This window comes from Paenibacillus radicis (ex Xue et al. 2023) (genome assembly GCF_024722015.1).
Lineage (GTDB): Bacteria > Bacillota > Bacilli > Paenibacillales > NBRC-103111 > Paenibacillus_S.
On the sequence record NZ_JANQBD010000016.1, the window covers coordinates 1 to 57,671 of the forward strand.

General features: G+C 44.3%; 52 protein-coding genes and 1 pseudogene. 40 read left to right on the plus strand and 13 right to left on the minus strand.

Annotation, left to right across the window (positions count from 1 at the left end; genetic code table 11):
- Positions 1-117: 117 nt before the first annotated feature.
- From NV381_RS21025 to NV381_RS21035, 3 genes and pseudogenes are all read left to right on the plus strand, one after another.
- A pseudogene (locus NV381_RS21025) lies at positions 118-672 on the plus strand (TFIIB-type zinc ribbon-containing protein); the annotation flags it as partial.
- Positions 669-1,454 (plus strand): TPM domain-containing protein, encoded by a 786-nt coding sequence (locus NV381_RS21030; protein ID WP_258215249.1) that lies wholly within the window; start codon positions 669-671, stop codon positions 1,452-1,454. The pseudogene NV381_RS21025 and the gene NV381_RS21030, both read left to right, overlap by 4 nt.
- 38 nt (positions 1,455-1,492) lie before the next feature.
- Positions 1,493-2,455: an SPFH domain-containing protein gene (locus tag NV381_RS21035; protein WP_258215250.1), complete on the plus strand. Its 963-nt coding sequence runs from the start codon at positions 1,493-1,495 to the stop codon at positions 2,453-2,455.
- A 39-nt stretch (positions 2,456-2,494) separates the two neighbouring features.
- Here NV381_RS21035 and NV381_RS21040 read toward each other — a convergent pair whose 3' ends face one another.
- Positions 2,495-3,133: an SGNH/GDSL hydrolase family protein gene (locus tag NV381_RS21040; RefSeq protein ID WP_258215251.1), complete on the minus strand. Its 639-nt coding sequence runs from the start codon at positions 3,131-3,133 to the stop codon at positions 2,495-2,497.
- A 311-nt stretch (positions 3,134-3,444) separates the two neighbouring features.
- Here NV381_RS21040 and NV381_RS21045 point away from each other — a divergent pair, with 311 nt between their 5' ends.
- From NV381_RS21045 to NV381_RS21065, 5 genes are all read left to right on the plus strand, one after another.
- Entirely contained in the window at positions 3,445-5,034 is a 1,590-nt protein-coding gene (locus NV381_RS21045) for an SWIM zinc finger family protein (protein ID WP_258215252.1), read from the plus strand.
- 447 nt (positions 5,035-5,481) lie between these two features.
- Complete coding sequence (locus NV381_RS21050; RefSeq protein WP_258215253.1) at positions 5,482-5,898, plus strand: hypothetical protein; 417 nt, start codon at positions 5,482-5,484, stop codon at positions 5,896-5,898.
- Positions 5,891-6,112, plus strand: a complete 222-nt coding sequence (locus NV381_RS21055; RefSeq protein ID WP_258215254.1) for a type II toxin-antitoxin system HicA family toxin — start codon at positions 5,891-5,893, stop codon at positions 6,110-6,112. The genes NV381_RS21050 and NV381_RS21055 overlap by 8 nt, the downstream gene beginning before the upstream one ends.
- Before the next feature lie 323 nt (positions 6,113-6,435).
- The gene (locus tag NV381_RS21060) at positions 6,436-6,606 is read left to right on the plus strand and encodes a hypothetical protein (protein ID WP_258215255.1); all 171 of its coding nucleotides are present in this window, start codon (positions 6,436-6,438) and stop codon (positions 6,604-6,606) included.
- A 741-nt stretch (positions 6,607-7,347) separates the two neighbouring features.
- Complete coding sequence (locus NV381_RS21065; protein WP_258215256.1) at positions 7,348-7,827, plus strand: DinB family protein; 480 nt, start codon at positions 7,348-7,350, stop codon at positions 7,825-7,827.
- Positions 7,828-8,040: 213 nt separating this feature from the next.
- Here the strand turns inward: NV381_RS21065 and NV381_RS21070 are convergent, their stop codons facing one another.
- The 3 genes from NV381_RS21070 to NV381_RS38250 form a co-directional block, all read right to left on the minus strand.
- On the minus strand, positions 8,041-9,681 hold the full coding sequence (locus tag NV381_RS21070; RefSeq protein WP_258215257.1) for an S-layer homology domain-containing protein: 1,641 nt from the start codon (positions 9,679-9,681) through the stop codon (positions 8,041-8,043).
- A gap of 183 nt (positions 9,682-9,864) precedes the next feature.
- Positions 9,865-12,078: an amidase family protein gene (locus tag NV381_RS21075; protein WP_258215258.1), complete on the minus strand. Its 2,214-nt coding sequence runs from the start codon at positions 12,076-12,078 to the stop codon at positions 9,865-9,867.
- 884 nt (positions 12,079-12,962) lie between these two features.
- Positions 12,963-13,889, minus strand: a complete 927-nt coding sequence (locus NV381_RS38250; protein ID WP_308862101.1) for a methyl-accepting chemotaxis protein — start codon at positions 13,887-13,889, stop codon at positions 12,963-12,965.
- Between the two features lie 129 nt (positions 13,890-14,018).
- Between NV381_RS38250 and NV381_RS21090 the strand changes: the two genes are divergently transcribed.
- Positions 14,019-14,933: a MerR family transcriptional regulator gene (locus tag NV381_RS21090; RefSeq protein ID WP_258215259.1), complete on the plus strand. Its 915-nt coding sequence runs from the start codon at positions 14,019-14,021 to the stop codon at positions 14,931-14,933.
- Between the two features lie 144 nt (positions 14,934-15,077).
- Here NV381_RS21090 and NV381_RS21095 read toward each other — a convergent pair whose 3' ends face one another.
- The gene (locus NV381_RS21095) at positions 15,078-16,079 is read right to left on the minus strand and encodes an ABC transporter substrate-binding protein (protein ID WP_258215260.1); all 1,002 of its coding nucleotides are present in this window, start codon (positions 16,077-16,079) and stop codon (positions 15,078-15,080) included.
- 579 nt (positions 16,080-16,658) lie between these two features.
- Here NV381_RS21095 and NV381_RS21100 point away from each other — a divergent pair.
- The 20 genes from NV381_RS21100 to NV381_RS21195 all read left to right on the plus strand — a co-directional run bounded on the left by NV381_RS21100 (position 16,659) and on the right by NV381_RS21195 (position 38,579).
- Entirely contained in the window at positions 16,659-17,753 is a 1,095-nt protein-coding gene (locus NV381_RS21100) for a hypothetical protein (RefSeq protein ID WP_328517115.1), read from the plus strand.
- A 572-nt stretch (positions 17,754-18,325) separates the two neighbouring features.
- Positions 18,326-19,327: an ABC transporter substrate-binding protein gene (locus NV381_RS21105; protein WP_258215262.1), complete on the plus strand. Its 1,002-nt coding sequence runs from the start codon at positions 18,326-18,328 to the stop codon at positions 19,325-19,327.
- Positions 19,328-19,914: 587 nt separating this feature from the next.
- Positions 19,915-21,618, plus strand: a complete 1,704-nt coding sequence (locus NV381_RS21110) for a sigma-54 interaction domain-containing protein (protein WP_258215263.1) — start codon at positions 19,915-19,917, stop codon at positions 21,616-21,618.
- A 295-nt stretch (positions 21,619-21,913) separates the two neighbouring features.
- On the plus strand, positions 21,914-23,347 hold the full coding sequence (locus NV381_RS21115) for an aldehyde dehydrogenase family protein (RefSeq protein WP_258215264.1): 1,434 nt from the start codon (positions 21,914-21,916) through the stop codon (positions 23,345-23,347).
- Positions 23,348-23,359: 12 nt separating this feature from the next.
- Positions 23,360-24,208, plus strand: coding sequence for an AhlS family quorum-quenching N-acyl homoserine lactonase (ahlS, locus tag NV381_RS21120; protein WP_258215265.1), 849 nt, complete (start codon positions 23,360-23,362; stop codon positions 24,206-24,208).
- A gap of 13 nt (positions 24,209-24,221) precedes the next feature.
- Entirely contained in the window at positions 24,222-25,412 is a 1,191-nt protein-coding gene (locus NV381_RS21125; RefSeq protein ID WP_258215266.1) for an iron-containing alcohol dehydrogenase, read from the plus strand.
- Between the two features lie 254 nt (positions 25,413-25,666).
- Positions 25,667-26,395, plus strand: coding sequence for a GntR family transcriptional regulator (locus tag NV381_RS21130; protein ID WP_258215267.1), 729 nt, complete (start codon positions 25,667-25,669; stop codon positions 26,393-26,395).
- Between the two features lie 128 nt (positions 26,396-26,523).
- The gene (locus NV381_RS21135) at positions 26,524-27,729 is read left to right on the plus strand and encodes an extracellular solute-binding protein (RefSeq protein ID WP_258215268.1); all 1,206 of its coding nucleotides are present in this window, start codon (positions 26,524-26,526) and stop codon (positions 27,727-27,729) included.
- On the plus strand, positions 27,716-28,558 hold the full coding sequence (locus NV381_RS21140) for an ABC transporter permease (protein WP_258215269.1): 843 nt from the start codon (positions 27,716-27,718) through the stop codon (positions 28,556-28,558). Before NV381_RS21135 ends, NV381_RS21140 begins: the two co-directional genes overlap by 14 nt.
- The gene (locus NV381_RS21145) at positions 28,555-29,415 is read left to right on the plus strand and encodes an ABC transporter permease (protein WP_258215270.1); all 861 of its coding nucleotides are present in this window, start codon (positions 28,555-28,557) and stop codon (positions 29,413-29,415) included. The genes NV381_RS21140 and NV381_RS21145 overlap by 4 nt, the downstream gene beginning before the upstream one ends.
- A 1-nt stretch (position 29,416) precedes the next feature.
- On the plus strand, positions 29,417-30,463 hold the full coding sequence (locus NV381_RS21150) for an ABC transporter ATP-binding protein (protein WP_258215271.1): 1,047 nt from the start codon (positions 29,417-29,419) through the stop codon (positions 30,461-30,463).
- Positions 30,464-30,956: 493 nt separating this feature from the next.
- Positions 30,957-31,547 carry a CD3073 family putative ECF transporter S component gene (locus NV381_RS21155; protein WP_258215272.1) on the plus strand — a complete coding sequence of 197 codons (591 nt, stop codon included), beginning with the start codon at positions 30,957-30,959 and terminating at the stop codon, positions 31,545-31,547.
- A complete protein-coding gene (locus NV381_RS21160; protein ID WP_258215273.1) occupies positions 31,534-32,064 on the plus strand; it encodes a CD3072 family TudS-related putative desulfidase in 531 nt (176 codons plus the stop codon). Before NV381_RS21155 ends, NV381_RS21160 begins: the two co-directional genes overlap by 14 nt.
- A gap of 19 nt (positions 32,065-32,083) precedes the next feature.
- Entirely contained in the window at positions 32,084-32,896 is an 813-nt protein-coding gene (locus NV381_RS21165) for an ATP-binding cassette domain-containing protein (RefSeq protein WP_258215274.1), read from the plus strand.
- Positions 32,893-33,792, plus strand: a complete 900-nt coding sequence (locus NV381_RS21170; protein ID WP_258215275.1) for an energy-coupling factor ABC transporter ATP-binding protein — start codon at positions 32,893-32,895, stop codon at positions 33,790-33,792. Before NV381_RS21165 ends, NV381_RS21170 begins: the two co-directional genes overlap by 4 nt.
- Positions 33,780-34,574 carry an energy-coupling factor transporter transmembrane component T family protein gene (locus tag NV381_RS21175; protein WP_258215276.1) on the plus strand — a complete coding sequence of 265 codons (795 nt, stop codon included), beginning with the start codon at positions 33,780-33,782 and terminating at the stop codon, positions 34,572-34,574. Before NV381_RS21170 ends, NV381_RS21175 begins: the two co-directional genes overlap by 13 nt.
- Before the next feature lie 201 nt (positions 34,575-34,775).
- On the plus strand, positions 34,776-35,519 hold the full coding sequence (locus NV381_RS21180) for an SDR family NAD(P)-dependent oxidoreductase (protein WP_258215277.1): 744 nt from the start codon (positions 34,776-34,778) through the stop codon (positions 35,517-35,519).
- A 232-nt stretch (positions 35,520-35,751) separates the two neighbouring features.
- Positions 35,752-36,327: a TetR/AcrR family transcriptional regulator gene (locus tag NV381_RS21185; protein ID WP_258215278.1), complete on the plus strand. Its 576-nt coding sequence runs from the start codon at positions 35,752-35,754 to the stop codon at positions 36,325-36,327.
- A 96-nt stretch (positions 36,328-36,423) separates the two neighbouring features.
- On the plus strand, positions 36,424-37,866 hold the full coding sequence (locus tag NV381_RS21190) for a DHA2 family efflux MFS transporter permease subunit (RefSeq protein ID WP_258215279.1): 1,443 nt from the start codon (positions 36,424-36,426) through the stop codon (positions 37,864-37,866).
- Positions 37,867-38,159: 293 nt separating this feature from the next.
- The gene (locus NV381_RS21195; RefSeq protein WP_258215280.1) at positions 38,160-38,579 is read left to right on the plus strand and encodes a hypothetical protein; all 420 of its coding nucleotides are present in this window, start codon (positions 38,160-38,162) and stop codon (positions 38,577-38,579) included.
- Positions 38,580-38,819: 240 nt separating this feature from the next.
- Here the strand turns inward: NV381_RS21195 and NV381_RS21200 are convergent, their stop codons facing one another.
- Both NV381_RS21200 and NV381_RS21205 read right to left on the minus strand, forming a co-directional pair.
- Positions 38,820-39,803: an Ldh family oxidoreductase gene (locus tag NV381_RS21200; RefSeq protein WP_258215428.1), complete on the minus strand. Its 984-nt coding sequence runs from the start codon at positions 39,801-39,803 to the stop codon at positions 38,820-38,822.
- 205 nt (positions 39,804-40,008) lie between these two features.
- Entirely contained in the window at positions 40,009-41,217 is a 1,209-nt protein-coding gene (locus NV381_RS21205) for an MFS transporter (RefSeq protein ID WP_258215429.1), read from the minus strand.
- Between the two features lie 115 nt (positions 41,218-41,332).
- Between NV381_RS21205 and NV381_RS21210 the strand changes: the two genes are divergently transcribed.
- On the plus strand, positions 41,333-42,139 hold the full coding sequence (locus NV381_RS21210; RefSeq protein ID WP_258215281.1) for a helix-turn-helix domain-containing protein: 807 nt from the start codon (positions 41,333-41,335) through the stop codon (positions 42,137-42,139).
- A 96-nt stretch (positions 42,140-42,235) separates the two neighbouring features.
- On the opposite strand, the gene NV381_RS21215 is transcribed toward NV381_RS21210, so the two are convergent.
- Positions 42,236-43,180, minus strand: coding sequence for a helix-turn-helix transcriptional regulator (locus tag NV381_RS21215; RefSeq protein ID WP_258215282.1), 945 nt, complete (start codon positions 43,178-43,180; stop codon positions 42,236-42,238).
- Positions 43,181-43,348: 168 nt separating this feature from the next.
- Between NV381_RS21215 and modA the strand changes: the two genes are divergently transcribed.
- Positions 43,349-44,200, plus strand: coding sequence for a molybdate ABC transporter substrate-binding protein (gene modA, locus NV381_RS21220; protein WP_258215283.1), 852 nt, complete (start codon positions 43,349-43,351; stop codon positions 44,198-44,200).
- A gap of 2 nt (positions 44,201-44,202) precedes the next feature.
- The gene (modB, locus tag NV381_RS21225) at positions 44,203-44,874 is read left to right on the plus strand and encodes a molybdate ABC transporter permease subunit (protein WP_258215284.1); all 672 of its coding nucleotides are present in this window, start codon (positions 44,203-44,205) and stop codon (positions 44,872-44,874) included.
- A gap of 80 nt (positions 44,875-44,954) precedes the next feature.
- Here the strand turns inward: modB and NV381_RS21230 are convergent, their stop codons facing one another.
- Genes NV381_RS21230 through NV381_RS21235 form a run of 3 tightly spaced genes read right to left on the minus strand, consistent with a single transcriptional unit; the run spans position 44,955 to position 46,331 of the window.
- On the minus strand, positions 44,955-45,089 hold the full coding sequence (locus NV381_RS21230) for a hypothetical protein (protein ID WP_258215285.1): 135 nt from the start codon (positions 45,087-45,089) through the stop codon (positions 44,955-44,957).
- On the minus strand, positions 45,086-45,646 hold the full coding sequence (locus NV381_RS38510) for an accessory gene regulator B family protein (protein ID WP_379365900.1): 561 nt from the start codon (positions 45,644-45,646) through the stop codon (positions 45,086-45,088). The genes NV381_RS21230 and NV381_RS38510 overlap by 4 nt, the downstream gene beginning before the upstream one ends.
- The gene (locus NV381_RS21235) at positions 45,633-46,331 is read right to left on the minus strand and encodes a hypothetical protein (RefSeq protein WP_258215286.1); all 699 of its coding nucleotides are present in this window, start codon (positions 46,329-46,331) and stop codon (positions 45,633-45,635) included. The genes NV381_RS38510 and NV381_RS21235 overlap by 14 nt, the downstream gene beginning before the upstream one ends.
- 215 nt (positions 46,332-46,546) lie before the next feature.
- Between NV381_RS21235 and NV381_RS21240 the strand changes: the two genes are divergently transcribed.
- From NV381_RS21240 to NV381_RS21255, 4 genes are all read left to right on the plus strand, one after another.
- Positions 46,547-46,798, plus strand: a complete 252-nt coding sequence (locus tag NV381_RS21240) for a PspC domain-containing protein (RefSeq protein ID WP_258215287.1) — start codon at positions 46,547-46,549, stop codon at positions 46,796-46,798.
- 447 nt (positions 46,799-47,245) lie between these two features.
- Complete coding sequence (locus tag NV381_RS21245) at positions 47,246-48,010, plus strand: GTP pyrophosphokinase (RefSeq protein ID WP_258215430.1); 765 nt, start codon at positions 47,246-47,248, stop codon at positions 48,008-48,010.
- A 352-nt stretch (positions 48,011-48,362) separates the two neighbouring features.
- Positions 48,363-49,346 (plus strand): aromatic ring-hydroxylating oxygenase subunit alpha, encoded by a 984-nt coding sequence (locus tag NV381_RS21250; protein ID WP_258215288.1) that lies wholly within the window; start codon positions 48,363-48,365, stop codon positions 49,344-49,346.
- 305 nt (positions 49,347-49,651) lie between these two features.
- Entirely contained in the window at positions 49,652-52,144 is a 2,493-nt protein-coding gene (locus NV381_RS21255) for an S-layer homology domain-containing protein (RefSeq protein ID WP_258215289.1), read from the plus strand.
- Positions 52,145-52,227: 83 nt separating this feature from the next.
- Here NV381_RS21255 and NV381_RS21260 read toward each other — a convergent pair whose 3' ends face one another.
- Complete coding sequence (locus NV381_RS21260; protein WP_258215290.1) at positions 52,228-52,620, minus strand: carboxymuconolactone decarboxylase family protein; 393 nt, start codon at positions 52,618-52,620, stop codon at positions 52,228-52,230.
- Positions 52,621-52,686: 66 nt separating this feature from the next.
- Positions 52,687-53,373, minus strand: coding sequence for a Crp/Fnr family transcriptional regulator (locus NV381_RS21265; RefSeq protein ID WP_258215291.1), 687 nt, complete (start codon positions 53,371-53,373; stop codon positions 52,687-52,689).
- A 240-nt stretch (positions 53,374-53,613) separates the two neighbouring features.
- Here NV381_RS21265 and NV381_RS21270 point away from each other — a divergent pair, with 240 nt between their 5' ends.
- The 4 genes from NV381_RS21270 to NV381_RS21285 all read left to right on the plus strand — a co-directional run bounded on the left by NV381_RS21270 (position 53,614) and on the right by NV381_RS21285 (position 57,515).
- Entirely contained in the window at positions 53,614-54,477 is an 864-nt protein-coding gene (locus tag NV381_RS21270; protein WP_258215292.1) for an ABC transporter ATP-binding protein, read from the plus strand.
- Between the two features lie 97 nt (positions 54,478-54,574).
- Positions 54,575-55,510, plus strand: coding sequence for a FecCD family ABC transporter permease (locus NV381_RS21275; protein ID WP_258215293.1), 936 nt, complete (start codon positions 54,575-54,577; stop codon positions 55,508-55,510).
- On the plus strand, positions 55,511-56,527 hold the full coding sequence (locus NV381_RS21280) for a FecCD family ABC transporter permease (RefSeq protein ID WP_258215294.1): 1,017 nt from the start codon (positions 55,511-55,513) through the stop codon (positions 56,525-56,527).
- Positions 56,528-56,549: 22 nt separating this feature from the next.
- Entirely contained in the window at positions 56,550-57,515 is a 966-nt protein-coding gene (locus NV381_RS21285) for an ABC transporter substrate-binding protein (protein ID WP_258215295.1), read from the plus strand.
- Positions 57,516-57,671 lie beyond the last annotated feature (156 nt).

Genomic DNA, 57,671 nt, shown 5'->3' on the forward strand with positions numbered 1-57,671 from the left:
CCATCTGCTTCTTAAACTCGGCTGTAAATGTACGTCTTGGTTTTGGCATAGTAGATTCGCTCCTCTATCTGTTCCCTTCATTCTACTAGCCCTTATTTTTTCTGTCTAACTTAGTGTAGACGATCCACAGAAGGGGATTACCGATATACGGAAACGCAGCATTTTGACATCTACCGTAAGCTTCAGTTGAATTATTTGAGGGTGCCTATTGATTCATCGGAGAAGATGAATGATATGCTGATGGATAAGCTGGAGCCTTTTCCCTATGATCAACTGAGGAGTTTTAAAACCCCTTATCTGGCAGGTTACGTTGCGGAGAAATATAGTTATACAAATACGGAGATGTTACCGCGGGCGAAAAATAAAATCAGAGAGTATATTGAATCTTCCATTTCATCAGCGGTGTCGGAATATTCTAGTGTTAATTTTACCAATAAGGAAATTGATACAAGAGTAAAGAATGTAGACTATTGTTTGCTTCCGGTATGGGTGGTTCACTATGATTATAATAGACTGGAGTATACATTTGCCATGAACGGTCAGACGGGCAAGGTAGTCGGCAAGCCTCCGATAAGCAAGGTGAAGGTGGCAGCATGGTTTGCTGGTATCTCTAGCGTCTCCTTCTTATCATTAAAATTAATCTCATGGATGATGGGGGGAGGGTTTCTGTGAGAAGGCAAAGGGCTTTTCTGGCAGTACTTTTCTTCCTCGTCGTGTACCTGGCTGTTCCTGCCCAAATCATGGCAGCGGCAATGGAAGAGAAAATAATGATCTATGATGATGCGAAGCTGCTTACTCCTGAAGAATATCAGGAACTAAATAAGATGGCTAATCAATATGGTGCCAAAAGAGAAACCGATATTATCATCATTACTTCTAATAACGCCAAAAATGTAGATGTCAAAAAGATGACGGAGAATTTTTATGATGAGCATGGACCTGGATACGACAAGCCTCATGGTAACACAGTCATTTTGACACTGGATATGAGAAACCGTGATGTATATTTGGCTGGATTTTATAAGGCTGAGCAGTATCTGGGCGATGGCAGGCTCGATAAAATAAGGGGCAAGATTACATCTGAGCTATCAAGCGGCGATTATAAGCAGGCATTCGAAAAATATATCAAAACTTCCTATACATATATGGGCTTCAAGCCTGGAGTGAATCCAGATAACATTTTGTTCAATCTCTGGTTTCAATTGGGAGGAGCTTTGGCTATTGGAGGTATTGCAGTTGGAATGATGGCTTACCGCTCCGGCGGACGTATCACCGTAAATCGGCAAACCTATGAGGATGCAAGCAATTCTGGAATTCTAGATCGGCAGGATCAGTACATTCGAACAACAGTAACGAGGCAAAAAATTGAAAAAAGCTCTGGCAGTAAATCTGGAGGCGGCGGGGGTATCACCGGAGGTGGCCATTCGCATAGCGGCAGTAGAGGCAAGTTTTAATCAAGTGTTGAGTTTAAACAAACGGGAGGGGTATTCATATGGGATTTTTCAAAAACCAATTTTCGAACGTTGTAGAATGGGAAGAGTTTAGAGATGATATGATCTTCTGGAAGTGGAGCAATCGGGAGATTAAGAAGGGCAGTAAACTGATTATCCGCCCGGGTCAAGATGCCATTTTCGTGAATAGCGGTAAGATTGAGGGGATATTTCAGGATGACGGGGAATATCAGATCGATTCGGATATCATACCGTTCTTATCCACTTTAAAAGGATTTAAATTCGGCTTCAACAGCGGCATGAGAGTAGAAATTTTATTTGTGAACACGAAGGAGTTTACTGTCAAATGGGGAACGCAGAATCCTGTTCTAATCCCGACTCCGCAGCTTCCAGGCGGCATGCCGATACGCGCGAACGGAACGTTTAATTTTAAAGTGAATGATTATGTTAGGCTGATCGATAAAATTGCCGGGATGAAAGACAGCTATCTGGTTGAGGATATTAAAATTCGTATCACTTCTGTGTTAGATCAGTTGTTAATGAAATGGATCAGCAGAGAAGGGAAGGACATGTTCAATCTCCAAGCGAATGCATCCGAAATTGCCAGAGGTATTCGTGAGGCTCTGGATATGGAAGTATTGGATAATGGAATGACAATTACGGGATTTCAAGTGATGAGCTTTAATTATCCTCAAGAAATCCAGGATATGATTACGAAGACGGCTTCTCATGAAATGATCGGCAACTTGCAAAAATATCAACAGGTAAGCATGACCGATGCGATGGCTTCAGGTAAATTACATGGCGGTGGAACTGCTTCGGATATGGCAGGCATGATGATGGGAATGAACATGGCGAATGAAATGATGAAAAATATGAATCAGAATCAGACTCATGCGCCTTCTTCTTCTCAAGGGGGTAGCAAGCCCAACTTCTGTCCTAACTGTGGTACGAAAAACGAAGGAGCAAACTTCTGTCCAAATTGTGGTCAAAAGCTGGGCTAATTATGCAGAGCAGCATTCCCCCTGTGTGGGTGACTATTTCTAGGGGAGTAGATATGGGGCTAATTTCGTTGCAATAACTCGATGCCCTCGATCATTCGGATGGATAGGTAAAGATCCGCTTAACGCGTCTTCTATCTTTCCTTTTCGATATCCATACAAAAGGTCTGCCTGGTTTCCTTCAAACCACATATGAACGGGAGCTACAGTTACATCGTAACTATGGGCGAGATCATTGGTCGTACGATTTAATCCGTCCACCCACTCAACCGCAAGAGAGCTGTTAGGAAATGGATTATATTGCGTGCAGCAAATGATCCGGGCACGGCTTCCTTTTTTTATTCGGGTAAAAATAGCACTTAAATTACGTCTATAGCTGGCTACAATGTGTTTTGCATCTAGTGGTCGCTTGGTTTTAAATGAAAATAGTGCCGCGTTAGCTAAATCCACTCCTCCGATCCATACTGAAACAGCAGTAGAACGACTGATTGTGGAGGATCCCTGCCATATGACTGCATCCAATAGATCATAGCTGCTCCAACCGGGCCGGGCCAAAACCAATCCACGAGCCTTACATGAGCTTGAATTTAATGTAGACACAGTTAAATGAGGATAAGCTTTCGCCAAAGAGGATGCATTTTCTCCAAATGTAATGGAGTCTCCAAGAGCTGTATAGATCATAAGAATATCACCAACTCCAACTTTTAATCATACCTGCAACGCAATATCCTATTGGACAATAGGGGGAGATCAACTTATTGCTTGCTTGTGTATTTTTCAAATATATTTTATAGATATGGTATGTAAACATTCGCAAGTTGTGTGGACGTTAAGAATTTTAGGTGCGGATAATAAGGTGGAGAAAGATACTTGGGTGACATTGAAACTGTGACTACATCTGTAGAATTTTGTGTGGCATTATCTGCGGGCAGAGTAACACGATTTTCTTTGCCTTATATACCTTGGAGAAATAAAGAAAGCAGGGTACCTTAATGAAACTAGAACAAATTGAGAATACCATTGATCCCATCATTCTTGAGCGAGGAGAGGCCTACCGAGATAACGGTTCTATCTTATCCATTGAAGAAGTGGGACCACTTCTTTATCGGGCTAAAGTTGAAGGGAGCGAGCTATACGGTGTAGAGGTTCGGATGGACTCCCGTGGAGAAGTCATTTATACAGAATGCAACTGCCCATATGACATGGGGCCCGTATGCAAGCATGTAGCGGCTGTACTGTTGGAGATTAGAGAAGAGCTGTCGTTAGCACGGGTTATCTTTAAATCCAAGACTGCCCCACAAGAAAACTTACCAGCTCAACTGTCTAAGCTTAGTAAGGAGGAACTGATCGAACTACTTGTACATTTTTCAAAGGAAATTAAGGAAGTAGAACTAAAGCTTACTCTAAAATTTTCTGAGTCTGACAGGAAAGTCGATTTAACTCAATATAAAAAAATGATTCGGTCTTTTATTAAGAAAAACTCTGACCGCTACGGATTCGTGCCATATCGCAATGTTCCGGATGCTGTTTCTGGTGCTGAAATGGTGATGGAGAAGGCTTGCGAAATACTGGAAAAGGGGCACTGTCTCCGTTCAATTGAAGTGAGCCTTTGCGTATTGCGTGAGATGGGAGACTTGCTTCAGGCGTGCGATGATTCTGGTGGTTTTGTTGGCGGTATAATTCAGGAGTGCTTAAACTTAGTACAAACTGCAGTTAATCAACGCGAAAACATTCCCGAAAAGGATAGAGTGCGAATGTTTCAGCTGATTTTAAAAGAGGCCGTACATCCTAGTCTAGAGGGGTGGAATGACAACCAGTTATCTCTCTTGGAAAGTGCTGCAGACTTGATTAGTAGTCCTGGGGAAAGGGGAGAATGGGAACGGCAATTAGAATATTTAGAAAATAAAGAGAAGAGCCAATCGCACGTAGGTTCATACTTTTTTGAAATCGCAGCCCAACTTCGGTATCAGGTCATACAACGTAATGATGGTGCTGAGCAAGCAAGAAAGTTCCTGGAAGATCATCTTGACCTTACGCCTTTTCGCAAAATGGCAATTGAAGATGCAATGACGCATCACCAATTTGAAAAAGCATTGCAATTAGCCGAGCAAGGGGAACATAAAGACGCATTAAAGGGCTATCCGGGTCTTGTTAATCAGTGGAAAAAGTTTCGCTACGAAATTTATCGGCTTACTCAGCAAGTAGAGCAACAAGTTAAGCTTGCAGAGGAATTCGTAGTTTCTGGTGAATATACGTATTACTCGGGTTTAAAAGAATTACTTAGCAAGGAAGAATGGCCTGCTGCGTATGAGAGGATTTTAAATAAACTGGACCAGAATCGGAGTCGAAATTGGAATACAGAATCCTTATACACCCGTGTACTTATAGAAGAAAAAGAGACGCGGAGACTGCTGGATTATGTTCGTAATTATAAAAGGTCTATAGTGGACTACTATCCGCATTTGATGGATGAGTATGCTGAAGACGTTTTTGAGTTATTCAGACTATTCATTGTAGAGGAAGCAAAGGATTCTACGAATCGAAAACATATCAGCGGGTATGCCAAATTATTACGCATCTAATCAAGGCTGGCGGTGGAACTCATGCGGTAGAAGTAATAAACCATCTTCGCCTTATTTACCCCAATAGGAGCGCGTTTATGGATGAGCTGCAAAGGATTAAGCCATTCATTGCCAAATAACCTAAGAGGCAGCTAATTGTGGGTTGATACACATAAACGCAGGTGATTAGCTTCTATTCACCATCAAAATGAATCGGAGCATTGTGGTTTTACAGAGCCATAGTCCGTCTCCATAAGTATCATGCGAAAAGGCACTTGAAAAGGTGTCTTTTTCTTTTATTTTCTATTTCTGCCTGATTAAAGGGAGAAACACATGATATGCTCTTTTGATTTTGTGGATGAATAAGTATCGAACCATTTGGAGATGAATAATATAATAACAGTACTCTATGTACATTGTGTACATGATGTAGCAATATCTGTATAATGGAGGTGAGGAGGGGTGTTTATGCAAACAATACTCAATGCTACAGATGTTCGGGCGAATTTTGGTGGGTTCATCGATACAATCGTACGTGAGAAGCCCCAGGCAATTAAACGTAATAGAGATATCATCATGGCGTTTTCTAAGCAGCAGATGAAAGAATTGCTCTCTGTATATGAACTGACGTTTGAATATGAGCAAGACGAAGATGGCGTGTATGCAGGATCTATTGAGCAGATAGATGATATTGTTGCCGATGCAGAGACGCTTGAAGAGCTTAAATATGAGCTTGCGAGACAACTGATCGAATACGCGATTGATTACGAAAACAATTATGCTCGCTATTACAATACCCCTAATAGGCATAAACATGCTCCCTATGTATTACGTGTTCTATTAGAAGACGACCTTGATTCTGTAGCACTTATGCTTCATGCCTAGTTGGGGCGACTTGGAGAGTTTCTTAAGGCGAGACGGATGGGTACTGATAAGGCAAAATGGCAGGGATAAGATTTTTGAAAAGACTCTGCCTAATGGGGACGTGTTACGGACTGCAGTTTCGAAAGGAACTGGCGAAATCAGCAAGGGATTATTTAACAGGATTCTGAAGCATCAGCTTCGCGTAGATAAAGAGTACTTTAATTCGAAAAAGTAACTTACTAAGTGAGTTTTGCAGGGCCTCTAAGATGATATCAAACTGTAACTACACCCGTAGAAGCCTATGTGGAGTTATATTTGAACGGGGGCTCGATGAAGGTGATTTTTGAGTTTGTCTACTAAACGTCGGTACAGTCAGTTGCCTTCAATAGATGCTTCCTGGACCCCGGCACCAAGCGAGCATTTTGGTGACACCATCCATCTAAATTTAGAACTTTAACCAGCACAAAGGTTAAGGTTCTTTTGTTTCTCTAGCAAGCATACAAATCTATCATAGAGAGAAATCTTGTAGAGTTAAATTGATATAATAGGAGATGAATTATGGTAATTGCTTCAGTTGAGAAAGATTTAACCTTTGATTATTATGAATTTGTTAAAGAAACTATCGAAGGTGGTAGATTCCTAACTCTATTTCAGTTTCAAATGCATTACATTCGTCTAAAATCAGATTGCAAAGATGGAACAGTAAATACAGAGCTATCGAACAATTGATCTCTGTAATTGAAAAAGCTTGTCAGGAGATTAGGAGCTGCTCAAAGACTTACAAGTTTAGACATTGCAAAAATCCTGTTACAAATGCTGATGTTAAAGAATATCATGCTATCGAGTTAAGTTGTAGTGATTGTGGGGATCACTACACAATAGCTGAAGGTAGAGAAGAAATCACTTATTTTAATTGGAACGTTTTATAGAAAGTAGATGAGCTTAGACGAAGATGTCGAGGTTTTACAATACAATTTACATTAACCAGCCTAACCAATCCAGCTCTGGTACATGTACCATATGACGGAGGGAAACCTGTTATTTTGATCGATGGTAATCAGGTCACAAGAGTGGAAGATGTTCAGAAGTATTGGGATCAAGCAAAAACATTTATAAAAAGAATGAACGAATTTGTTGTTGTAGAACTTGAATTTTATGAAACGGAAGAATCAAGAGTGTACGTGTTAAAGGATTCAGATTTTGTGATCTAAGACTACTACGCCACCTTCCGAAACATCATCGACATCACGCGGGAGCGAATTGTGGATTTAACAAGCCGCGGCTCGTCTCCATAAACAAAAAGCATCGACCTTTGAAGTGGGTGCTTTTTGCTTATGGAGGGTTCTAGAGAGAACTCTTTGTTAGGGGGTTTAGTCTGAACTATTTTGCATCACCAGAAGGAATCCTGTTAAAATCAGCGAAGTAAATAAATGGATGAATTATCCATATTTACTTGTGGAGGGGTTTTATATGCGAGAAAACAAGCTGTTCGTGCAATTCCGTGAACTGCGTTCACAAACCATTTCATTTGCAGAATCAGTTCACCCCGACATCGTTGATATTGTTCCAGAAGGGTTCAAAAACAGCATTCGGTGGAATCTTGGTCATATTCTTGTTGCATGGGATCATGGAATTTTTCCTAAGATCAATGAGAGCAGAAGAATTCCAATGCAGTACCACAGGATGTTTCCAAAGGGCAGCAGACCCGACGATTGGGAGGAGAAGCCGCCATCTTTTCAGGAGATCATGGACAGGATGAGGTTGCAAGTTGATGAGATTATTAAGGCTTCTGAGGGGAAAATGGATGATTTGATTTCTAAGCCATTTTTACGAGTGAAGTACCTTAGAGGTATGTTTAAATTTCACATTACTGAAGAGCAACATCATCTGGACTGCATGGTACGAATTAAAGAGGCCATTGGTGTCGTTGGTGTTCCTGCACAAAATTAATTTGGGTTATGCAGCCTGCCACAAATGCTCGCTAATAAGGGGAGGGTGACAATACTGAACATCCATACACAAAGACGCTTCCATCCCCACTTGCATAGTGGTTTTGGAGGCGTCTTTGTACATGGTTTAGGCCTGGCTCACTCGCTGATTCCCTTTGAAACAGCGCCCCGTATAGTTAATTCGCTGAAACGCTCAAATGGGATTCAATGCTGACTATTTCGATAGTAAACGGTACAGTACTTGTGCGGCTTCCGCTCGTGTAGTTAATCCTTGAGGTGCAAAGCTGTCCTTCGAACGGCCTTGAATCAATCCGAGAGCTGCCGCTTTCTTGACATCCCCCGCAGCCCAATCTGCTATTGAGGCTTCATCGGCAAAGGTTGGTGCTTCTGTTGATGCAGGTTTTCCTGCATGTAGAGCATAAGCACGCATAACGATTGAAGTCATCTCTTCACGAGTTACAGGAGCAGTCGGATCGAAGTGTCCTTCGTCTCTGCCGTTTACTAGACCGGCTTTAACTGCTTTGGACACCTCTGAAGCGAACCAATCCGATGATTGAACGTCTTCGAATGTACTGGAGGTTGCAGCTTTCAGATTCAGTGCTCTCGCGATGAGTGCTGTAAATTCGGCACGGCTTACATTTCGTTCAGGGGCAAACACATTTTCGCCCGTACCGCTAATGATTTGCTTCGATGCCAACTCGCGAATTACCTCGGCTGCCCAGTGAGTTGCTGGGACATCGTTGAATGTCTTGGATACTTCCAATACAACATATTTGCTGAAATGCTCGATGTCGGCCACAATTTCTCCATCACGGTACTCTCCGCCGACTCTTTCTAATTGCCCGTTATCGGAAATATAATAAATGCTGCTTAATTTTGCGTTAATAGATGGGTCGACTTTCATGTGCAGTGAAACGGATTTATCGAACTGACTTAGAGCGAATGTACGGCCATCATTGGTTGTAATGGAAAGCTTAATATCGTAAATGGCTCCGCCAAGCTTTACATCAGCACCCAACTGCTGCTTGCCCTGATTAAGTATATTAGCTTCGCTTCCGGTATCACTGGGCTCAACATTTAACACGATTGTGCTGGTGCTTCTGCCTTGCTCATCGACCATACGGGTCAGTTGTTGGAATATCTCTGCAGGTATTTGCAGTTTTATTTTGTCTGATTGAACTTCAAGCTTATTGCCAGCCAGTAAATCAGCCGTATTAAATGGGAGACTTAGCTGCTTGGCAGCAGAAGGGATAGAAAGAACGACGGGACCGCTTCCGTTGCTGACCAGTTGTTCTGGTTTAATGGTAACGACGTTGTTGCTGTCCGTGTTTCCTTGGGCTGCATCTCCGCCAGTACCCCCACCACTACTCCCACCTGTGCTCGTACTCGGTTTGCCTCCGCTGTTATTGTGTTTGGCAACAGTTACGTTTAGCTTAGTATTGGGCTTGAGGAGTGTCTCTTCCTTTAACGAGCTTGTGCTTGTTTTGACTTCTTTGAGCGCAAGCTCTGCTATACCGGCTCTCTTGGCTTTGAAGGTTAAGTTCCCGAGCGTAGCGGAGCCGTTGAGTCCGGTTAATGATCCGGTTTTTGTATAGACCAACTGAACGTGGCTGCCGCCGTCTTCTACGATTTTAATAGGTAACGTATATCCAGTGAGATCAGTAAATTTTTTTGTCGTATCCAGCTCTAGTAGGGAGGTATCGTAATATACGTTAAGCTCATATGCGAATACATCGTTCAATTGATCCGCATTAATTTGGATTTGGAAGGAATCTTGTTCTAGCACTGTGCCTGAAGAGGCAGATGAAAGTGAAAATGTAGGTTCTTCGGCCGCCAATGTGGTCTGAGGAAGCAAGAGTACCATCCCGAGGCACGCGGACATTGTATATCGGAGCCATTTATGTGTCATTTATAGGTTTCGTCCCTTCCCTTAAAGTTGCTTTCCGATGTGATTGCTGATTGTCTTCTCAACCAGAATCCCCAGGGGTATCCTACCCCTAGGATTCCAGGCTGCGCGTTTTACGAATCGAAGATCAGCTTATGGGGTGACGACTGGCTTAAGTGCTTGTTCTTGCTCGGCTGTCAATGCAGGAACCGAAGCGGGTAGTTTACGATAATGTGTGGCCTGCTCGAAGGCATAAGCCAGCTTGATTAAAGTCCCTTCATCAAAGGGTCTACCCAATAACTCCAAGCCGAATGGAACGTTTCCTGTATAACCTGCAGGGAAGCTCAGTGCCGGGAAGCCGGAATATGGACTAAGGCGATTTGCACTTCCAGATGTTGTTGCGTACAGCAAGGCATCAAGCTTATTCTCACCCATTACCTTAAGAAGCGATTGCTGTGTCAGACGGGTACGCTCTAATAAATCTTTATAATAGGTGAGAGTTTCTAACGTTGCGACGTTATCGCGTTGAATCATGGAGCTTTTTTGGTTTTGTAAAATATCATTGGAAGCAATTATTTCAGTTAATGTTTTGTAAGGTGCATTTGGACCAAGTGTTTTTAAATAATCATTCAGGTTGAATTTAAATTCAGTACCGCTTAAGCTGGCGTACCTTAAAATATCCGCTTGATTCGGCACAACTACATCAATTACCGTCGCGCCTTGAGCCTTCATCTTTTCAATGGATGCAGCCAAGGCAGCATCGTTGCCTGTCGACAAGGTGCGAACGACACCGATTCTTGCGCCTTTCAATCCGTCCTTATCTAAATAATCGGTATAGCTCTTTGGTGTTCTTCCTGAAGACAGAGCCGTGGTTAAGTCATTGGAGTCGTAACCGATCAGAGCATCCAGAGCAATGGCTGCATCCGCAACTGTACGAGCCATCGGTCCGCCCACGTCCTGAGACAGAGATAGAGGAATAATTCCTTCGCGACTTGTTAAACCAATTGATGGACGAATACCGACAAGAGAGTTGCGTGATGATGGAATTCGAATTGAACCACCTGTGTCTGTGCCTAGACCGATAACTCCGAAGTTAGCTGCCAGCGCAGCTCCCGTACCACCACTTGAACCACCAGGGTTAGTTGTGAGCTCGTAAGGGTTTTTCGTTTGTCCTCCGAGAGAGCTCTCTGTCGTTGTGCCAAAAGCAAATTCATGTAAATTCGCTTTTGCCAAAATGATAGCACCAGCTTCCTTAAGCTTCTTGACCATGAATGCATCTGTAGATGTATTGTTGTTCTTTAAGCAAATACATCCTGCTGTTGTCGGCATGCCAATGGTATTATAGTTATCTTTGACGATAACTGGAATTCCGTGCAGCGGGCCTCTGGGTCCCTTTGTCTTACGCTCTTCGTCCAGGGTAGCCGCCTCAGCAAGTGCGTTTGGATTAATTGTAAGGATAGATTTGATAGCTGGACCTTGCTGATCGTAGCTTTTGATCCGTGCCAAATATTTAGTCACGAGCTCAACTGTCGTAAGTTTGCCCGCATTCATGGCATTTTGAATATCCATAACTGTAGCATCCATAAATTGAAAAGCTGTATCCGAATAGAGAACCTTCTTGCCAAGTGTACCTAGATCCGTTAGATCTATGATGCCATTCTGATTAAAATCGGCATTGGCTACAAGTGCCCAGCCTTCTTGCTTGGATGTGATTCCATAATAAGGGGAGAGAATTGCCAGATCACCGATGTCCAGAGTCCCATTACCGTTCAAATCTCCACTGACCAGATTCGTCTTCAGGCTGAGCAGACCTTGGTTTGATGCTTGAATGGCACCGGTGTCTGCCAGTCCCAACTCCGCGCTTATCTTAATATCCTGAACGCTTCCGTTTGCTTTTGTATGGAACGTTAATCTGATTAACGTTTGCTTGTTAATAATTTTTCCGCTGAGGTTTGTTGTCACAATGGTTGCTTTCCCCAGCTCAGAATATTGCCCGACTATGCTGGTAGAAGTATCTACGGCTTGGGCATCAACAAAATCAAGACGTGTGGTATTGTACTCTACAATGAACTTTTCAGCGGTGACTTTATCCGTGATGCCGCTTAACGCGACGTCAACCTGGAATGAAGCGCCGTCTATCGTCGTGGAGGGCCCAGTGACGACCACAGAAGCTGAACCTGCTTCCAGTACAACGATGTTTGGAGTGGAGTGGTAGACGCTGTCTGTTACAGATAACGCCTTAACTGGCGCTGCCTCACTGACGTTGGCATTACTAGCGGCACTAGCCGAGCTTACGGGTAAAATCCCTGCAATAAGTGCTCCGGAAATAAAAAGGGAAAATAAAGGTCTGGATAGTAAGTTTTTCATGGTTTCGCCCCCATTGTGTTTTTTAACATTGGTCAATACTTCGAACGGTTTAAACTTTTGAAGCAAGAAACAAATCAATGTTACTTACTTGTTATGTATCATCACTCCTAGCTTGTTTTTTGCCAAAAAACCAATAATATCTCTGGTTGTATAATATTTGATGTTATGTTATTTATCAAATCATGTTTGTTTCGATAAAACGCTATCATCGCTTCATATTTAATCGTAGCTTACTATATATCGCTTAAACGACGAGATATAAAATAAACTTAAAATGGTAATTTTAATAATATATGGGTTAAAAAAACGGTGTTTTTATCCAGTTTGTATGTTTTTAGACTATTTAATGATATGTTTCCTTACATTTATGTGGCGCTATGATAGCGGAAAAAACGACGGAATGGTGCAAGGTGAGGGCGAAAAGTGTGAGAAATTACCCATATAATGGGTTTTATTGTAATTGGGGAAGTGATATTTCTTAATTTGAAGGGGGGCAGGCGTATAAGTTGTTAGCAGATGGACGTTGAATTGAGGCAGTTGCTTATAAGGAGGATGTACTGAGGTGATAGCCTATGCAATTGCTAAAAGACGAATGGAGAACAGGTCTCTAGAAAGAGGAAGGAGTGAACGAATATGAGGAGCTGGAGCGAATACGCGTACGCAAACCCCTGTCCCTTGTAAGAGGCTGAAATTGTTTGCCAAGTGCGAGAGAGCTTCCGCTTTCTCAGTTTCTACGACTTCAAACATGAGTAGAGAGTAGAGAGGGGTTCATATCTAATTGATTAATTGAACAGTAGATTTCAAGCAGAACTCTGGACAGTAGCAGGACGCTGGAATAAAGTTAATGAATATTTTCTTTATCCTGTTCATTCGATGTGTATTCTTTATAGTAAATCCCCTAGTACCTTGGCTTGGTTATCCAGTTGGCGTGCAGCTTGGCCAATGCCGGTAAATTCATCAACAGCATGTTGTGTTCGCAGCTGGCTATCTAATATGACCGTTTGTGCGCGTTTTATGCCTTTAGAGATATCTGCTACCTGAGCGGCGATATCCTGTAAAGTAGAGTTTACTTCTTTAGTTGCTTCCTCTGTTTGGGCAGCTAACTTGCGAACCTCGACAGCCACCACGTTAAAGCCCCGACCGTACTCTCCAGCGTGTGCAGCCTCAATTGCCGCATTTAGAGCGAGTAAATTGGTTTGAGAAGCAATTTCTCGGATCGCTTTCGTTGTTTTTTGAACAGCGTCAGCTTTAAGCTCCAACAATTGGAGAGCGTTCATATTGTTATCCGATTCATTTACAACCTTTTCGATCGCCGTTGCAATCTGATGGCTGCTTAAGACCCCTGCTTCTGCACGTTCCATGAGATTCTCCGCCATTTGTTGCAATTCGTTTGTGACTGTAACGGTATCATGTTCTCGCTTCGTAATGTCTGTTGCTATTTTAAGAACAGCTACAACTTCACCTTCCGTGTTCACAATAGGTGTATATGTTGCCTCAAACCATCGCAGATGCTGATTTTTAGTTACACGTAATATTTTTTCCTGGAAAGGACGCCCGCTCTTTAAATCATTCCAAAGCTTCACATATTCAGAACTATTCACATACTCCGAAGTGCAAAACTGCTGGTGTGACAGCCCTGACATTTCTGCAGAGTCATATTCCATAACCTTTGCAAAATTGTCATTAGCCCATAACACCTTCCCGTGAGCATCGAACTCAATCATAGCCAATGACTGCTCTATTGCTGCAAGTACAGCATTCTCATCCAACACTTGAGTACTGACATTCCTGCTCTTCTTTGCATCGTTCATTAAGCTACCGCCTTGTTATTGTGATATAATTTTTGTATAAATTTATAACAAAACTATACATGAGTTATACAAATTAAACAACAAATAATTAATATGGTTTGTGTATAATAAAACAGAGGTGTACAAGTTATGTATAGTATTAAGAAGGTTTCTGAAATACTTGGCATTCCCACAGTAACTATACGGGCTTGGGAGAACAGATATCAGATCATCACCCCTGTTCGAAGTAAGGGGGGGCATCGCTTATATAGCGAATCCGATATTGACACCCTTACATGGTTAAAAAGTCAATTAACTGATCACAACATGAAGATTGGCGAAGCAGTCTACTTGCTGAAACAAAAAGAGCTTGAAACCCCATCAATGGAATCTCAAGCATCTCATATAAGCAAAACCTGTCGCGATCTCATCGAAAATCTATACAAGGATTTGATAGATTTTAATACCACAAGCTCTCACCAAACGATTGATCTGGCTTTTTCGATCTATCACTATGAAGACGTATTTCATAATATATTTACTCCTGTCTTAGTCCAATTAGGTATGAATTGGGAGAATAGGGAAATTTCTACTGCCCAGGAGCATTTCTCAACTCAGTTGATTATGCAGCGTATCCTACAGTTTTTCAGAATTCTTCCCATTCATCCGCAGCTTCCTAAAGCGATAGCTCTATGTCCAGAGGGGGAACACCATCACATTGGGCTCATGTTATTCAGCTTATTTCTGCGGACAAAAGGGCTGGAGGTCATTTACTTAGGGCCGAATACACCTTTGGGCGAGTTGGCTTCTTTAATCGAGGAGAAGAACATTTCAGTCATTGCTGTTTCAATAAGTGACCCTAAGTATGTCGAAATGATGGAAAGCTGGGTCGAAGCAACTTTACGCAAGTTCCCTGACTTAATTTTCGCGCTTGGCGGAACGGGCTTTAACCAATACACTGCGCAATTATCACGGTATGTTCAGTCCACCAATCAAGCAGACTGGGAGGCGTGGTATCAAGCGGCAATCGTAAAACCTAACCATGCCTTCTTTGCTCGACGCTGATGCTTCTGGTATCTAAGCAAAGAGTAACCGATGGACAAATGAACGGCTCCTCTTTGCAAATGAAACCTGTCACCTTACAAAAAAAAGAAGCTGTCTACGGAACAGAATGTTTCTGCTTCCGAGACAGCCTCTTTCGAAATTAATTTACGGAGTTACACCGTAGATTTTGTACATGTCATCAAGCATCAGGTTGGCTGACTTTACACCGCCGCCTGTGTTCCAAGTGGCATCGCTAACCTGGAAGGTTTTATTGTTCTTGACTACTTTCAAGTTCTTCCAAAGCGGATCGTTCAGCCATTCTTGCTCCTGCTTCGTTGCTTTGCCGTCTCCGTTTTCATAGGTGAAATAGAACACCCGATCCGCTGCTTCAAGCTCTGGAAGACGCTCCTTCGTAATATCCTCGAATGCTTTCTCATCACTCTTCGGATCTGAACGTGGCATACCGATCTGCTTGAATATAGCTCCGGTAAACATGTCTCCATAATAAAATCTCGTTTTGCCGCCCATAAACCGTACGACCGCTACTTTATCTTTCAGCTGATCTCCGGCTTTCTTCTTAAAGTCTTCAATTCGTTTGTCGTAAGCGGCAACGACTTTGTCTCCTTCTGCCTTCTTGTTCAATGCATCGGCAAACAGGGCAAAATTCGATTTCCATTCACCACGCAACGTTTCTGCGAATACAGTCGGCGCGATGGCGGATAACTGAGCGTAAACCTTCTCCTGGCGCATCTTGTTTCCTAGAATAAGGTCGGGCTTCAAAGCCGCAATTACTTCCAGGTTCGGCTGCGACTCTCCGCCAAGCGGCTTAACACCATCCAATTCCTTTTTAATATGATCAAACCACGGACTGCCGTAAGGCGAATCAACAGCACCTACAGGCTTCACGCCGAGAGCAAGCACCGTTTCCGTACCTTCATTTGTCAAAATGATGACACGCTGCGGATTAGCGGGCACTTCTGTTTCACCCATTGCATGTTTGATTTTGCGCGGGCCTTCTGCCTTAGCGACTTCTCCACCCTTGGCGGGAGCTGCACCCTGTGGTTCTGCCTGTTTTGCGCCACAAGCGACTAGCCAAACTGACAGCATCATAACAATAGCCATAAGAGCCGCTGGCTTCAGTCGAAATTTTAAAATAGGTTGTTTCATCTTTAACTTGACCTCCCGAGTAATCACTCATTAATTGCAATAATGATAATCATTATCACCAGTCCAGACAATTCTATATCTTACTCCGCTTTAATAACATTTGTCAACCGTTTTAATCATATTTCGGCTAATGGTTTTTGAGGCGGGCCTTAGATGCTATGGTGGGGCCAGATGGCGCTTAAAGAAAGGAAGTAAATATATTCCAAAAAATATATTGCAATAATGAACTTAAATGTGCATAATATGAACTATAATTGTTATAATTTACTTGTTATTGCTTGATAATGTGTAATATTTGTTTGTTTTGGTCATCAAGGCAGCTATGTGTGCAGGGAATAATTATAAATTTCTTTCTCAAATTGTATCCGCTTCCAATGGAACTCGATTGTTATGCCGCCAAGAATCTCTTTCATCACATGATGTGAAGGGATTTTCAGACTATAGAGAGGGCAGGTTATCAGGAAAGTGAGGTAATGCGAAGTAAAATAGGGTAAAGCCGTTTTGACATGCTGTTTTCCCGGGTTGCCGGTGAATGAACATGAGTATGCAGAAACTAATATGGAGGTGTTTGTTTAATTGATGAGCTTAATTCCCCAAAAGAGTAAACGAAAGAGCCCAATCGTCAATAGCCGTTTGTTTGCACAGGTTTGTGCCGTTTTTCTGATCACTGCGATGTTGATTCCTTCATTGCCACCAAATAATAAAGCTTCAGCACTAGGGACTCTTCCGGTATCTTCTGTATTCGACTTAACGGATTCATCCGATATGTTGATCCGGGAGAAACCCTTGCAAAGAAGTACCGTACTACAGTCTTTTGCATTCGACAATGTCAACAAACATATTTATACCGCACAATTAATTGGAGGCGGCCTCCAGTTGCCTGGCGAGTCGTCAGCACCTACCGCTGAAACAAGAGACATCAACGGTGATCTATGTATTACGAAGCTTGATTTATCAGGAAATATTATTAGCTATATGTATGTGAAAGGGGCGGGGCACGGGGTATCCTTCGGGGTAGAGCCGGGCGTCGGACAGAATGGGGAGCCGGTAGCCTATTTGTGGACAGAGATCGACTCTTTTAACGATAACGGTTCAGGCAGAGGAACGAAAATTGCCCGGTTTCCTTTCACTGATGGTGCGGTAGTAACTCCTAATACACCTTGGATAACGAAACACACGATCATACCTGGTGCGGTAAATACAACGGTGAGTATTGACATGACACATGGCAATTTGCTGATGCGCTACAAATTAAACGATGTTTTTAGACTCGCTGTTTATAATTTGGAGCAAGTGAAGTTAGGCAACTATGTTTCACTTGTAGATATTGCACAACCGACCATAACTGGAAACCCTACTTTCCAAGGCTATGCATTATTTGGCAACTATGCTTATTTGCTTGACGGTAATTATTACGGATCTCCGGGCTCGGTTGCCCCTGACGGAAATACGTACATTACCTCCGTAAATTTGAATACCGGTGCGATTGTGGATCGAAAGCTTACAAAGGCGGCATATTCGTTGCTGTACAGGGAACCGGAGGGCTTGGCAATCCAAATACCGAACATGAACAACCCTGGGGCTGCTCGATTGGCTATGGGCTTTGCCTCTTACATTTCCTCAACGAATTCCGGCAAACAGGCAAGCATTTATTACAAAGACGTGCTCAACTAGCTGTTGTTTTTTTGAAAATGTTTTTCTGGCAAAAGCAGCAAAACCTGCTGCAGTTTTTTAGGTGAACGCCTTAGTTGCCATCAACAACTTCATTCCTCTGGGTACGGAGACTATGAGATTACCCAAGAGACAAAGGAATCGTATGTAAGTGGTACGTTGAATCCGTTGTCTTTTTTGCATTTCATGGTTATCGTGACATCAACACCGTAGCTGCACCCATAGAATCTTATAGGCGGGTATCTTCGGACAACTTTTCGACTCCTTGGGAGGTCTTCATAAGTACAATCAATGAAAGCACCGTTATCGGTGCTTTTTTTTGCATTTTGAGGTGTTTAGCTAACAGACCTGGACCCGCTTGGCACTGACCGTATAATCGGTAGCGGTCTTCACTGATGGTGATACGACAAATTTAGTATCTGAAGTTGATAGAATCAGATATGTACTTTGCAAGAAATGAATTTTATAATTGATAACAATTATCAATGACAAATAGAAAAGAGCTCAGTAACCACATTTCAAATAAACCGTGTTTATCCTGTGTTTGCTTTGCTAAATAAGGAGGAAGAAATAGAATGAAGGGTTTTCCTATGCTTATGGTACTCTTACTCTCGTTTGCGGTTACTGCTTGCAGCCCAGCGGCACCAGGCGGAAATGCGGGCAGTACGGCAGCTTCGCCAGAATCTGCTAAACCGAAGGATCAGAGTCAGTCTGCTGCCACAACCGGAGAAAAAATGATCAAGCATGCTATGGGCACAGTTACTTTGAAGAAAAAGCCGGAACGGGTCGTAGTCCTATTCAATGGTATGACTGATATAGCGGTCCATTTGGGAGTCAAGCCTGTCGGTTCTGTTGAATCATGGGAAGAAAAGCCTTGGTATAACTATTTGCGTTCCAATATGGATGGGGTAAAAAGTCTTGGAGACGAAAATCAACCTAATATAGAGGCTATTGTAGCGTTAAAGCCTGATTTGATCATTGGAACGAAACCTCGACATGAAAAAATCTATCCCCAACTGTCAAGTATTGCTCCTACCGTGATCACAGAAGAAATTTTTGACTGGAAAGAAAATCTAAAGATCGGTGCAGATGCGTTATATAGGCAGGATGAAGCAGCGAAGATTATGGGCGAGTGGGATAAACGTGTTGCAGAGTTTAAACAGAAGGCCGGGGATAAGCTGGCCAAATCGGAAGTATCGATTATCCGGTTTGAGAGAGACGGCAGTGCGCGTTCTTACGCAACAGGATTTGCCGGAACGATATTTAAGGAGCTTGGCTTGCCGAGGCCAAAGGCTCAGATGGTGGAAGGTAAGGCTGTTGTCCAAATAACTACAAAAGAACAAATGTCGCAGCTAGATGGGGATTATATTTTTGATATTACCCGTCTTAATGCGAGTGAACCTAGTGTGGAAAAGTCACAAACGGATTGGACTTCTCACCCGCTTTGGAAAAACCTGAAGGGTGTTAAAAACGGCAAATATTTTAAAGTAGATGTTGTTACTTGGAATTTAGCCGGGGGCTCCCTTGCAGCCAACGCAATGTTAGATGATCTGTACAAATATTTCGAAATAAAATAAGCGATATCGTCGTTAATAAGCCGTATTGGGAGGATAGAGGAGGATGTTTCCGTTTATATGCCTTCCAGCGTGTCTTATGCATGGTTAGCGAGGGTTATCTGGCCTAGTGTTCCCTTAGCTAGTTTTTCATAAAAAAGGCTGTTTGTTATACTTAATAAGACAGCTAACGTATGAAAACAACCAGGGAGATGACTGATTTGACTTATACGCAATTATTAGGACGCCGGAGTGAAATTTTGAAACGCCACATAGGGAATATGATTCATAAAGATAATCAGTATGGGTTGAGTGAACAAGAAAGTATTTTTTTCAAAGATATGATTAAAGAGTTTCATCGGAATAAATTTGAGCTAAATTCGAGCAGGAAGAAGTAAGGTTAAGTCTGAAGAACAGCGGTTAGTACAGAGTATTCTCTGTGTTAACCGCTTTTTGTTTTAGATGTGCAGGTAAGGGCAGGCGACCTTTTCACAGCAAGCATTGTGTTGTAACATGAGGTTATACTCAGGCTCTCGCCTGGGGGTGCACAGGTGTATGTCAGTGATGCTTTTTCACTTTTGATATAGGTGTACGAAGGAGGCTTGTTCATCATGACGTATCCATCTGTTACCGCTAATTTGTGGGGGAATATAATAGCCTCCATGCATAATGGCGTTATTGTTGTAAATTCGGATAACCAGATTACTCTGATGAATGAATCGGCCCAAAGGCTTCTGTCTGTTCAAGATGATGAGTGGAAGGGGAAAAGTATTAAATCACTGATCCCTCATTCCAGAATGCATGAAGTGCTGGAGGGGGGAGAAGGCTCCATAGGCGAAAAGATGGTGATTTCGGGTCGAGCTTGTATGGTCAACCGGACACCGCTATACGAAAATGGGGAACGGGTCGGAGCCATTGCAGTCATTCAGGACATATCGGAGATGGATCATTACCAGAACCTGCTGAAGCAAATGGAATCGATTATCGAATTTTCGACCGACGGTATTTATGTAGTGGATCAGGAAGGGGTTACGATGCAGGTCAATACGGCTTATGAAGAAATAACCGGTTTTCGGAGAGAAGAATTGATAGGCCGTCGAATGGTGGATTTAATGTCGGAGGGATATTTCGATCAATCGGTCTCCTTGCTCGTGCTGGAGAGGAAGCAGCGAATCTCCATCATTCAACGAATTGGTGGCAAGAAGGATGTGATCGTGACAGGCAACCCTGTGTTTGATGAACAAGGGGGGCTGGAGATGGTCGTAACCAGTGTTCGCGATATTACACATCTTAATGATTTGAAGAAGGAGCTGGAGAAAGCCCATACGTTCTCCCAGATTCAGAACAACCGGTATACGATCAAGAGTGAGGAAACCGAGCAGACCCTTATTTTTCGCAGTCCGCAAATTATTAAAGTGTACGAGCACATTAAGCAGGTGGCTCCTTATCCGACCAGCATACTTCTGTATGGCCCGTCCGGTACAGGTAAAGAAGTGATGGCAAATCTGATACACGATTTAAGTGAACGAAGAGAGCAACCTTTTATCAAAATCAACTGCGGTGCCATCCCGGAGCAGCTGCTGGAGTCCGAGTTGTTCGGTTATGAAGCAGGCGCTTTCTCAGGGGCTAGCCGGAATGGGAAGATTGGTCTATTGGAGCTGGCCGATAAAGGAACAGTCATGCTCGATGAAATCGCGGAGCTCCCCTTAGCTCTACAAGTCAAGCTCCTGAGAGTGCTTCAGGAAAGGCAAATGCGGCGCATAGGAGGGACGAAGTCGCGTCAGCTGGATATACGAATCGTTGCGGCGACCAATCAAGATCTTAGGCATATGATTAAAAGCGGGAAATTCAGAGAGGATTTGTTTTACCGGTTGGCCGTAGTGGAAATTGCCATTCCGTCCTTGGCAGAGCGGCAAGAGGATATTGCGCCATTAATGGATCATTATTTCGCTTATTTTTGCCGGCAATACCGGATAGACAAACAGATGACCCATGAAGCCAAGGAAATGCTAAAGAAGTATCATTGGCCAGGCAATGTCCGGGAGCTGCGGAATTTGATCGAGAATATGATCGTCTCGGTTCCGGCCAAAATGATTGAGCCAGTGCATCTGCCGCTGCACATTCAGGATCAAAGTCAATCCGATTCTTTCTTCACTTTAAAGGTCAGAGTCCAGCAATTTGAGCGGAGAATAATCAACGAAGTCGTTGAGAAAAATAGCTCTTTGAGAAAAGCGGCGGAGCAGCTTGGCATTGATCATTCTACCCTTGTGAAAAAATTGCAGCGGTGGGAAAAGGATAATAAATCAGATAGATGAGGGTGGTGAATTATTTCCGCAGAGCGGTGATATAATTCACCACCTTTTTTGCAAATGAGGGGAAGGGAAACATTACTATTGGGGATGCGGATTGCACCTACGGATCACGTCGTTTGCAAGAAGGGGCAGCTATGATTTCTTGTTTGGGAATACATCGGGTTGGAACGACTGGTGATATTTTTCACCAGCAGGATTTCGGGAAGGCATTTTTTTAGCGTAAAGGCAGCCTTTTTTGAATTGGCATGATTTTTGCTTGTATATAAAATGAAGTGATCAAAGTGAAGGAGGTGCTCTATTGGAAGCGGAAACAAAAGGGATTTTTGTTGATGGCAAATGGAAGGTGACAGAACGCAGTTATCTTTTATGTGCTCCTTATGACGGCAAGGTGCTGGCACACATCAGCAAAGCCGATGTTGGGGATGTTCATGAGGCGATAGAAGGGGCGCACCGAGCGTTTGAAACGATGCGCAAGATGCCTGCCCATCAGCGTTCTGAAATTTTGTCCAAGGTAGTGGAGCAGCTGAAGGAAAGAAGGGAAGAAGCGGCGCAATTGCTGTCATTGGAAGCTGGCAAGCCGATACGTACCGCAAGAGCCGAGATTGGACGTACTATTACAACCTACCAGTTCTCCGCTGAGGAAGCGAAACGCATTTATGGTGAAACCGTTCCTATGGACGCGGCTCCCGGAGGGGAAGGACGGCTGGGCTTTACATGGAGGGAGCCTCTGGGCACGGTTGTAGCGATTTGCCCATTTAATTTCCCATTCAATCTTGTGTCTCACAAGGTCGGCCCTGCTATAGCCGCGGGCAATTCAGTTGTGCTCAAACCAGCGGAGCAGACGCCGCTAAGCGCGCTGTTTATTGCCGAGCTGTTCCAGAAGGCCGGATTGCCGGATGGAGCTCTGCAAGTTATCACAGGAAGCGGCCGGGAGCTCGGCGATGCGTTGGTGGAAGATGAGCGTGTCAAAAAAATTACATTCACCGGGAGCTCGGAGGTGGGCAAGCAGATTAAAGCGAAGGCCGGACTTCGCAGAATCACGCTGGAGCTCGGCTCCAATTCAGGGCTAATAGTTGAACCGGATGTTCCAATCCACACAATTATTCCCAGATGTGTAGAAGGCGCATTCGCGTTCGCCGGGCAAGTGTGCATATCCTTGCAGCGTATCTATGTTCATGAATCGATCTATAACGAATTTGCTGAGAACTTTATCAATGAGACCGGAAAGCTTCGAGTCGGTGATCCTTCTGATGAGCTGACGGATCTTAGTGCCATGATTCATGAGCGGGAAATGGAACGAATAGACTCCTGGGTGCGGGAGGCAGTTGTGAATGGGGCAAGAATCGGCTGCGGAGGCCGCCGAGAGAATTCAATCTACATGCCGACTGTGCTGCTGGATGTCAAGCGGGATATGTCTGTTTCTTGCAAGGAGGTTTTTGCACCGGTCGTGTCGATAGTTCCTTATAGCAGCCTAAATGAAGCTATCGAAATGGTCAATGATTCGGTTTATGGTCTAAATGTAGGCATTTATACGCAAGACATTGATAAGGCTTTCCGTGCAGCCCGTGAAATTCGAGCAGGGGGCGTGATCATAAATGATATACCTACATTTCGGGTAGATCATATGCCTTACGGCGGTGTTAAAGAAAGCGGCTATGGACGTGAAGGCGTTAAATATGCGGTACAAGAGATGACGGATTTAAAATTTGTTTCGATTAAAACCCAATTTTAGGAGGAGTCTCATATGTCGAATATTATTAAAGCACACCCTAAGCTTTATGTCATGGATAACGGCCGGATGAGCATGGATAAAAACTGGATGATCGCGATGCACAACCCGGCTACTCTCGCTAATCCGAACGCTCCTACACAATTCGTAGAATTTCCCATTTATACGGTTCTTATCGATCATCCTGAAGGCAAAATCTTATTCGACACCTCCTGCAATCCAAACTCGATGGGCGTGGAGGGTCGTTGGGCTGAATCTACTCAGCAAATGTTTCCATGGGTAGCGAGCGAGGAATGTTACCTGCATAATCGGCTGGAGCAGTTGAAGGTAAGACCGGAGGAAATCAAGTTTGTCATTGCTTCTCATCTGCATCTGGATCATGCCGGATGCTTGGAGATGTTCACTAATGCAACGATTATTGTCCATGAAGACGAGTTGAATGGAACCCTTCAATCCTATGCGCGCAATCAAAAAGAAGGCGCTTATATTTGGGCTGATATTGATGCCTGGATCAAAAGCCATTTGCAGTGGAAAACAATTAAGAGGGGAGAGGATAATCTGGAGCTGGCCGAAGGCGTGAAAATTCTTAATTTCGGTGGCGGCCATGCATGGGGCATGCTCGGGCTGCATATCGAAATGCCGGAAACAGGCGGAATCATTCTTGCTTCTGATGCCGTTTACACGGCGGAGAGCTATGGCCCTCCGATTAAGCCTCCGGGGATCATATACGACTCGCTTGGCTACTCGAACACCGTCGAGAAGATTCGAACCATTGCGAAAAAAACTAATTCGCAAGTCTGGTTCGGACATGATCCGGAACAATTCAAACAATTCCGTAAATCAACTGAAGGCTATTACGAATAAGGGGGCGTCATCTATGAGCTTGTCCAAGCTGGTTTATACGCCGCTTAATTATATAGGCTGGGGGTCATTGGAGCAGCTGTGGCCGGAGGTGGAGAAATACTCACCATCGCGAATTTTACTGATAACGGATTCAATCCTTGAGAAACTAGGTATGATAGAGCCCATCACTTCAAGGCTGAGGCAACAGGGCTATGACGTAGTCGTGTTTACGGATGTAGTCCCGGAGCCTCCGCTTGAGGTGGGCGAGAAGCTGGTCGCTTATACGAGGGAAGGCAATTATGAGCTGGTCATTGGCGTCGGTGGGGGCAGTGCTTTGGATTTGGCAAAGCTGGCCGCGGTGCTGGCCACGCACGAAGGTAAGGTTGCCGAATATTTAAATTTGACGGGAACGAAAAAGCTTTGTAATAAAGGGCTGCCCAAGATTCTGATTCCAACAACGTCCGGTACAGGCTCCGAGGTGACCAACATTGCGGTTCTTTCGCTGGAAACGACCAAGGATGTAGTGACGCATGACTATTTGATGGCTGATGTGGCTATCGTCGACCCGCAGCTTACTGTATCGGTTCCGCCGGGTGTTACTGCTGCAACCGGCGTGGATGCACTGACGCATGCTATTGAAGCTTATATTTCTGTGAATGCCAACCCTATCACGGACGGTCTGGCACTGCAGGCGATCCGACTAATTAGCAGCTCGATTAGGAAGGCTGTGAAAAACGGGCAAGATCAGCAGGCGCGAATCGATATGAGCTACGGCAGCAATATAGCCGGAATCGCTTTCTTCAACGCCGGGGTAGCCGGCGTTCATGCGCTGGCTTATCCGCTTGGCGGCCAGTTTCATGTCTCGCATGGGGAATCCAATGCGGTGCTGCTGCCCTATGTGATGGGTTATATCCGCAGCAGCTGCACGAAACGGATGGCAGATATTTTACAAGCCATGGGAGGCTATGCCAGCTACTTGTCAGAAGAAGAAGCCTCGCGCAAATGCGTAGATGAGCTGGAGCGATTAGTTAGAGATGTAGGCATTCCGAACACATTGCGTGGATTTAATATTCCTGAAAGCGCATTGGAGAGCTTGGCGGAAGACGGAATCAAGCAGAAGAGGCTTCTGGCCCGAAGTCCTCTTACTCTTCATAAGGAAGATATACGAACCATTTACCAGTCGGCCTTTGATGGGATCATTACAGAGCCGGAGATGACATCTTAATAAACCAAACAGGTGAAGAGTACGTATAAACGAGATTTTTGCTGGAATTCAGTTTAGACGGTTTTCTTATCAGAATATATATGTTTTGGGGTGAGCGAAGCTTACCCCTTATTTCAATTTGCATAGGATAGGCTGACTGTAATTGCAAAATTTTTTTGAAGCTGGCCCATATGTTCTTTTACACTTATTAAGGAGTCTGATAGGATAGAAGCAAGAATAGGTCTATTCCATAGCAAAGATAGGATGAAGCAGACATGGCAAATCAGACGAAGGTTAGTCATTATATAAAAATTAAAGAAAGTCTCGATGCGAAGATGAAGAGTGGCGAGCTTAAGCTAGGTGATCGTTTGCCTGCGGAAATAGAGCTGGCCCACCAATTTCAAGTGAGCCGGGAAACGGTTCGCGCTGCGATGAAGCAGCTGGAGCTGGAAGGCAAGCTGGACGTGAGAAAGGGGGTTGGGCGCTTTGTGAAAAGGCCGTTAAGCTCCATTCCAAGCAGCATTGACCGGTTCACTTCGACCGAGGAGATTATCCGTTCAGCGGGATTGGTGGAGGGCCAACTGGAGCAGTATATCCGGACTGAGCCTTGCCAAGAGGAATGGGCGCAATTTTTGAAAATTCCGCTGGGCAGTCCTGTGATTGTTAATGAGCGGACCCGAACCGCTAATGAGGAGCCGGTTGCCCATAATATTAATATTATGCCTCTAGCCTTGGTCGAGCAGGCTTTTCAAACAAAGACCTTTACCGGCTCCTTGCTCCGATTTCTTGAAGTCGAATGCGGCATCCGGCTGACGGGTGCGAATACGGAGCTGGTCGTTCCCCATCATACAGATCCCATATGCCGCAAGCTTCAAGTGAAGCGAGACACGACTGTGCTGATGATGAAGCAAATTCATTTTGATCAGCAGCATATGCCCGTGTTGTTTTCGTATGACTACTATCGTAATGATGTGTTTCAGTTCTGGGTGAACCGTCGGCGTTAATCCGATTGGAGAAACGCTAACTTAATAATTTCTTCGTATATAAATGACATACTGTTAACAAACCCCTTCTATACTAAGAAAAGAAGATGTCTAGACAGCACTTCTATTATTCGAAAAGGGTGGGGAATATGAAGAAAATCATGAACGTGCTGTGTGCTCTGACGGTTACGACCGTAGTATCGGCTGGCTGTGCAACGAATAATGCTGCGCCTAGCACTTCTGCCGTTACTGGCGGAACGAATGCAGCAGCTCCTGCTGCGGTGGCACCCAAGAAGTATGAAATCAATCTGGCAACAGCCGGAGATACGAACATGACCGATCTACAGGAGAAAAATGTGGTCGGAGAGTTCCAAAAGAAATATGCCGGGTCTCAAGTTCGCGTCGTCAACTCAGGAGCAGGGGATGGCGGAACACAAAAAATATTCGAGAAGTTAAAGGCGCAAAAAGATGCAGGCAAGACAGAGTGGGATATCGATCTCGCAATTGTGCATCAAAGCGGTATGCAGCAGCTCATTGATAACAATCTTCTGGACAAATGGGTGCCGCAATCAGCCAACAAGCAGTACGTAGTTTCCCCCGATAGCAAAAACAGCTTGGGCACCAATGTGGAAGGCTATGTCATTCCTCTGTTCCACAGTCAGGTCGCCTTTGCTTTTAACCCCGATAAAGTAAAGCAATTCCCTGCTACTTTCGAAGAATTAACAGCTTGGATCAAAGCTAATCCCAAACGATTTGGATATAACGGCATTCAAAACGGTGCAAGTGGAGTTGCTTTTGCCACTGCCTATACATATTGGAAATCAGGCGATTACAAAACAATGAGCCAAGGCCCTTTCGATGCAGCATTGGAGCAGAAATGGCCAGCTATTCTTAAAGAGCTCAAAGCACTGCCGGTTACTTACACGAATGGTAATAATGGAACGCTGGATATGCTGAACCGCGGTGAGATCGACATGGGGCCTGTATGGGTCGATATGTTTAACTTATGGGTGGATGAGGGCCGTATGAATCCTAACTATGGTCTGAAAATCCTCGATCCGGGTATGCCTGGTCAGCCGATGTACGTGGTTATTCCGAAAAATGCCAAAAATAAGGAAGCTGCCATACTATATGCCGATTTGCTGACTTCTCCAGAAATTCAAGCTAAAGTCATCGTCGAGAAAAACAGCTGGTATCCGGGTATAGACGCGACAGTTGTGCTGCCGAATGTTAGTGAAGCGGGTAAGAAAAAGCTGTTCAAGGATATTACAGCAGACGACCTGAACAAACGGGGTCAGTCGTTCCCGATTAATACTTATTTTGACCATCTGAAAACGGCCTATGAGAAAAACTAATTCATCCGCCACCGTTCTTTGGCACAAAGCAGCAGGAGTGGGACTCGCCACTCCCGCTCTTGCCGTTGTCGCGCTGCTTTTTGTGTATCCATTTGTTCTCTCCTTTATTTCAAGCCTTCGTTCACAAGATGATGTCTGGACGTTTGCCAATTATGCTGAAGCAATTTCTTTATATGGCGGCGACTTAGTGTTTACACTTTGGGTTTGTTTAGTCAGTCTCGCTTTGCTCATCGTATTCTCCGCGATGATCGGTGGCTTTCTTCGGTTAGGCGCCTACCCTGTGCTGGAATTTATATTTAAAATCCCCTTGTTTGTTCCGTTCGTCGTTGTAGGGCATGCCATGCGGGTATTTCTGGCTCCACATGGTACTCTCAATTCGGCGATTGCCATAACAGGCTGGTTTAATCCGGATATGCTGCCATCCTTTGCATTCACTACGTTTGGCCTCATAGCCGCTTTGGTATGGAAAAATCTCGGTTTGGCATTGCTTTTGGTGCTGGGCGGCTTCCGATCGGTGAATGAAGGCATGCTGGAAGCAGCGCGTGGAATGGGAGCGGGCAAGCTGAGGTTGATCTGGCATTTTCTCGTTCCTATGAACAAAAGCAGTATTGGTGTTATGGCGGTGCTAACCTTCACATCCATGTTGGGCTGCTTCTCCATACCGGCAATGCTCGGCAACGCAGGCGGTAAGCAAATGCTAATGATGGATTTATACCATCAAAGCGTCTATCAGCATAATTACGGATTAGCGAATGCCATTGGCGTTATTACCTACATTGCTTCTATGGGAGCTGCCATTTATTACTTAAAGGGGTTGGCGAAGAAATGAACAAAGTTATTTCGGCAACTGCTTCTAATGGTTCGCTGGGCAGGCTGGATAGAAAAGCGCCTGTCGTCCGCATGACGCGTCGCCTGCTGATTTATGCGGCAGCAATATTTTTCATTTTTGGCCCTCTCTCGAGCCTCGTTTTATGGTCGCTAGCGGAGAAATGGTTCTGGCCTAACCCGTTCCCGAACGCTTGGGGATTCAAATATTGGAATCAAGTATTCGAAGGTAAAATGCTCGCCTCTCTCGGACTAAGCTTCGTTATTGCGATTGTGGTCACCCTGCTCTGTTTGGTTCTAACCGTTCCTTTATCCTATTTAATAGCCCGTAACCGGCTTCCTTTAAAGCATATTATTTTGCTGCTGTTTTTATTGCCTCAGGCATTTCCACAGCTTCCGGTTTTTACGAATGCTATGGTTTTTCTCTATCGTTTTGATCTCGTAGGTACGCTGACGGGTCTGACCCTGATCCATTTGGTAGGTGCCATCGTATTTTCCGTATGGACACTGGTATCCGTTTTCCAATCTGTTGCAGAATCGATGGAAGAGGCCTCGTATATGTTGGGTGGCGGCAAAGTGTACACTTTTTTTCATGTGGTGCTGCCGATGGCTACTCCGGGGATTATCGCCGGTTCGTTATTGGTTTTTCTATATTCGTTGGATGAATTTACTGGAAGCTTATTAATTGGAGCTCCTTTTCATATTACGATGCCGGTCTTTATGTACAATGCTGCAAATGGCTATGAGATGCAGGTCGCATCGGTAACTTCTGTGTTGTTGATGATACCCGGGATCGTATTGCTGTTTTTCCTGCAGCGGTTTATGCGTTCAGAATATTTGGCTGCATTCGGGAGGGTATAAGATGGGCATCACCATTCAAGGCTTGAATAAGCGTTACGGTAAAAAGAGAGGGATTACGGACATTAACCTGCAGCTGCCTGTAGGCGGGTTAACGGCTATCGTTGGGCCAAGCGGATGCGGGAAAACGACGCTTTTAAGGACACTCGCCGGATTTTTGACGGCCGACGAGGGCAGTATCCTGTTCGGGAACCGCGATGTGACTCATACTACGCCCCAGCAGCGGAAGGCGGCTATGGTTTTCCAGCATTATGCGCTCTGGCCGCATATGAGTGTGTTCGATAATGTGGCTTATGGTCTTAAGCTGCAAAAGGTTGCCAAGCAGGATCGTGAAACCCGAGTCCGTGAAGTGTTGGAGAGGGTGGAGATCGATACGTCGGATGTGACCACCCGTTATCCGCAGCAATACTCCGGTGGACAGCAGCAGCGCATTGCCTTAGCACGGGCATTGGTCGTGCAGCCTGAGGTGCTTTTGCTCGATGAGCCGTTATCGAACCTCGATGCGAAGGTGCGTCAGAGGCTTCGGGTTGGTATTCGGAGCATCCAGCAATCTTTTGGAATTACCGCCGTCTATGTCACCCATGATCAGGAAGAAGCATTATCGATGGCGGATTATGTTATTGTCATGAATGAAGGCCGAGTAGAGCAAGCAGGAACACCGGAAGAGATTTATCGGCAGCCCTCCACCTACTTCACAGCTCATTTTCTCGGAGAAAGTCATACGCTTTCTCTTTATCGCAATGGTATGCTGCAAAGACTTGTCATTCGCTCGGGTGACTCCAAGATAGAGCCGGTCGTCGAGGCTGTGCTGCATGCTCATGCGGCTGGGCATATAAACCAGGCTGGAGAAGGCAAGCAGCAGGTTCGGGAAGAGGATGGACAGTTTGTTCTGGAAGGCGTGATTCGCCATCACTTATTTATGGGATCGTATTACCGCTATATGGTAGAAATAGAAGGCCAACAAATATTTGTTGACGATGATGCGTTTCTCCAAGCAGGTCCTTGTATCGTGAAGATACCTCAAGCGAGAGCTTATTGGTTCGACATATAAACGGATCAAATCGCTCTTTTTTAAACGAAATACCTGGATTGTCTAACGTCTTGGAAGCAAGTGGAGAAGATGCAGATAAGAGCTTGCGAGTTATTTTCTGAAAAGCTGGAAACGAACCAAAAATTTACAAAAATGAAAAGGAGCTTTGCCTACATTCGGCAGGCTCCTCTTTGTGTTATACGGAGTCATCGCTGCTAATTGAACGGCTCACTTTTATTTACAGACGATGAATTGAATCGTTTTATATGCCGAGCTCCGTTTAGTATTTATTTTTTGAAAAGCATATTGACTTATATAAAATAATACATACAATAAATAAGTATAGTAATACTATAAGCTAACTTGGTTTTATTCGTCGGTAGGTAACATTCGTAAGGCGCCAAAATGTTGTCTCGTTTATGTACAAAGGGGGAATTTGGATTCACTATTAAAGCGTGACGTTCTACTTATAGAAAGTTCTGTTTTTATTTGAATCCTTGGAGGTAGTTTTGGCATGAATCAGAAAACATTAATCATAACTTTGGGTGCGTTGGCAGTCGCAATCAATGTGATCGCCGGTACTGTTATAGGAAGTTTGAAAATTCCGTTCCTTTTTCTGGATACGATTGGTACTATCTTTATTTCTGTCATCTTTGGTCCTTATTGGGGAGCACTTGTCGGTGTTCTTACCAATCTGGTGTTGGGCGTTACGAAGTCATATACATCCATTCCCTTTGCTCTCGTCAATGCGATTGTTGGGCTTGTAGTCGGATTTATCTCGATCAAGCGCGGATATAATCTGGGTAATTCCATTGTCGCCGGTATTATTCTTGGCATCTTGTGCCCAGCTGTAGGGACAGTGATCGCTATAGGAGTGTTTGGCGGATTGACGGGAGGCGCGCAGGATATTGCCGTATTATGGCTTAAGCAAGCAGGATCCAGCGTATTCGCCTCTGCATTTTTGCCGAGATTGTTCGATAACTTAATTGATAAAATTTTATCTGCGGTCTTGATTTATTACGTAATCAAAAGTATTCCTCAGTCGCTGCTGAAACGGCCTAATTTTAAACAAGCCACCAAAGGGGCTACTCATGAAGCGAAATAAGAAAATTATCGTAACCTCTCACTGCGTGCTGAACCAAAACGCGGTGGTCGCTGAGAAGGCACGGAGCAATGGGGTAATGACCGCTGTTGTTGAATGGTCTCATGAGCAGGGCTATGGAATTATTCAGCTTCCCTGCCCCGAGTTTACATTTCTCGGACCTGAGCGTCCGCCAATGACCGTTGAACAATATGATACACCCGATTTTCATGCGCATAACCGTAAAATACTGGCACCTGTCATTGAGCAATTAAAGGTTTATCAAGATCACGGGTACACTATCGTAGGGGGGCTGGGCATAGCAGGTAGCCCCTCTTGCGATCCCGGGAAAGGTGTATTTATACAGGATTTGCTAGATATGGCCAGGGAAGCAGATGTCCATATTGATTTCTTCTGGCAAATTCCTAACACGGTAGAAGGGACCTTTGATCCCACAGATGACAAAAGCATTTTTGGTCCTGTAGCATCCCGTCGGGAAACATCGAATTCTTCACGGCAAGCAACTGATCTGAACAACTAGAAAAGGCGGTGGGGAAATCATGATTTGTATTCGCGATGTTTCCTTCTCCTACTTCGGGGGCGAAGCGGATCGTTGGGCTTTGCGAGATATTGACCTTGACATTAAGCAGGACGAATTCATTGCTTTTCTGGGTCCCAATGGTTCCGGAAAGTCGTCTTTATCCAAGCTGCTTAACGGTATCGAATGGCCAACGGAAGGATCAATCACAGTGGATGAATTGTCTACGACTGATCCGGCAGATATTCCCTCCGTTCGCAGATTGGTCCAAATCGTTTTCCAAAACCCTGAAAACCAACAGGTGGGAGTAACGGTAGGAGAGGATATCTCCTTCGGTTTATCCAATATTGGATGGCCGCATCACGATATTCGCAATCGAATCCGCTGGGTGTTGGATTTGGTTCAATTAAATGTAGATGAGGATCGACTGGTAAGCCAACTATCGGGCGGGGAGAAACAAAAACTGGCGCTTGCTTCAGTCCTTGCACTTTCCCCGCGATATTTAATTTTGGATGAGTCCACTTCTATGCTCGATCCTATTGCGAGGAGTCAGTTTGTTGATACGCTGCATGCAGCGCGTAAAGAGCATCCTTTTGCTATTATTTATATTACTCATCATCTTGTGGAGGTTCTGCATGCGGATCGCCTTGTCTTGTTTAAGGAAGGGCGTATCCATCAAATCGGTAAACCTGATGATATTTTGACTGATGAAGATCTGTTGACATCTTGTGGATTGGAGCTCCCCTTTGACCGAAGTCTTGCTCTATCGCTCCGCAAAGCGGGGATCCCCATATCTGTTTCTCCAAGTATTGAGGAATTGAGGAAATGGCTATGAACATAGAACTGGCGGAAGTTTCCTTTAGTTACGAGAGACGCAGCAGGAAAGCGAAAGCTACGGATACTCCCTGCATATTAGAGCAGGTGAATATTGCTATTCGAAGCGGTGAAATGTTAGCAGTCGCCGGGAAGTCGGGATCAGGCAAATCTACCTTCATGCAATTGATCAAAGGATTTTTGAAACCCACCTTCGGAAACCTGCTTTTGGACGAAACGAATCCCTTTACTGCAAAGCGTCCCGAGCTCTTTGACCGGGTCGGATTTATTTTTCAGTACCCGGAACATCAGCTCTTTTCGGTAACGGTAGCGGAGGATGTTGCTTTCGGGTTGCGTCACAGCGGATATACCCCCGAGGAGAAGGAAGCGAAAGTAAAGTATGCGATGGAAGCAGTCGGTCTGGATTATGATGCATTCGCAGAGCGAAGTCCCTTTGAGTTAAGCGGCGGAGAGAAGCGACGGGTTGCCATTGCGGGCGTCGTGGTCCTTGAACCGGAGATGATCATTCTGGATGAGCCTACGGCTGGTCTGGACTATCCCTCCAGAACTTCTTTGTTCGACATGCTGCACCGTCTAAATAAGGAGCAAGGGACGACGATTTTATGGGTTAGCCACCAGCTCGAAGAAATGCTGGAGCATGCATCGAGGTTATTAATTATCAAGGATGGTACTATTGTAGCTGACGGCTCGCCGCAAGACCTGCTCTCCAACCAAATGCTGCTGGCGTCTCTGGGCTGGGAGAAGCTTCCCGCCTTGGAGCTGCGCGAATTATTATTGGAAGTGTGCGGTATTGAAGTGAATCGCCCGTATAAGATCAGTGAAGTCGCTCCGTTACTGATCAGTCTATTCAAGAAAAAGCAGCAATCAACGGGAGAGGAAAGCTTATGTCATCCATAGCCAGCTATCTCATTTATCAGAAGAAGGATTCCTTGCTGGAGCGCTGGGACCCGAGAATGAAAATAATCGCCTCCTTGTTGTTTGGATTAGGTCTTTTATTATCTCACAATCTGGAGATGAAAAGCTTGCAGCTTGTCCTGCTTATCGCCTTATGGGCGGTTGCTAAGCTGTCTTGGCGTGTGCTGGCTTTCACGTGTCTTTCCTTATTGTTGTTTTTTGCTTCAACAATGATCTATCAATCTATGCTGCTCACGAAACCAGGGGAAGTAATGATCCATTGGGGCTATGTGGATTTTTCTTATGAAGGTGCGATAAAGGGTATCACGATGTGCGAACAAATATTGGGAATCGTCATCCTCTTGTCCCTTGTTGTGAGAACAACATCGCCTATTATATTGGCGGAAGGCATGGAGCTGCTTTTGAACGGTTTCAAAAGGTGGAAAGTTCCCGTTCATGAGGCTGTTATGATGTTTTCTATTGCCTTGAGATTTCTCCCGCTGCTGCTGGAGGAATTCGATAAAATCCAAAAGGCGCAAACTGCACGTGGAGGAGGCTTTCACCGTAGAGGCGTATTGACTCGTTTTCGTGGAGTTCTCCCGATGCTGGTACCTTTGTTTGTACTTGCGATTCTGCGCGCCAAAGACTTAGCAACTGCAATGGAATCTCGTTGTTACCTGGGTGATAAAGGGCGGACGCCCATTCGGATATACCGATTCGAGCTTCGGGATTATCTCGTCTTGTTAGTATCCGTCATAATGCTGGCCTTATCTATTTTACAATAATTAATGAGCAATCGTTCAAAAGAAAGAGGCATGCTGCTAATGCAGTGCGCCTCTTTCTTCTAATCTGCCACGAGAAATGCCTGTGAGGCTTATGGGGAGGGCCGCCGATTTTTCATGAATGATTATTCAAATAATTACTAATTATAGAGGAAGGTGCTAAATAATGCGCTAGAAGGCAAATGAGAAAAGGCAGGTATTCGGATGCGATTTCAAAATAAAGTAGTTATTGTTACTGGTGGAGCGAGCGGAATCGGGGAAGAGACGGTGCGCTTATTCGCGGCAGAGGGAGCTAAAGTAGTCATTGCTGATTTCTCTGATCGTGGCGTACAAGTTTCGCGAGAGCTTAACGATCAGGGCCATGATACCTTATTTGTAAAAACAGATGTTACTAAAGAAGCGGATGTTCAAGCCATGGTTCACGAAACCGTCCAAAAGTATGGCAAGCTAAACATTCTGTTTGCCAACGCAGGCATCGCAAATGATGCGCCAGCTCATCAGCTGTCCTATGAACAGTGGCAAAAAACAATCGATATCAATCTATCGGGAGTTTTTCTTTGTGACAAATATGCAATTGAACAAATGCTGGCGCAAGGCACGGGCGGGGCGGTCGTGAATTGCGGTTCGATACATAGCCATGTGGGCAAAAGCGGAGTAACCGCATATGCTTCCGCCAAAGGTGGAGTCAAGCTGCTAACGCAAAGCTTGGGAATCACGTATGCTAAAGAAGGTATCCGCGTTAATGCCATTTGCCCTGGCTATATAGATACCCCTCTGATTGCAGGAAGGAATGAGGCTGTTAACCAGCACCTCATCAGTCTGCATCCAATCGGTCGGCTTGGAAAGCCGGTGGAGGTTGCAAGGGCTGTGCTTTTTCTTGCGAGTGATGACGCGTCTTTCATTACAGGCACCAGCCTTCTCGTAGATGGCGGCTACACGGCTCAATAAAACGAGGACTGCCTCACCGTTTTCTCAAGGCGCGACAATAATTGTGGATTGGCTACGCAAAGGCTCACCTCCATGCTATTAAACCCGTTCGGTGAGCGGGTTTTTTCCAGTTAGGCTGTTGTGAACGAACGGTATTGTTTCATCTCATTTTGCTGCTTCTTGTTGACATTAAATAAAAAATCGAGCTATTATTATATAGACCGATTGGTATAATCAAAAAGGATGTGGAACAATGGTAAGTCAAAAGCAAAGCTCTAGAGATAATATTTTAGCTACCGCGTCTCGACTTTTTGTAACTCAGGGCTATCATGGTACTGGCCTGAATCAGATCATCAAAGAAAGTGGAGCTCCCAAGGGTTCTCTTTATTACTATTTTCCTGAGGGAAAAGAAGAATTGGCTCTTGAGTGTATCAAGCATATCCGTAATCTTCTGATGAATAAATTTAAGGAAAACTTTTCAAAACATGAGAGTTCTATTATAGGAATTCAAAATTTTATTAGAAATTTGGCAATAGATGTTCATAGAGATGGGTATGAAAATTTCCTCCCATTAGGTTTTTGGGTTGCCGCTGAGACCTCTACGGTGAGCAGTGCGTTAAGAAATGAATGCCAGCTCGTGTTTGCAGACTGGAATGCCATGATTGCTGAGAAATTGATGGAGGAGGGATTTTCAGAAGAGAAGGCTCATAGCTTAGGTATGGTTATTATCAGTATGATGGAGGGAGCTACCATATTAACAATTACCCGACAAGACAATCAACCGCTGCTGCAAGTCGCTGAGCATGTGCTTACACTTTTAAGGAGATAACTTGTGTAAGGCTTCTTTGTTTAAATTATATAGAACGATCTACTTATTTTTAAGTATATAGATAAATAAAAGGTATATTGGAGTGGAGCAGTGTTTATGAATTCCCAAAAGCAAGAAACGCAGAAGAAGATTCGTGTTATCCCTATATTAATTGCTTTTCTTATTAGTGGATTTATTGGATTATTTAGTGAAACAGCCTTAAATATTGCGTTATCGGACTTGATGAAAATGTTTAATGTTACTTCTGCATCTATACAATGGCTTACGACAGGTTACTTACTGACCTTGGGGATTCTGGTTCCCATCTCAGCATTTCTTATCCAGAGATTTACGACAAGACAGCTGTTTCTAACTTCGCTCGGCTTCTCCATAATCGGCAGTTTGGTTGCTGCGATGGCTCCGAATTTTGAAGTGTTATTGACAGCGCGAGTGATTCAAGCAATTGGGACAGGGATCATGTTACCGTTAATGTTCAACACCATATTAGTTATTTTTCCTCCTGAAAAGCGGGGGGCCGCTATGGGAATGATTGGTCTTGTAATTATGTTTGCGCCCGCAGTCGGACCAACTGCCGCGGGTTTTCTAATACAGGCACTAAGCTGGCACTGGATTTTCTGGATTTCGGTATTATTCTTGGCTATTGCTCTATTTACTGGAATCGTTTATATGCAGAACATGTCTATAACGACCAAGCCTAAGGTTGATTGGTTATCCATTATGCTCTCTACTATCGGCTTCGGTTGCGTTGTTTTTGGATTCAGCAGAGCAGGTGAAGGTTCGGGGGGCTGGGGGCATTCAGAGGTTATCCTATCCATAATCGTGGGAGTCTTGGCTCTTATAGTGTTTTCAATTCGACAATTGCTTATGAAGCAACCGATGTTAAACCTGCGGGTTTTTAAGTACCCTATGTATACGATTGGTTTAATAGTTGTTTTTGTATCTATGATGATCATACTAGCTTCCATGCTGGTTTTACCGATGTATTTGCAGGCTGGAATTGCCGTATCTACGTTAGCAACGGGTTTGATCTTGCTTCCAGGTGGTGTTATCAATGGAATTATGTCACCCATTACCGGAAAGTTATTTGATCAATATGGACCTAAGTGGCTGGTTATTCCAGGGCTTATTGTTATAACGGTGGCGCTCTGGTTTTTCTCAACTTTAACTACAGCTTCTACCATTACTTTGGTTGTTCTGCTTCATTGCATTCTGATGTTCGGTATATCGATGGTTATGATGCCTGCGCAAACAAATGGTTTGAATCAGCTTCCACGTGAGCTATACCCGGATGGAACAGCAGTTATGAATACGATGCAGCAAATTGCTGGAGCTATTGGGACTGCGGTTGCTGTAAGTGTCATGACGGCTGGTCAGGAAAGCTTTATGAAAAATATGCTGAATCCAAAGGATCCTTCTTCGATTTCAGAAGCACTGACTTCCGGAGTCCAAAATGTTTTTATTTTCGTGATGTCGGTCTCCATTGCCGGTTTGATTGCTGCTCTATTTATTAAGCGAGTTCAAACCACAAGCCGGCCCTAAGTCCGCTTCATTATGCCTCTCCATGCATTCTTGCTCGTTTATACTAACGTTCGGGAAGGGCCATTGTATCCGCCGCTCGGCTGCAACGGGTTCGGGGTGCATTTTTTTAAACTGTTTTTAAACTTGCTATGATATTCTCCAATTGTGCACAAAAATCTTGCACCCGCTATGGTTTGGATAAGGAGTGAAGTGTATAGAGAATGTCGTCTTTAAAGCAGCAAGTTTATAACAACGGATAGCAAGCTAGTAAGTTCAAAGGAGTTACTAATATATCACAGGGAGAGAGAAATTACATGAAAAACACTTTTAAAAAAATAGCATTAGCCGGACTCTTGAGCTTGTCCATTTTTGGCACATCCGCAGTTGCTTTCGCCGATGCATCCATGGACTTTAAAGCAACAGGCGTATCCTATGATGAAAACAATGTGTTTACTCTTAAAGTTGAAGCTACAAATACTGGCGATAAAAGTATTGAAACTGTCGATAAAGTAGTTATCGATCTGACATTAGGCAACGATGCAGGGGATACAGCAGCATACGAACTGACTGCCACTGGGGTTTCCGTTCACTTGGCCCCAGGCGAAAGTAAAGAGGTTGAAATTACATTCTCCGATATTCCATACTTCGTAGACGCAACAACATATGATGCTGTTGAGAAGGATTGGGAGTTCACTTATTTCGAAGATGCTTCAACCTCCGGAACTGAGGAGTAAAAAGATTTTCGGTAAAGTGTTTTGACTAACCACGGTTCAGAGTAATGAACCCTTTCCATGATTTAGGGCACCCATTAATGGGTGCCCTAAAAGTTTTGCCTCCAATATGATATGCTGAATCGTACTATAAATGACGGCAAGTTTTTTCGTTCAGAGGAAACTGGTTTTCTACACAACGATAGTGAAAAAGCAACAGCCCCTCAGCCGTTTTGGAGGAAGCGGGTTCAGAAAAATGCTTCGTTAATGCAAACAATATTTCTCAAGGGTAGCAACAAGTGAAGACGGAAGGTCGATTTCAATTTCATCCTCAGTACAGCTGCCTCCGGGGACATGAATACCTTTGGAGGACAAGCGTTCGATCTGTGACGCCATTCGAGCGGAGAAACCGGGAACGAGTAGTTCGGGATTCAGGGCCACAATGAACAGGCCTACACCAGGCGAGCGACTCCCATCCTCAAAGGATGGAGCATCAAGTGACCAGTTCGCACCTGTCGTACCTGCGGCGAGTACTTCAACCATAAGTGCGATATTAGCACCACGAGCACCCCCGAAAGCAAGCAAAGCCCCCTTGATCGCTTCACGCGAATCCATTGTGTTTTGTCCCTTCCCATCGATGGCCCAGCCTTTGGGGATCATCTCCCCCCGCTCTGCCGCCCGCCGAATATTGACAAACGCCGTGGCGCTAGATGCTTGGTCGATAACCAAGGGTGCCCTGTTGTCGACAGGCGCAGCGAATGCGAGCGGGTTAGTGCCATAAACAGCCTCGCTGCTCTGTCCCGCAGCCATTAAAGCAGATCCATTGGTCGCAGCCAGTGCTACCAATCCTTTACGGGCAAGCCGCCTTACGTAATAGCCCAACTCTCCAGCCGTATAGCTGTTTTGTAACGAAAATACGGTTACACCATAAGTGCTTGCCCGTATTAGCAATTCTTCGAATGCACGATCAAAACCAAGTTGGGCGATACCCCCCTTGGAATCGACTTGAATAAGAGCAGGGGCTGGAAAGAAGATCACAGGCTCTTCTATGCGATTAATGCGACCATACAAAAAACCGTCCAGATAGTCGGGAAGATGAGCAAATCCAACCGAACTCCGACCCGAACATTCCGCAGCGACAGTTGCTTCAGCCAGAGAGATTGCCATCGCTTTGCTTGCACCAGCGGCAACACACACACGTATAGCCAACTCTCTTGCACTGTTAAGATCATATCGCATTAATTTCATCACGCCCCCGGCTGAATCTCCTTCTATACATGTAAATACACGTTTTTATAATTATATCATGGAAATATCTTAGCGCAGACAATCCATCGTGAGCCCATATTGTAATAATTAACGAATGTTTCCACTGAACGCTGCGCCCTAATACCTTTTTTCGCAGATAGACCCGTTAAGCTGAATCGTATCGAAGAAATGAACATGTGTTGATTTATTGACGCATCAGCTTGGAATCTTTAGGCAGCAGAAGCGCGAATAAGCCAAGCAGCGGAAGGAAGGCACATATTTGAATCATAAAGGCAACTCCAGTCTGATCTATCAGCCAGCCGAGTACGACTGAGCCAAGTCCGGCCATGCCGAAGGACAACCCGAAAAACAGACCGGCTATCGTTCCCACCTTGCCTGGGAGCATTTCTTGTGCGTACACGATAATGACGGAGAAGCCTGACATCAGGATGGCGCCGATTGCTAAGCATAATAAGAACGATCCAGTTGGGCTAGCGTAAGGCAGCCATATGGAGAATGGCGCCGTTCCGAGAATCGAAAACCAGATGATTTTTTTTCTGCCGAAACGGTCAGCTAGCGGACCTCCCAGTAAAGTGCCGACCATTCCAGCGAATTGCAGAGCAAACAGGGAGATCTGGGCCTTTTCCAGCGGCAGCTGATATTGCTCCATGAAATAAAATGAGTAGTACCCGGTCATACTTGCCAAATAAACGAACTTGGAAAACAGCAGGACGATCAAGGTGCTCAGCACGAAAAATACAAAGCCTTTGGATAGCGTTTGGTCGTTATTAGTAGAGGTACGCCGTTCCGCTCTATGCAACAAACGGGTCTGCTCACCGTACCATCGGCTCACATTCCATTGAATGATAATGCCTGCAACGGCAAGCAGGGTGAACCATAGAAATCCAAGCTGCCCCTGCGAAGTCAGGATAAATGCAACCATCAGAGGTGCGAGTGCCTGACCGGTATTGCCTCCGACCTGAAAGATGGATTGCGCGAGCCCCCTGCCTTTGCCTGCTGCAAGGTGAGCTACGCGTGAGGATTCGGGATGCAGCACCGAGGAGCCAACACCGATGAAAGCGGCAGAAATAATCAGCATCGCTAAACCAGGGGAGAAAGCAAGACCTATCATGCCAAGCAGAGTAAATACCATGCCCAATGGCAGCAAGATCGGCATTGGCTTACGATCCGTATAATACCCGATTAGCGGTTGAAGCACCGATGCGGTCAAGTTGAGGGTAAACGCAATCCAACCGATCTGGGCGAAGCTGAGCTGCATCGATTTCTGAAAAATCGGGAATACGGCAGGAACAACGGACTGCATTGCATCATTCAGCAAATGCGCTAAACTGACCCCGATCAGCATCACATTGGCAGCTTGTTTGGCTGTTCCGGCTGTTGCGGGTTGAGACATCATGATCACCTTTTTCTTTTTCTTCCCATCTTATAGAAGCCAAGGGTGGGTTGTCTTCGCAATTATTGCTCCGAAAAAACGCAATTTTTGATATAATGAAAAAGGGTGAGAGCAAATGATCGTTCAAATAACCACGCCACAGTTAGAGTTATGGCGTATTGAAGGGGAGTTCGTCAACCTCCCGCATTTCCATGATAACGAGTATCAGATTACCATCCCGATTTATGGATCATGCTTGTTGACGCAGGAAAACAAAAATTACAGGCTGGTTGATGGGAGCGGGCTTGTACAGCATCCTCAGGATCATCATTATTTCGAGATAGGGACGCAGTCGAGCGTACTTGTTTTTAAAATCAACCAAAACAGCCTGAAGGAGCTTGCCAGAAGCGAGGAGATTGAATTTGCCCTGCGGCAGCAGTTCGACCCTTCCTTCCTGAGTGAAAAGTTCCGCAAATGGATGAGTGCGCTGCTGGCTTACGATCCTACAGATCGTTTGGCGCAAGAAGAGATGGAGTCACAGGTGCTTTATTATTTATACGGTGCACTCTCCGGAAATCATAAAAGCAATACGGATCTTATCGAACGAGCCTCCTTGGTCAGCACCGATCCGTTTATGGGAAATGTATTGGAATATATCCATGCACAATACACGAATGAGGTCGAGATTGATACGCTTGCTTCTATAGCGCTGCAAAGCCGTTATCATTTTATCCGATCCTTTAAAGCGGCATTCGGCGTGACTCCGTATCAATACGTGCTCCGGCTGCGGATGGACGAGGCCAAGCTGAAGCTGCAAAGATCAGGCATGTCTATTACGGACATCAGCCTTAGCCTGGGCTTTTCAAGCGTCAGTCAATTTTACAGAGCTTTTGTGAAAGCGGTCGGATCCACACCTGAGCAGTTTCGAAACTCCTTCAACTAAAATGCAGGGTAGGCAATGAGTTGGTTTGGAGAAATAAAGATGAAGAAGCTAACCGGCTTTAGCAGCGGGTTAGCTTCTTTAATGTTCGTTTGAAAATCAGGTTTCGAACAAGACCTGTCCTGTCTGTGATAAGTCGTAGCCTTGAATAGGGCGCAGCTCATTATGGAAGGCCGCCGATTGCAATACTTCCTTCACCTTCTCAATCCATTCAAGGTTTTCCGGTTTTTTTAACATCACAAGGTCGTACCGTTCTTGGATAAGCGGTATAAAATCAACAGCCCCTACCATATAGGCAGCTTTTTCAATACCTACTCCGAAATCGGCTTCACCGGAGGCGACTTTCCCTGCCACGCCCATGTGATTCGATTCTTCTTGCTCATAACCATCTAGCAATTGATGTGAAATTCCATGGAGACGAAGCTGCTCATCGAGCAGAACACGTGCGCCGGAGCCTTTCTCACGATTTGACAGCCGCAGTCCGGGCTTTCTAAGATCGGCCCAGCCGTACAGCTGTTTAGGATTTCCTTGCTCCACATACAGTCCGGCCCTTCTTGCCACAAGATTTACAACCAGATAAGTGGAGCCTATTAACAGCTTTCGGATATAGGGAAGGTTATATTCACCTGTGTCCCCGTCGAGAAGGTGAGTGCTGACAATATCGGATTCACCCTTATACATTGAAATTAAGCTGTCAAGGCTCCCTACATAAGAACGGAGCGGTCTATAGTAGGGTACTTTTCTCTCCAGGTGTTTAGCTAGAATATCAAGGCTAACGTCTTGGCCGGTAATAACAAGAGAATTTTTTGTATTTGGCCTTGTCTGCATTTGCTGCTGTACAGCCGTATCGGCTTTGGGCACGTAGATTTGGCCGCTTTTGGCGCGTGTTTTATATGCATCCAGATCCGAGGCGTCTACACGCATTTGTTTGCCGACACGATAGGCGGGAAGATCGCCTTTTTTTATGAGATCATATACGGTAAGCTTGGAAATTTTTAAAAGCTTGGAAATTTCTTCGGTTGTATAGGAAATGTCAGCTGTCATTGTCGTCCTCCAGAGGGGCTTGATCCAATATAATCTATCATAAGCCGATGGATTATGTATTTCAATCCTTATTGTTTACTAAAAGAAGATGGTTTTATATAATAATGGAAATACTAATTAGTTCTAATTATATATAAATATATCTATTTTAGATTCGGAGGAGAATGAATGTTGAATTTGAGTAAGTTTAACCATGTTTTGTTGGTGTTCTCTGTGGCATCTATTTTATTTTCAGGCTGTGCCAGCCCCAAGGAACAAACCCCAGCAAGCCCGCCACCGGCACCGGCACCTGTATCTCAACCAACGCCATCAGCACCGGTTGAAAAGGTGGAGCTCACCATATCGGCGGCAGCCAGCTTAACCGATGCGTTAAAAGAGATTCAAACCAATTACGAGGGCAAAAACAAACAAATTAAGCTGAATTTTAACTTTGGAGCTTCAGGTGCCTTGCAACAGCAAATCGAGCAAGGAGCTCCAGCGGACTTATTCTTATCTGCAGCTACGAAAAATATGAAAACCCTCGTTGACAAGCAGCTGATTGACGCTTCACAGCAAAAAAATCTTTTAATCAATGAATTGGTTGTCGTTACACCGGATGATGGCAAAATAGCCATTCAAAAGATAGAAGATTTAACCAACGAAGCTATCAAACATTTAGCGGTGGGTGAACCTCAGACCGTTCCTGCCGGCAGCTATGCTAAAGAGGCGTTGACCAGCAGCAAGCTGTGGGATTCGCTTCAACCTAGAATCGTACAAGGCAAAGATGTGCGCCAAGTGCTTACCTATGTAGAGTCTGGGAATGCAGAGGCCGGTTTTGTGTATAAAACAGATGCGCTGACCTCCAAAAAGGTTAAAGTAGCTTTTAGTGTGGATTCCAAGCTGTACACACCCATTGAATACCCTGCAGGTATTGTAAAATCAACCAAGCATAGTAAGGAAGCCGCTGATTTCTACACCTATTTACAAAGTAAAGAATCGCAGGATGTATTTGTAAAATATGGCTTTACTGTCCCTAAATAAGTATGGAGCCGATCAACTGGAATGAGTTTTTTTCCCCTATTCTGCTTTCCTTAAAGGTTGCTGTCGTTTCCAGCGTATTTGTTCTTTTGTTTGGTGGATTATTGGCGTGGGCGATGTCTCGCAGAAGCTTTAGAGGAAAAACGTTAGTAGAAACTATTTTTCTATTGCCCTTGGTGCTGCCCCCGACGGTTGTCGGATTTATCCTTCTAGTTATTTTTGGGAAAAAGAGCTGGATCGGGCAGCTAATGGAAACTTTTTTTGCTCAGTCTATCATTTTCACATGGGGGGCTGCTGTGATCGCCTCGATTGTAGTAGCTTTTCCTTTGGTGTATCAAACGATGAAGACGGGACTCGCTTCCGTCGATAGTTATCTGGAAGATGCAGGAAGGTCGATGGGAGCCAACGAGTGGCAGGTTGCACGATATATAACCTTGCCCTTGGCGTGGCGTTCGGTTACCGCGGCGTACATACTTGGTTTTGCAAGAGGGTTAGGGGAATTTGGCGCGACGCTCATGATAGCAGGAAATATCCCTCATAAAACACAAACTTTGCCTACAGCCATCTATATTGCAGTTGAATCCGGAAACCAGACGCTCGCTTGGTACTGGGCAGGAGCCATTATCTTCATCTCTATGGTATTGTTGCTGATTGTAAACCGCAAAGCGAAGAATTGATTAACTAGAAAATATAAAATAAATAACGCATCCATCCTTTGCAGGATGGATGCGTTATTTTTATGCCATATGAAAGGCTTTTAATTGCTGAATTTCTCTTCGAGTTCTTTAGGCAATTCAGGAGAATAATAGCTCCAGCTGTTAATTCCTACGCCAACAAGAGATACAACTGCCAAAGTAACAAAGTGGATTGAAGACAACATAAGCTTTTTCATGAGTTTTCCCTCCTTTCAAAAATTAAGAATAGTTTCTCAAATAAAGGGGTAATGGAAAGAGCTTGAAAAAAGAATGTTAACGCAATGGTGTAGGAGTATAAAAATGAACTTAGTACTACCATTGCTATAGCAACCCACTTTAGATGTCTAAAGTTGTGTGGTTGTAAACGAAAAAAGCGCTTAATATTTTTGGGTGCATAGAGATATAGGAATATAACGGAAAGTCCTTGAAGAAGAATAAAGATACCAGGCAAAGCTGCTATATGTACATGCGACAGGATCAGGAAAATGACAGCGGTCAAAATACTACAGCCAAGACCTGACGCCAAATGGACTCCACCGCTTACTACTCTTAGGAGCATAACAGAGATTATTACTATAACGGCTGTTTTTAGTTCTCCCGTAAAAAAACAGACTAGCAGCGTGAATAGTATAGTAAGTACCATATTGAAAAAAATTTTAAAAGAAAAAGAGGTAACTTCCAAAGAATATGAATTCGGATTGTGCTTGACGGAGTACTCAGCGATACGGAGCGATAATTTATCAATAATGTTCACGGTTATCTCCTAAACGTTTGTATTTATCATTTAGGACTTTTCTATTATACCTATAGGCCAAATATACAACAATATAGGAAGTAAATACAAGTGATAATGCAATAATAATATGGAGAATTCCAACTTTGGTAGAATACATGGTGCTCGTAATGATTAATATAAGTAATCCGGTCAGTAATAAGAAGGAAAGAAGCAGAAATTGCTTATTATATGTAGGTTTCGAAAACATCTTGGGTATGACTAAACCTAATTTCCTGCTTTCTAAGAAATAAGCAACTAGAAATATTATGGCCGATACGCCCAATAAATAAATATTTCTTTCAGTATCTGAAAGTACGTGATTAGTTAGGCCTTGAAGCAAATCTCCAATTAAATAGGCAGCAAACTCAAGTCCTACACCAACCATTGCTGATAGTATCCCAATAAGTGTGCTTAACCATATCGTAATGTGATAAATAACAGCAAAGGATATGATCCAAAGAAGAATAATTACAAAAATACTTGCCAGCGGATTTTGCCAGAACGTATTTATATAACCCGAAATGCAGGCGCTAATAAGTGAGATACTTAATGCTTTTATTCGTCTCGGATCGAGGTATCTTGGAATACGGAATAAAGCGTTCACAAAAGTAATACCTGCAAGAAATTCTATAAATGAAAAAAAGATATTTATAGTGATATTCACACGAATTCACCCGCCTCTAGGAATAAATATAATACTAATATATCATATTCGACAAAATTCACTAGTGAAAATTTACTGTTTTGTATAGGGATATTGTCCTTATTATTGGGCAATGCACTCTTTATACTGCTTTTTACCAACTACTGGATTAGCTGGTTTTTACAAACCAGAAGACTCCTAATCATATGATCTGGAATAAGAGGGGGAAGCTGGAAATGGCCTTAACCCGACCTGAGATTGTGTGCTCCCCCGTCTGGAGTCTGGGCTTCAGAACCGCCGCCGGTCTGTTTTCCTGGCATCACATATGCGGAGGAATAGCGGAATTTCTCGGAATTAGCCCTACTCTAGTGAGGTTGTTGATGATTATTGCAGGTCTATGCAGCTTTGGAACAACCGTGATTGTATATTTCATCGCAAGCTTGTTAATCCCCAAGCAATCCTATGTACAGTCCTATCATTCAATCTAACTCGATCCATGCTGCCGCGGTTGCAGCAGATGAGGTTCATATGGTGGAACAGCTTACAAGGTGAAGGAATAACGAAGCTTTGCTACAAAATATATCCACAGATTTATGCACAGTATACACAGCAATAAAAACCTTGTTGTGTATAAGTTTCAAGACATTTGCCAACATATCCACAGAACGAGATATCCACATCAGATTTCCAATAGCAGACTGTTAACTATTCGTAAGGGATTGACGGCACAGTGCACAGTAAACGACCATTCTCAGCCATAAGGCGTGTGGATGGTCTTTTTAATGACTAGTGAAAGCAGCATTTTGGGACCGTCGACCCAAATGTTGAACCGCAGAATTTGCATCAAACCGTTCAAGTACTTTAAACTAAAGACGAGTGTTAAAATGCAGTTAGTTGAAGAAAATATGATATGAAGTAAGGAAGGAACCAACGTGATGATCCAACTTCCAATAAATCAAATAAAACAGTTTAAAAATGAAATAACCCGATTCATGATGATGTATAAATTTGCTCTGGATGAAATGGAAACGAGAATTGAAATTCTAGTGGAAGAATTCCAGTTTTTACACGAATACAATCCTATAGAGCATACCAAATCTCGTTTAAAGTCTCCGGAAAGCATCCTCAACAAGCTTTATAGAAAGGGGGGCGACATTTCGTTCCCCAGCATTAGAAACCATATTAAGGATATTGCCGGATTGCGGATCACTTGTTCGTTTATATCGGATATTTACGTGATCAGTGAGCTGCTAAAAAATCAAAGCGACCTTAATGTCCTGGAAGAAAAGGACTACATCAAGAATCCAAAGCCGAACGGTTATCAAAGCCTTCATTTGCTGATCGAGGTACCTGTTTTTATGTCTGATCGACAAGAACGGGTATGCATGGAGGTTCAGATTCGAACGATTGCGATGGATTTTTGGGCAAGCTTGGAACATAAAATCTATTACAAGTACAACCTGAGCAAACAGACGGTACCGGCGCGGCTTCTAGAAGAATTAAAAGAGGCTGCAAATGCTGCATCTGCTCTGGACAAGCAAATGGAGCGTCTTCATAAAGAAATAGAGGAAATCAAAGAGGAGCAAGCGGAGATGTCCGATGAAGCATTGAATCGAATCATCATTAATAATCAGCAGTTTGCGCTGCCTAAGGGGCTGCTGGAGCTCATCGATAATGGAAACAGCAAGTTGGGCCAATAAAGAGACTCAACTATTCAAACAAGAAACTGATTTGTGCACGTGTAATAAAACATAACATAGATTTTGTGAAAAAGTCTGAAATTTTGTTTTGTTGCAAGAAACAGCAGCAAGGAGTTATTGACAAAAAGCGGTTTATTCCATTATGCTTTGAATAATTCAATATTCGACCGTTCGTATGAAACTCTTGTAGTACAAAGGTTTTATGCGGGGAAATTGTATTTCCTAACTATGGAACCGGTAATCTTATGGATGCCGATTCTATAGTTTTTTTTGTTTATTGACGTGTTAGTTATTTTGATATATATGTGACTTTCTTTAAACTAACATAATTATTTTGAAGGAGGCAGGTAAGATGAAGCAGTCGATAATGATGGATGAGGTTCTCGTGAATGAGTGGTTTGCTGTATTAAAGAGTGAAGAAGTGAAAGATAAACCTGTTCAAGTCATCATTATGGGAGCGCGCGTTGTTGTCTTCCGAACAAGTAAAGGCGTACACGCATTTAAAGATCTATGCATTCATCGCGGCTCCGCTTTGTCTATTGGTACCATTCAGAATGATACGATCGTATGTCCATATCATGGCTGGCAGTATGATGCTCATGGAAATTGTGTTTGTATACCTGCTCAATCCAAAGAAGCGACTATCCCCTTAAAAGCGAAAGCTCAAGTATATGCATGCGAAGAAAAATACGGCTTGATATGGGTGTGCATAGGCTCACCTGTCAAGCCTATCCCTAATATTCAACCTTATTCAGATCCCGGCTTCTCTACGTATACCTTCGGCCCCTATCGTGTCAATTGCAGCGGGCCGCGGGTGATTGAAAACTTCCTTGATTATTCGCATTTAATGTGGGTTCATCAGGGAATTCTTAGCAGTCCGGAATACTCGGAAATTCCAAGCTATAAAGTGAATCGGATTGAAGATCGGCTGGTTACCGATGAAGTGACGATGCTTGAATATGCTTTCGATTCAACCGATCGCAGCCTGATCCCGATTATCTATGTAAAAGAGGCTTACCGCCCTCTTACTGCCTATTTAAAGAAAAGCTTCGGTGCAGGTAACGTTATGTGCATTTTGATGATTACTTATCCTGTCGATGCTCAGACCTCTGTAACCTATACGGTTCATGCTATTAATTTCAATCCCGGAGATATTGAAGCCTACATTCGAACGAATGATGAAATTATGAATCAGGATATTATCATCCTGGAAAATCAAAAGCCGGAGGAGCTCCCGCTGGATCTGCAGGCTGAATTAAGCTTGAAATCCGATCAGCTATCGATAGCTTACAGAAAATGGCTTGCCGAATTAGGCGTTACCATGGGAACGGCTTAATGGATGCCTGACTGGGAACCCGACAAACGCCTCTGTTCCATTGGGTGAGAAGTTATGAATAGCAACGATTGAGCAAATTGGTCAAAAGTATCGTTTATTAGCAGAAAAGAGGGAATTCAAGCCTCTTCATAAGGAGTAGCAGCAGGGCGCCGTCCATGGCGCTCTTTATATTTTCAATAGATATCGTAATAAAGATAGTATCAACCTAATAATTTGCATGAAAGCGCTTATAATGCCTACTGTTTTTGAACGTATAATGGTTACTGTGAATCTTTTAAATTTCTGAATAGGAGTGTGAATGGATAATGAAGTGGTTATCATCGCTATTATCGGTGGTTCTAGTTGCCGTGTCTTTAAGTCCGGTTGCTCTTGCTGAAAATACAGAAGTACCTGCCAAGCAGGCTTCGTTGGTTAAGAAATCGGAGGATTTCAAAGATTTAAAAGGCCTCCCGCAAGAGGTGAAGGACAAGCTTGATGTATTGCTTCAGGACCATGTTTTTGATGGAGTTTCCGATACTGTATTTGGTGTGGATGATAAAATGAATCGTGCCCAATTTGCCAAGGTTGCTGCCATTATTTTTGCATTGCCCATTAATAAAGCTCTCATGAAAAGCTCGTTTACGGATGTCCGATCCGATGATCCGGCTAATGGCTATGCGCTGCCCTTTATCGAGGCGTTAAAAGCGGCTGGACTCACCAATGGTGTCGATGAGGAAGGAAAGCTGTATAACCCATCGGGTATTGTTACCCGGCAGGAGTTGGCGGCATTCTTGATTCGCGGGCTCAAATGGAAGGATGCAGGGGTTACTCCGACTTCTGACAGTACTGTGGATGACTGGGCGAAGGGATACATTACGCTGGCGCTTGAGAACAAGCTTATGACTCAAGTGGCTGTAGGGAGCTTCGGCGGCAAAGTCGCATCGACTCGCAAAACATTGGCACTCGCCAGCTTCGAAGCGAGACGAGCCGTTCAGACGGCGGTGACTCCAGTGGCTGGTGGCACAACAGCAGCCGCGAGTACGGCGCTGCCTGCGGGTATTACCGTATTGCCTACAAGTATCCAGCTGGATATGGACAAAACCTCTACCCTGAGCGTAGGGGATAAATATTACGACGCTGACGGCAGAATATCTACAGTGTGGCAGCCGCCAGTCATAGGATTAAAAGTGGGTGGGCCTAATAACTATGAGTTTAGCGCCAGCCAGATCGAAACCTTGTACAGCAATGGTTATATTGAAGTATCTGCTTCCGGGGGCATTGTGTTAGATAATCCTGCCATCGGACAAAGCTCGGTTGGACTCGGCAAAGTTGTAATAAAAGAAGTAACGGCTGAAGGAGACGCTTCAGTTAGTGCCAAGCTAACTCATATCAATGATGCGGCTGTAACCCATACGACTCAAGTAAAAGCCATGCGTATTCCGACAAGCATAGAGGTCAATTCCAAGGAAATGGTTGTACTCGCTGAGAATGACCAGCCCCAAAGCTTCATATTTAATGTGAAGGATCAGTATGGGAAGATATTTAATGCAGCTTCTTCTTTGGACAGCAGCTCTTATATGATTAATTATAAGCTTGAAAGGATTTCCGGTGAGCCTGGCCTGCAAAGTGCAGGAGGGATATTTACCACTCCATGGGATGAGCAGAAGCTGGATGCTGCAGAACATGTGCAAAGCTGGAAGCTTCCCATAGAGCAAGGCGGGGATATGAATAAGTTTATGTTCAAGCCTAATCATAAGCCGGTAGGCCCTGCGGGCTCCGAATATACAATTACTGCAACTGTCATTAATAAAAATACAGCTCAAGAGATCGCCTCAGCAGCGAGTAGCTTGAAGGTTTATAACTGGAAAGTCCTGGACCCCAAAATGACTTATGAGGTAGATGTGAATGGTTCGCATTTTGCAGCCGGTAAATATTTGTTTGAACGCAAGCTGCTAAGCAGCGAGGATGATATCGCCACACTGAACGCCAAATATTCGTATTATGGCAAAGAAGTCAATATCATAGCTACAGATGATAAAAACCGAAGAATTGATATTACCAAGGTGCTAAAAGATGACTCCAACAAGCCGATATCCATCGTTCAAAGTATTACTGCGAATAAAAAGGATACGCTCATTGGCGCCCCAGGCATTAATGTAGCTGACATTCCCGTCTATAAAGTGTATGGCATTCAACCCATGGATTTATTCGATATCGATGTAACCTTCCAAACTCCTAATGGAGTCAAGAAATTGACGAAACGACAATTAAGTATCGAGTATGCGGAGCCGGCAACGAAAGCGGTAGCCTTAAAAAACATTGCGCTTAGCTTTAATCTAAATACCGTGTATGAAATCCGCAAGCTCGATGGGACGATTGAAAAAATCAAAGGCTCCGATTATTTGGAAAGCAAACCTAATGTGTGGGAGTTTCTAAAATTCGGAGATAATAATGGCCAGGATACGAAGGATGAAAGTCAGTTTTTCAGATATTTTATTCAGTCGACAGATCAGTTTGGATACAAATATCAGAACACGAGTGATAACAAGATGAAGGATTTCACAAATAATTTGGATTTGCTGAAAATGAAGGTGATCGTAGATACGGAAGACAAGAATCCACCGAAGTGGAGTGTGAAAGACGAGGCGGCGAAAGATAAGATTTGGATAGATGACCAGCTCCGGATTCATTATGAGCCTCATGCTAAAAAAGCCGACGGCTCCTTCGACTATTCGAAGAAAAATTTGCAAAGCTTCAGTATCGAGCTGGTGTCGCCTACTCTTCAGCGGTCATGGTGCATTGTTACATTGAATTACTAATAGTGAATACATTGATATAGGGAGAAGGGGCTCCTCCATCCAAGCAGGTGGGGAGCTCCTTTTTTTTGTTCGATCCCTAGCATTTAACAATAGCATGAAGGTGAAGAATCGGGCTGCTGCTGAACGCTTGATGCCGGTTCTTTACCTGGGTACGCCTCGAAAGCTTTGATAGCGTGAACCCCATGGCTTAGAATGGCACCCGCTCTTGTGGAGGCAGCAGTAAGCAAGGCTTCGACAATTTCCTCCATGGTTCCTCCGAGCTCTTTAAATTTGCGGACATGTACATCAATGCAATAAGGGCAGCCGGTAATATGGGCGGTTACGATAGCAATCAGCTCTTTTATTTTCACGGGCAATATGGAGGATGAGTGGTACACTTCCTGCTCGAAGGCAAAAAAAGCTGCCGAAGCATGGGGAGCTAGCTTTACTAGCTCAGGAATTCGCTGAAGATCTGTTTTGTCGTAATATGAACTCATTGGGTTTCCCTCCTTGGAAAAATGAAATCTGCTTTCACTTTTGATTATAGAGGGAGCGGCAGAGGGTTACCGTGACTTAGTTACATTAATTAAAATTTGTTCCAGCAATGGTGGATTAATAAGTTCAATTCGGCCTCTTCCCAATCGCAATGCGCCCTTTCTCTCGAAATCCTTCAAGGTACGGCTTACAACCTCGCGAGCGGTTCCCAATTCAGAAGACAATTGCTCATGCGTGATGGTCAAATGCTTCGAGCCGTCAGATGTTCTATGTATCAGGAAATCGGCAAGCCGGTGATGGATGCTTTTGAATGCAATATCATCAAGAAGCTGGGTGACATCAATTACCTTCCGGGCAATTTGTTTGAAAATAAATTGTTTAAGCGGTTTATGTTGAGGTTGATCCAGCCAATGCTTGAATAGGGAGATCGGTATGATGAGAATATCTGTAGTGGCTTCCACATCGGCCGAAGCTTCGTATTCCGTTTCTCCCAATATACTGCACATCATTAAGGAGCAGCACTCTCCACCTTGAATGCGATAGAGTGATACCTCTCTGCCCATTGGATTCATTTTATAAATTCGGACGCTGCCTTGCAGAATAAAAAGGGCATGCTGGAGCAGGTGGCCCTCTATTATAGAATGCTTTGTAGATGAATCGACAGTAACGATATCGGAAGCTTGCCAATCATGCTCAGAAAGTGATGAAAAGCAGGGGAATAGGTGGATGATCTGCTGGATGCGAGTGTTGTCCATATCGGTCTCCTTGGTTTGTTGAGGTGTTGTGATTTAAACATTCTCTTTGCAAGTGGGATATCCTGTTAATTTAGGATGGTCCTGTTTAATAAGTGAGAATGTTTTTCATTGACAATCGATGGATAAGGGATATAAAATCTAAGTTGTGATAATAATTATCATTTTCACTATACTCGGATGAAGTTTGTTTAAAAATAATGAGTTAATACATAAGCATGCTTAGACTAGGGGGATTTGTTGATGACCGGCTTATTTACCAAAAAGTTGGATGTCGCCTATGACGACGCTTTAATAGTTAAAGATTTGAATTTATCTATTCCCATCGGCAAAATAACCGCTCTTGTAGGCTCCAATGGCTCCGGCAAATCAACGATTCTAAAATCCATGGCAAGGATTATTAAGCCCAGAGGCGGGCAAGTATTCCTGGACGGCAAATCCATTCATCAACAAACGACCAAAGAAGTTGCTAAGCAGCTGGCTATATTGCCGCAAAATCCTACGGCACCGGACGGTTTGACGGTGAGCGAGCTCGTGTCCTATGGACGGTTTCCGCATCAGAAGGGATTCGGTTCCCTTAGCAAAGAGGATAGAGAGGTTATCCAATGGGCAGTTGAAGTAACGGGGATGACTGACTTCCATGATCGCCCGGTTGACCAGCTTTCCGGAGGACAGCGCCAGCGTGCCTGGATTGCCATGGCTCTGGCACAGAAGACGGATATCCTGTTTCTCGATGAGCCTACTACTTTTCTGGATATGGCGCATCAGCTCGAAGTTTTGAAATTGCTGCAGAAATTGAACGCCCAAGAAGGGCGTACTATCATTATGGTGGTTCATGATTTGAATCATGCAAGCCGTTATGCCCAGCATATGGTAGCTATACAGCGTGGTCAAGTAGTAAGCGAAGGATCGCCTGAGCAGGTTATGACACAGGAAGTGCTTCGTATGGTATTCGGCATTGAGGCGGATATTTACCCCGATCCTCGCACGGGCGTTCCTCTTTGCTTACCCTACGAGCTGGCTGGCTCCATTCCGGTCACCAATCCCCATAAAATCGTTGCGGAAGAGCCTCGGTCTGAGCAGCAGCTAATCTCTGCAAAGGCTTAAAGTGATGGACCTTAAGAAGAAAAGTTCTATATCCCCTACTAACATTTCGATTCTAAGCCTAGTTCTTATCGTGGCTGTAATTGGATTGTTGATTTCCATGTTTATAGCCATATCTTTCGGTGCCAAAGAGATGACGCTTGAGACGGTATGGACAGCAATCCTCCATTATAATCCGGCATTGACAACACATCAGATTATTCATGAATTGCGGCTTCCGAGAGTAATAGGAGCGGCCGTGATTGGAGCAGCATTTGCGGTTTCGGGTGCATTAATGCAGGGAGTGACGCGCAATCCATTGGCTGATGCAGGGATTTTGGGAATTAATGCGGGCGCTATGTTTGTCGTGGCGCTTAGTTTTGCGTTTTTGCCGAATTTGCCGTACTCCGCACTGATGGTGCTTTCGTTTGCTGGGGCTGCGCTCAGCGCTTTATTCATCTTTTTGCTTGGATCAAGCTCAGCTGGCGGTTTAACGCCTTTAAAATTAACGATAGCGGGTGCCGTAGTCGCAGCGTTATTGCATTCACTCAGCTCCGGTGTGGCGATTTATTATGATTTGAGCCAGGACTTGGCCTTTTGGTACGCAGGAGGTGTTTCCGGTGTAAAGTGGTCTCATTTGGAGCTGCTGGTACCTATCCTGGCGGTTACCTTCCTAGGGACCTTGGTGCTGGGACGGTCCATTTCGTTGCTTTCATTGGGTGACGAGGTAGCTGCCAATCTGGGTGTCAAAACAAGACGAATAAGAGCTCTCGGCATGACGGCGGCGTTGATTTTGGCTGGTGTATCGGTATCAGCTGTTGGTTCGATTGGATTTGTGGGTCTGGTCATTCCACATATCTCGCGCAAGCTGGTTGGCGTCGATTATCGGTTCATCATTCCGGTGTCTGCTCTATTAGGCGCTGTTCTGCTGGTTTTGGCCGATTTGGGAGCACGTATGGTTAATCCGCCGCGGGAGCTTGCCATCGGAGTAATGGTTGCGCTTGTTGGTGTTCCTTTCTTTCTTTATTTGGCTCATAAAGAAAGGAGGAGCTTGTAGATGAACCATCTCACGCATGTCAGAGGGAAGAAAGCGGTTAAAGTGGGCTGCATTCTGCTGCTTATCTGCTTCAGTGTCATTGTTATCAGCCTAAATACAGGTACGATTCGGATTCCCCCTACAGATGTGCTCCAAACCTTATTCGGATATGGCAGCGCTGATAATACGCTAGTGCTATTCGACTATCGACTTCCCCGTATTGTAATTACGATGTTAGCTGGAATTGGCTTGGGTGTATCCGGAGCCATACTGCAAGGATTATCCCGCAATGCTCTGGCAGATCCGGGTATTCTGGGTATCCATGCAGGGGCTTCGTTTGGTCTTATTGTATTTGTGACCTATTTTCAATCCATGACGGGTAATGCTGCCCTGTTGATTCCAATGTTTACTTTTGCGGGCGGTGTAGTGACAGCTTGTTTGATTGTTTGGTTAGCCAACGACCGTCATAAGGGCTTGCTGCCTGTGCGGTTAATTTTAATTGGAATTGCTGTAGCGGCGGGTTTTAGCGCCATTACGCTCTTTTTATCATTGAGGCTTGATGAAAAAACGTATGCCTTCACTTCAAGATGGCTGGTCGGAAATGTTTGGGGGAGGGACTGGATCCATGTGTATGCTTTGCTTCCGTGGATTGCGATTTTTGTCCCGTATGCGTTTTTTCAATCCAAAGCATTAAATGCGTTCACACTGGGAGATGAATTGGCAACGGGTATAGGAACTTCTGTACGCAGGCGGAGGCTGCAGTTGTTAGCCGCTGCTGTAGCATTATCCTGCGCAAGTGTATCCATGGCGGGAGGAATCGGCTTCATAGGCTTGGTTGCCCCTCACCTGGCACGCCGTCTTGTAGGGCCGATGCATCAGCACGTTCTGCCGATCTCGGGTCTCATCGGTTTGGTTATATTGGTGGTTGCGGATACGATAGGACGATCTATCTTCCAACCCAATGCAATACCGGCCGGTATAGTTGTAGCAGCAGTGGGCGCACCTTATTTTCTGTATTTACTTCGCAAAACCAAATAAAACTAATTTAAGGGGATCATTTATGAAAAAGACTTTATTCATTTTACTGACCATTATGTCTATTCTTATTGTATCGGCATGCGGTGAAAAGGCGCCGCAACCAGCGGCATCACCTCAGCAGGGCACAGCCTCCCAGCCAAGCACAGCTGTTCAGCCTGCGGCACCAAGCGGGGATAAAGCAGCAGCCGGCAAGGAGCCTAGAATCGCTTCGGTATCTATACATTTGACCAATGACCTGCTTGCTCTTGGTATTACTCCTGTCGGCTCCGTTATCGGCGGAGATTTGAAGGCGTTCCTGCCTCATGTGGCTGATAGATTGAAAAATACAAAACCACTCGGTGTAGTAACAGATCCCGATATGGAGACGTTGCTTTCACTTAAGCCTGAGGTGATCTACCTTGACCAGCAGTACGCGGGAAAAGATATTGCCAAATATGAAAAAATCGCGAAAACAGAAGTATTTAATCTGGATGATGGGACTTGGCGGGATCAGGTGAAAAAAATCGGGAAGCTTGTTAATCGCGAACAACAGGCCGATGATTTCGTCAAAGCTTATCAAGCTCAGACAGAACGTGTAAAAGCGCTCGTGAACAATAAAATCGGTAACGGAACCGTAATGGCCGTACGTGTTACTGCCAAAGAATTGCGCGTCTTTAGTACAAGACGTCCAATAGGACCGCTCCTATACGAAGACATGGGCTTAAAGCCGGCCAAAGGTGTCGATAAAATAAGTAAAGATAAAGCATTTGAAGTGATTTCTCAGGAAGTGCTTCCTGATTATGATGCGGATGCCATCTTCATTGTTCTCAATAAAGAGGATGGAGCACAGAAGTTGTACCAGCAGCTGCAAGCAAGCCCGATTTGGCAAGGGTTAAAGGCGGTAAAAGCGAACCACATCTACGTAGTTCCAGAACAGCCATGGCTCGATTATTCGGCAATGGGCGCCAAAATGGCGATGGATGATGCGGAAAAAATATTCGCGAAGTAAGCTGCGGCAGAAAAGTGGGGCTATTCCAAAGCCGGTTTAGGAGAATGAGCCTCGGATTTGTCCTTATATGGTTGGTTGCAAAAGAACCTTCGATCCCTTTTAGCGGGTTGAAGGTTCTTTTGTGCATGGCAGAGGTTTTACTTATTGGGTATACCC

Excerpts from the sequence above, each read along its gene's own strand:
- NV381_RS21035 (WP_258215250.1), top strand. The coding sequence starts at position 1,493 with ATGGGATTTTTCAAAAACCAATTTTCGAACGTTGTAGAATGGGAAGAG.
- NV381_RS21040 (WP_258215251.1), bottom strand. The coding sequence starts at position 3,133 with ATGATCTATACAGCTCTTGGAGACTCCATTACATTTGGAGAAAATGCA.
- NV381_RS21045 (WP_258215252.1), top strand. The coding sequence starts at position 3,445 with ATGAAACTAGAACAAATTGAGAATACCATTGATCCCATCATTCTTGAG.
- NV381_RS21050 (WP_258215253.1), top strand. The coding sequence starts at position 5,482 with ATGCAAACAATACTCAATGCTACAGATGTTCGGGCGAATTTTGGTGGG.
- NV381_RS21055 (WP_258215254.1), top strand. The coding sequence starts at position 5,891 with ATGCCTAGTTGGGGCGACTTGGAGAGTTTCTTAAGGCGAGACGGATGG.
- NV381_RS21060 (WP_258215255.1), top strand. The coding sequence starts at position 6,436 with ATGGTAATTGCTTCAGTTGAGAAAGATTTAACCTTTGATTATTATGAA.
- NV381_RS21065 (WP_258215256.1), top strand. The coding sequence starts at position 7,348 with ATGCGAGAAAACAAGCTGTTCGTGCAATTCCGTGAACTGCGTTCACAA.
- NV381_RS21075 (WP_258215258.1), bottom strand. The coding sequence starts at position 12,078 with ATGAAAAACTTACTATCCAGACCTTTATTTTCCCTTTTTATTTCCGGA.
- NV381_RS38250 (WP_308862101.1), bottom strand. The coding sequence starts at position 13,889 with ATGAACGATGCAAAGAAGAGCAGGAATGTCAGTACTCAAGTGTTGGAT.
- NV381_RS21090 (WP_258215259.1), top strand. The coding sequence starts at position 14,019 with ATGTATAGTATTAAGAAGGTTTCTGAAATACTTGGCATTCCCACAGTA.
- NV381_RS21095 (WP_258215260.1), bottom strand. The coding sequence starts at position 16,079 with ATGAAACAACCTATTTTAAAATTTCGACTGAAGCCAGCGGCTCTTATG.
- NV381_RS21100 (WP_328517115.1), top strand. The coding sequence starts at position 16,659 with ATGAGCTTAATTCCCCAAAAGAGTAAACGAAAGAGCCCAATCGTCAAT.
- NV381_RS21105 (WP_258215262.1), top strand. The coding sequence starts at position 18,326 with ATGAAGGGTTTTCCTATGCTTATGGTACTCTTACTCTCGTTTGCGGTT.
- NV381_RS21110 (WP_258215263.1), top strand. The coding sequence starts at position 19,915 with ATGACGTATCCATCTGTTACCGCTAATTTGTGGGGGAATATAATAGCC.
- ahlS (WP_258215265.1), top strand. The coding sequence starts at position 23,360 with ATGTCGAATATTATTAAAGCACACCCTAAGCTTTATGTCATGGATAAC.
- NV381_RS21125 (WP_258215266.1), top strand. The coding sequence starts at position 24,222 with ATGAGCTTGTCCAAGCTGGTTTATACGCCGCTTAATTATATAGGCTGG.
- NV381_RS21130 (WP_258215267.1), top strand. The coding sequence starts at position 25,667 with ATGGCAAATCAGACGAAGGTTAGTCATTATATAAAAATTAAAGAAAGT.
- NV381_RS21135 (WP_258215268.1), top strand. The coding sequence starts at position 26,524 with ATGAAGAAAATCATGAACGTGCTGTGTGCTCTGACGGTTACGACCGTA.
- NV381_RS21140 (WP_258215269.1), top strand. The coding sequence starts at position 27,716 with ATGAGAAAAACTAATTCATCCGCCACCGTTCTTTGGCACAAAGCAGCA.
- NV381_RS21145 (WP_258215270.1), top strand. The coding sequence starts at position 28,555 with ATGAACAAAGTTATTTCGGCAACTGCTTCTAATGGTTCGCTGGGCAGG.
- NV381_RS21150 (WP_258215271.1), top strand. The coding sequence starts at position 29,417 with ATGGGCATCACCATTCAAGGCTTGAATAAGCGTTACGGTAAAAAGAGA.
- NV381_RS21155 (WP_258215272.1), top strand. The coding sequence starts at position 30,957 with ATGAATCAGAAAACATTAATCATAACTTTGGGTGCGTTGGCAGTCGCA.
- NV381_RS21160 (WP_258215273.1), top strand. The coding sequence starts at position 31,534 with ATGAAGCGAAATAAGAAAATTATCGTAACCTCTCACTGCGTGCTGAAC.
- NV381_RS21165 (WP_258215274.1), top strand. The coding sequence starts at position 32,084 with ATGATTTGTATTCGCGATGTTTCCTTCTCCTACTTCGGGGGCGAAGCG.
- NV381_RS21170 (WP_258215275.1), top strand. The coding sequence starts at position 32,893 with ATGAACATAGAACTGGCGGAAGTTTCCTTTAGTTACGAGAGACGCAGC.
- NV381_RS21175 (WP_258215276.1), top strand. The coding sequence starts at position 33,780 with ATGTCATCCATAGCCAGCTATCTCATTTATCAGAAGAAGGATTCCTTG.
- NV381_RS21180 (WP_258215277.1), top strand. The coding sequence starts at position 34,776 with ATGCGATTTCAAAATAAAGTAGTTATTGTTACTGGTGGAGCGAGCGGA.
- NV381_RS21185 (WP_258215278.1), top strand. The coding sequence starts at position 35,752 with ATGGTAAGTCAAAAGCAAAGCTCTAGAGATAATATTTTAGCTACCGCG.
- NV381_RS21190 (WP_258215279.1), top strand. The coding sequence starts at position 36,424 with ATGAATTCCCAAAAGCAAGAAACGCAGAAGAAGATTCGTGTTATCCCT.
- NV381_RS21195 (WP_258215280.1), top strand. The coding sequence starts at position 38,160 with ATGAAAAACACTTTTAAAAAAATAGCATTAGCCGGACTCTTGAGCTTG.
- NV381_RS21200 (WP_258215428.1), bottom strand. The coding sequence starts at position 39,803 with ATGAAATTAATGCGATATGATCTTAACAGTGCAAGAGAGTTGGCTATA.
- NV381_RS21205 (WP_258215429.1), bottom strand. The coding sequence starts at position 41,217 with ATGTCTCAACCCGCAACAGCCGGAACAGCCAAACAAGCTGCCAATGTG.
- NV381_RS21210 (WP_258215281.1), top strand. The coding sequence starts at position 41,333 with ATGATCGTTCAAATAACCACGCCACAGTTAGAGTTATGGCGTATTGAA.
- NV381_RS21215 (WP_258215282.1), bottom strand. The coding sequence starts at position 43,180 with ATGACAGCTGACATTTCCTATACAACCGAAGAAATTTCCAAGCTTTTA.
- modA (WP_258215283.1), top strand. The coding sequence starts at position 43,349 with ATGTTGAATTTGAGTAAGTTTAACCATGTTTTGTTGGTGTTCTCTGTG.
- modB (WP_258215284.1), top strand. The coding sequence starts at position 44,203 with ATGGAGCCGATCAACTGGAATGAGTTTTTTTCCCCTATTCTGCTTTCC.
- NV381_RS21230 (WP_258215285.1), bottom strand. The coding sequence starts at position 45,089 with ATGAAAAAGCTTATGTTGTCTTCAATCCACTTTGTTACTTTGGCAGTT.
- NV381_RS21240 (WP_258215287.1), top strand. The coding sequence starts at position 46,547 with ATGGCCTTAACCCGACCTGAGATTGTGTGCTCCCCCGTCTGGAGTCTG.
- NV381_RS21245 (WP_258215430.1), top strand. The coding sequence starts at position 47,246 with ATGATCCAACTTCCAATAAATCAAATAAAACAGTTTAAAAATGAAATA.
- NV381_RS21250 (WP_258215288.1), top strand. The coding sequence starts at position 48,363 with ATGAAGCAGTCGATAATGATGGATGAGGTTCTCGTGAATGAGTGGTTT.
- NV381_RS21255 (WP_258215289.1), top strand. The coding sequence starts at position 49,652 with ATGAAGTGGTTATCATCGCTATTATCGGTGGTTCTAGTTGCCGTGTCT.
- NV381_RS21260 (WP_258215290.1), bottom strand. The coding sequence starts at position 52,620 with ATGAGTTCATATTACGACAAAACAGATCTTCAGCGAATTCCTGAGCTA.
- NV381_RS21265 (WP_258215291.1), bottom strand. The coding sequence starts at position 53,373 with ATGGACAACACTCGCATCCAGCAGATCATCCACCTATTCCCCTGCTTT.
- NV381_RS21270 (WP_258215292.1), top strand. The coding sequence starts at position 53,614 with ATGACCGGCTTATTTACCAAAAAGTTGGATGTCGCCTATGACGACGCT.
- NV381_RS21275 (WP_258215293.1), top strand. The coding sequence starts at position 54,575 with ATGTTTATAGCCATATCTTTCGGTGCCAAAGAGATGACGCTTGAGACG.
- NV381_RS21280 (WP_258215294.1), top strand. The coding sequence starts at position 55,511 with ATGAACCATCTCACGCATGTCAGAGGGAAGAAAGCGGTTAAAGTGGGC.
- NV381_RS21285 (WP_258215295.1), top strand. The coding sequence starts at position 56,550 with ATGAAAAAGACTTTATTCATTTTACTGACCATTATGTCTATTCTTATT.